This window comes from Marmoricola sp. RAF53 (genome assembly GCF_052114005.1).
Classification (GTDB): domain Bacteria; phylum Actinomycetota; class Actinomycetes; order Propionibacteriales; family Nocardioidaceae; genus Marmoricola.
On sequence record NZ_JBFRDX010000003.1, the window covers coordinates 165,694 to 221,258 of the forward strand.

General features: G+C 71.3%; 56 protein-coding genes (1 of these 56 running past the window's edge). 29 read left to right on the forward strand and 27 right to left on the reverse strand.

What is annotated here, in order from left to right:
* Positions 1–84 precede the first annotated feature (84 nt).
* Positions 85–999: a sulfate adenylyltransferase subunit CysD gene (cysD, locus tag AB4Y76_RS03865; RefSeq protein WP_441922306.1), complete on the forward strand. Its 915-nt coding sequence runs from the start codon at positions 85–87 to the stop codon at positions 997–999.
* Positions 999–2,270: a sulfate adenylyltransferase subunit 1 gene (locus AB4Y76_RS03870; RefSeq protein WP_441922308.1), complete on the forward strand. Its 1,272-nt coding sequence runs from the start codon at positions 999–1,001 to the stop codon at positions 2,268–2,270. Before cysD ends, AB4Y76_RS03870 begins: the two co-directional genes overlap by 1 nt.
* Before the next feature lie 156 nt (positions 2,271–2,426).
* Here the strand turns inward: AB4Y76_RS03870 and manA are convergent, their stop codons facing one another.
* The 4 genes from manA to AB4Y76_RS03890 are packed head-to-tail and all read right to left on the reverse strand — an operon-like array spanning position 2,427 to position 5,598.
* Positions 2,427–3,614 carry a mannose-6-phosphate isomerase, class I gene (gene manA / locus AB4Y76_RS03875; protein ID WP_441922309.1) on the reverse strand — a complete coding sequence of 396 codons (1,188 nt, stop codon included), beginning with the start codon at positions 3,612–3,614 and terminating at the stop codon, positions 2,427–2,429.
* Between the two features lie 58 nt (positions 3,615–3,672).
* On the reverse strand, positions 3,673–4,629 hold the full coding sequence (gene ygfZ, locus AB4Y76_RS03880) for a CAF17-like 4Fe-4S cluster assembly/insertion protein YgfZ (protein ID WP_441922311.1): 957 nt from the start codon (positions 4,627–4,629) through the stop codon (positions 3,673–3,675).
* Between the two features lie 14 nt (positions 4,630–4,643).
* Positions 4,644–5,093, reverse strand: coding sequence for a Fur family transcriptional regulator (locus tag AB4Y76_RS03885; RefSeq protein ID WP_441922313.1), 450 nt, complete (start codon positions 5,091–5,093; stop codon positions 4,644–4,646).
* A 4-nt stretch (positions 5,094–5,097) separates the two neighbouring features.
* Positions 5,098–5,598, reverse strand: a complete 501-nt coding sequence (locus AB4Y76_RS03890; RefSeq protein ID WP_441922315.1) for an FABP family protein — start codon at positions 5,596–5,598, stop codon at positions 5,098–5,100.
* Between the two features lie 302 nt (positions 5,599–5,900).
* Here AB4Y76_RS03890 and AB4Y76_RS03895 point away from each other — a divergent pair, with 302 nt between their 5' ends.
* Positions 5,901–6,260 carry a DsrE family protein gene (locus AB4Y76_RS03895; RefSeq protein ID WP_441922317.1) on the forward strand — a complete coding sequence of 120 codons (360 nt, stop codon included), beginning with the start codon at positions 5,901–5,903 and terminating at the stop codon, positions 6,258–6,260.
* Between the two features lie 12 nt (positions 6,261–6,272).
* Here AB4Y76_RS03895 and AB4Y76_RS03900 read toward each other — a convergent pair whose 3' ends face one another.
* A complete protein-coding gene (locus tag AB4Y76_RS03900) occupies positions 6,273–7,178 on the reverse strand; it encodes a DUF1707 domain-containing protein (protein ID WP_441922319.1) in 906 nt (301 codons plus the stop codon).
* A gap of 25 nt (positions 7,179–7,203) precedes the next feature.
* Positions 7,204–8,028 (reverse strand): 3-keto-5-aminohexanoate cleavage protein, encoded by an 825-nt coding sequence (locus tag AB4Y76_RS03905; RefSeq protein WP_441922321.1) that lies wholly within the window; start codon positions 8,026–8,028, stop codon positions 7,204–7,206.
* A 57-nt stretch (positions 8,029–8,085) separates the two neighbouring features.
* On the opposite strand from AB4Y76_RS03905, the gene dtd reads away from it, so the two are divergent.
* From dtd to AB4Y76_RS03935, 6 genes are all read left to right on the forward strand, one after another.
* On the forward strand, positions 8,086–8,529 hold the full coding sequence (gene dtd, locus AB4Y76_RS03910; protein ID WP_441922323.1) for a D-aminoacyl-tRNA deacylase: 444 nt from the start codon (positions 8,086–8,088) through the stop codon (positions 8,527–8,529).
* Between the two features lie 145 nt (positions 8,530–8,674).
* On the forward strand, positions 8,675–10,045 hold the full coding sequence (locus tag AB4Y76_RS03915) for a polysaccharide biosynthesis tyrosine autokinase (RefSeq protein ID WP_441922325.1): 1,371 nt from the start codon (positions 8,675–8,677) through the stop codon (positions 10,043–10,045).
* 4 nt (positions 10,046–10,049) lie between these two features.
* Positions 10,050–11,333 carry an O-antigen ligase family protein gene (locus AB4Y76_RS03920; protein WP_441922327.1) on the forward strand — a complete coding sequence of 428 codons (1,284 nt, stop codon included), beginning with the start codon at positions 10,050–10,052 and terminating at the stop codon, positions 11,331–11,333.
* Positions 11,333–12,115: an FkbM family methyltransferase gene (locus AB4Y76_RS03925; protein WP_441922329.1), complete on the forward strand. Its 783-nt coding sequence runs from the start codon at positions 11,333–11,335 to the stop codon at positions 12,113–12,115. The genes AB4Y76_RS03920 and AB4Y76_RS03925 overlap by 1 nt, the downstream gene beginning before the upstream one ends.
* 13 nt (positions 12,116–12,128) lie before the next feature.
* Positions 12,129–13,337, forward strand: coding sequence for a glycosyltransferase family 61 protein (locus AB4Y76_RS03930; protein WP_441922331.1), 1,209 nt, complete (start codon positions 12,129–12,131; stop codon positions 13,335–13,337).
* A 61-nt stretch (positions 13,338–13,398) separates the two neighbouring features.
* On the forward strand, positions 13,399–14,331 hold the full coding sequence (locus tag AB4Y76_RS03935) for a phosphatase PAP2 family protein (RefSeq protein ID WP_441922333.1): 933 nt from the start codon (positions 13,399–13,401) through the stop codon (positions 14,329–14,331).
* Positions 14,332–14,338: 7 nt separating this feature from the next.
* Here AB4Y76_RS03935 and AB4Y76_RS03940 read toward each other — a convergent pair whose 3' ends face one another.
* The gene (locus tag AB4Y76_RS03940; protein WP_441922334.1) at positions 14,339–14,680 is read right to left on the reverse strand and encodes a DUF2200 domain-containing protein; all 342 of its coding nucleotides are present in this window, start codon (positions 14,678–14,680) and stop codon (positions 14,339–14,341) included.
* A 19-nt stretch (positions 14,681–14,699) separates the two neighbouring features.
* Positions 14,700–15,266: a dihydrofolate reductase family protein gene (locus AB4Y76_RS03945; RefSeq protein ID WP_441922336.1), complete on the reverse strand. Its 567-nt coding sequence runs from the start codon at positions 15,264–15,266 to the stop codon at positions 14,700–14,702.
* 124 nt (positions 15,267–15,390) lie between these two features.
* Here AB4Y76_RS03945 and serA point away from each other — a divergent pair, with 124 nt between their 5' ends.
* Together serA and AB4Y76_RS03955 are read left to right on the forward strand one after the other, a co-directional pair.
* Positions 15,391–16,584 (forward strand): phosphoglycerate dehydrogenase, encoded by a 1,194-nt coding sequence (gene serA, locus AB4Y76_RS03950; RefSeq protein ID WP_441922338.1) that lies wholly within the window; start codon positions 15,391–15,393, stop codon positions 16,582–16,584.
* 157 nt (positions 16,585–16,741) lie between these two features.
* Positions 16,742–19,156, forward strand: a complete 2,415-nt coding sequence (locus AB4Y76_RS03955) for an endonuclease/exonuclease/phosphatase family protein (RefSeq protein WP_441922340.1) — start codon at positions 16,742–16,744, stop codon at positions 19,154–19,156.
* Between the two features lie 34 nt (positions 19,157–19,190).
* On the opposite strand, the gene AB4Y76_RS03960 is transcribed toward AB4Y76_RS03955, so the two are convergent.
* The 7 genes from AB4Y76_RS03960 to AB4Y76_RS03990 form a co-directional block, all read right to left on the reverse strand.
* Positions 19,191–20,090 carry an NADase-type glycan-binding domain-containing protein gene (locus tag AB4Y76_RS03960; protein WP_441922342.1) on the reverse strand — a complete coding sequence of 300 codons (900 nt, stop codon included), beginning with the start codon at positions 20,088–20,090 and terminating at the stop codon, positions 19,191–19,193.
* A gap of 110 nt (positions 20,091–20,200) precedes the next feature.
* On the reverse strand, positions 20,201–20,497 hold the full coding sequence (locus tag AB4Y76_RS03965; protein WP_441922344.1) for a DUF1416 domain-containing protein: 297 nt from the start codon (positions 20,495–20,497) through the stop codon (positions 20,201–20,203).
* Positions 20,497–21,345, reverse strand: coding sequence for a sulfurtransferase (locus AB4Y76_RS03970; RefSeq protein WP_441922346.1), 849 nt, complete (start codon positions 21,343–21,345; stop codon positions 20,497–20,499). The genes AB4Y76_RS03965 and AB4Y76_RS03970 overlap by 1 nt, the downstream gene beginning before the upstream one ends.
* Positions 21,346–21,404: 59 nt before the next feature.
* Positions 21,405–21,860, reverse strand: a complete 456-nt coding sequence (locus AB4Y76_RS03975) for a DUF4395 domain-containing protein (RefSeq protein WP_441922348.1) — start codon at positions 21,858–21,860, stop codon at positions 21,405–21,407.
* Between the two features lie 309 nt (positions 21,861–22,169).
* The gene (locus AB4Y76_RS03980) at positions 22,170–23,363 is read right to left on the reverse strand and encodes a glycosyltransferase family 4 protein (RefSeq protein ID WP_441922350.1); all 1,194 of its coding nucleotides are present in this window, start codon (positions 23,361–23,363) and stop codon (positions 22,170–22,172) included.
* Positions 23,363–24,340 (reverse strand): NAD-dependent epimerase/dehydratase family protein, encoded by a 978-nt coding sequence (locus AB4Y76_RS03985; protein WP_441922352.1) that lies wholly within the window; start codon positions 24,338–24,340, stop codon positions 23,363–23,365. The genes AB4Y76_RS03980 and AB4Y76_RS03985 overlap by 1 nt, the downstream gene beginning before the upstream one ends.
* A gap of 142 nt (positions 24,341–24,482) precedes the next feature.
* Positions 24,483–25,631 (reverse strand): glycosyltransferase family 4 protein, encoded by a 1,149-nt coding sequence (locus AB4Y76_RS03990; protein ID WP_441922354.1) that lies wholly within the window; start codon positions 25,629–25,631, stop codon positions 24,483–24,485.
* Between the two features lie 75 nt (positions 25,632–25,706).
* Here AB4Y76_RS03990 and gmd point away from each other — a divergent pair, with 75 nt between their 5' ends.
* Positions 25,707–26,681, forward strand: a complete 975-nt coding sequence (gmd, locus tag AB4Y76_RS03995; protein WP_441922356.1) for a GDP-mannose 4,6-dehydratase — start codon at positions 25,707–25,709, stop codon at positions 26,679–26,681.
* Positions 26,682–26,793: 112 nt separating this feature from the next.
* On the opposite strand, the gene AB4Y76_RS04000 is transcribed toward gmd, so the two are convergent.
* Complete coding sequence (locus AB4Y76_RS04000; RefSeq protein WP_441922358.1) at positions 26,794–27,111, reverse strand: GIY-YIG nuclease family protein; 318 nt, start codon at positions 27,109–27,111, stop codon at positions 26,794–26,796.
* 169 nt (positions 27,112–27,280) lie between these two features.
* Positions 27,281–28,285 (reverse strand): class I SAM-dependent methyltransferase, encoded by a 1,005-nt coding sequence (locus AB4Y76_RS04005; protein ID WP_441922360.1) that lies wholly within the window; start codon positions 28,283–28,285, stop codon positions 27,281–27,283.
* Between the two features lie 117 nt (positions 28,286–28,402).
* Here AB4Y76_RS04005 and AB4Y76_RS04010 point away from each other — a divergent pair, with 117 nt between their 5' ends.
* Positions 28,403–29,230, forward strand: a complete 828-nt coding sequence (locus AB4Y76_RS04010; protein ID WP_441922362.1) for an SGNH/GDSL hydrolase family protein — start codon at positions 28,403–28,405, stop codon at positions 29,228–29,230.
* Positions 29,227–30,321 carry a glycosyltransferase family 4 protein gene (locus tag AB4Y76_RS04015; protein WP_441922363.1) on the forward strand — a complete coding sequence of 365 codons (1,095 nt, stop codon included), beginning with the start codon at positions 29,227–29,229 and terminating at the stop codon, positions 30,319–30,321. The genes AB4Y76_RS04010 and AB4Y76_RS04015 overlap by 4 nt, the downstream gene beginning before the upstream one ends.
* Here the strand turns inward: AB4Y76_RS04015 and AB4Y76_RS04020 are convergent.
* From AB4Y76_RS04020 to AB4Y76_RS04030, 3 genes are all read right to left on the reverse strand, one after another.
* Entirely contained in the window at positions 30,311–31,030 is a 720-nt protein-coding gene (locus AB4Y76_RS04020; RefSeq protein WP_441922365.1) for an FkbM family methyltransferase, read from the reverse strand. The genes AB4Y76_RS04015 and AB4Y76_RS04020 overlap by 11 nt on opposite strands.
* Before the next feature lie 83 nt (positions 31,031–31,113).
* Positions 31,114–31,569 carry a thioredoxin family protein gene (locus AB4Y76_RS04025; protein WP_441922367.1) on the reverse strand — a complete coding sequence of 152 codons (456 nt, stop codon included), beginning with the start codon at positions 31,567–31,569 and terminating at the stop codon, positions 31,114–31,116.
* A gap of 40 nt (positions 31,570–31,609) precedes the next feature.
* A complete protein-coding gene (locus AB4Y76_RS04030; RefSeq protein WP_441922369.1) occupies positions 31,610–31,912 on the reverse strand; it encodes a MoaD/ThiS family protein in 303 nt (100 codons plus the stop codon).
* A 60-nt stretch (positions 31,913–31,972) separates the two neighbouring features.
* Between AB4Y76_RS04030 and AB4Y76_RS04035 the strand changes: the two genes are divergently transcribed.
* Positions 31,973–32,692, forward strand: coding sequence for a winged helix-turn-helix domain-containing protein (locus tag AB4Y76_RS04035; RefSeq protein WP_441922371.1), 720 nt, complete (start codon positions 31,973–31,975; stop codon positions 32,690–32,692).
* A gap of 10 nt (positions 32,693–32,702) precedes the next feature.
* Complete coding sequence (gene mshD, locus AB4Y76_RS04040) at positions 32,703–33,629, forward strand: mycothiol synthase (RefSeq protein WP_441922373.1); 927 nt, start codon at positions 32,703–32,705, stop codon at positions 33,627–33,629.
* Here the strand turns inward: mshD and AB4Y76_RS04045 are convergent.
* Positions 33,626–34,684: an alpha/beta hydrolase gene (locus tag AB4Y76_RS04045; RefSeq protein ID WP_441922375.1), complete on the reverse strand. Its 1,059-nt coding sequence runs from the start codon at positions 34,682–34,684 to the stop codon at positions 33,626–33,628. The two genes, mshD and AB4Y76_RS04045, sit on opposite strands and share 4 nt — an antisense overlap.
* Before the next feature lie 52 nt (positions 34,685–34,736).
* Between AB4Y76_RS04045 and AB4Y76_RS04050 the strand changes: the two genes are divergently transcribed.
* Positions 34,737–36,908 (forward strand): RNA degradosome polyphosphate kinase, encoded by a 2,172-nt coding sequence (locus AB4Y76_RS04050; RefSeq protein WP_441922377.1) that lies wholly within the window; start codon positions 34,737–34,739, stop codon positions 36,906–36,908.
* A gap of 9 nt (positions 36,909–36,917) precedes the next feature.
* Here AB4Y76_RS04050 and AB4Y76_RS04055 read toward each other — a convergent pair whose 3' ends face one another.
* Positions 36,918–37,988, reverse strand: a complete 1,071-nt coding sequence (locus tag AB4Y76_RS04055) for a hypothetical protein (RefSeq protein ID WP_441922379.1) — start codon at positions 37,986–37,988, stop codon at positions 36,918–36,920.
* Positions 37,989–38,029: 41 nt separating this feature from the next.
* On the opposite strand from AB4Y76_RS04055, the gene AB4Y76_RS04060 reads away from it, so the two are divergent.
* The 5 genes from AB4Y76_RS04060 to pstB all read left to right on the forward strand — a co-directional run bounded on the left by AB4Y76_RS04060 (position 38,030) and on the right by pstB (position 42,999).
* Complete coding sequence (locus AB4Y76_RS04060) at positions 38,030–38,926, forward strand: NUDIX hydrolase (protein ID WP_441922381.1); 897 nt, start codon at positions 38,030–38,032, stop codon at positions 38,924–38,926.
* A gap of 162 nt (positions 38,927–39,088) precedes the next feature.
* Complete coding sequence (gene pstS / locus AB4Y76_RS04065; protein ID WP_441922383.1) at positions 39,089–40,183, forward strand: phosphate ABC transporter substrate-binding protein PstS; 1,095 nt, start codon at positions 39,089–39,091, stop codon at positions 40,181–40,183.
* Positions 40,184–40,214: 31 nt separating this feature from the next.
* The gene (gene pstC / locus AB4Y76_RS04070; protein WP_441922385.1) at positions 40,215–41,138 is read left to right on the forward strand and encodes a phosphate ABC transporter permease subunit PstC; all 924 of its coding nucleotides are present in this window, start codon (positions 40,215–40,217) and stop codon (positions 41,136–41,138) included.
* The gene (gene pstA, locus AB4Y76_RS04075; RefSeq protein WP_441922387.1) at positions 41,138–42,202 is read left to right on the forward strand and encodes a phosphate ABC transporter permease PstA; all 1,065 of its coding nucleotides are present in this window, start codon (positions 41,138–41,140) and stop codon (positions 42,200–42,202) included. Before pstC ends, pstA begins: the two co-directional genes overlap by 1 nt.
* Positions 42,203–42,219: 17 nt before the next feature.
* Positions 42,220–42,999 (forward strand): phosphate ABC transporter ATP-binding protein PstB, encoded by a 780-nt coding sequence (pstB, locus tag AB4Y76_RS04080; RefSeq protein WP_441922389.1) that lies wholly within the window; start codon positions 42,220–42,222, stop codon positions 42,997–42,999.
* Between the two features lie 100 nt (positions 43,000–43,099).
* Here pstB and AB4Y76_RS04085 read toward each other — a convergent pair whose 3' ends face one another.
* The 5 genes from AB4Y76_RS04085 to AB4Y76_RS04105 all read right to left on the reverse strand — a co-directional run bounded on the left by AB4Y76_RS04085 (position 43,100) and on the right by AB4Y76_RS04105 (position 46,397).
* On the reverse strand, positions 43,100–43,975 hold the full coding sequence (locus tag AB4Y76_RS04085) for a hypothetical protein (protein WP_441922391.1): 876 nt from the start codon (positions 43,973–43,975) through the stop codon (positions 43,100–43,102).
* Between the two features lie 193 nt (positions 43,976–44,168).
* Positions 44,169–45,170: an anion permease gene (locus tag AB4Y76_RS04090; protein ID WP_441922393.1), complete on the reverse strand. Its 1,002-nt coding sequence runs from the start codon at positions 45,168–45,170 to the stop codon at positions 44,169–44,171.
* A gap of 3 nt (positions 45,171–45,173) precedes the next feature.
* Positions 45,174–45,791, reverse strand: coding sequence for a DUF47 domain-containing protein (locus AB4Y76_RS04095; RefSeq protein WP_441922395.1), 618 nt, complete (start codon positions 45,789–45,791; stop codon positions 45,174–45,176).
* A 141-nt stretch (positions 45,792–45,932) separates the two neighbouring features.
* Positions 45,933–46,079 carry a hypothetical protein gene (locus AB4Y76_RS04100; RefSeq protein WP_441922397.1) on the reverse strand — a complete coding sequence of 49 codons (147 nt, stop codon included), beginning with the start codon at positions 46,077–46,079 and terminating at the stop codon, positions 45,933–45,935.
* 114 nt (positions 46,080–46,193) lie between these two features.
* On the reverse strand, positions 46,194–46,397 hold the full coding sequence (locus AB4Y76_RS04105) for a cold-shock protein (protein ID WP_441922399.1): 204 nt from the start codon (positions 46,395–46,397) through the stop codon (positions 46,194–46,196).
* Positions 46,398–46,814: 417 nt separating this feature from the next.
* On the opposite strand from AB4Y76_RS04105, the gene AB4Y76_RS04110 reads away from it, so the two are divergent.
* From AB4Y76_RS04110 to AB4Y76_RS04140, 7 genes are all read left to right on the forward strand, one after another.
* Positions 46,815–51,194, forward strand: coding sequence for a hypothetical protein (locus AB4Y76_RS04110; RefSeq protein ID WP_441922401.1), 4,380 nt, complete (start codon positions 46,815–46,817; stop codon positions 51,192–51,194).
* Positions 51,195–51,234: 40 nt separating this feature from the next.
* The gene (locus AB4Y76_RS04115) at positions 51,235–51,864 is read left to right on the forward strand and encodes a TetR/AcrR family transcriptional regulator (RefSeq protein ID WP_441922403.1); all 630 of its coding nucleotides are present in this window, start codon (positions 51,235–51,237) and stop codon (positions 51,862–51,864) included.
* 47 nt (positions 51,865–51,911) lie between these two features.
* A complete protein-coding gene (locus tag AB4Y76_RS04120) occupies positions 51,912–52,418 on the forward strand; it encodes a pyridoxamine 5'-phosphate oxidase family protein (RefSeq protein ID WP_441922405.1) in 507 nt (168 codons plus the stop codon).
* A 2-nt stretch (positions 52,419–52,420) separates the two neighbouring features.
* On the forward strand, positions 52,421–52,915 hold the full coding sequence (locus AB4Y76_RS04125; protein WP_441922407.1) for a nitroreductase family deazaflavin-dependent oxidoreductase: 495 nt from the start codon (positions 52,421–52,423) through the stop codon (positions 52,913–52,915).
* A gap of 121 nt (positions 52,916–53,036) precedes the next feature.
* Complete coding sequence (locus AB4Y76_RS04130; RefSeq protein WP_441922409.1) at positions 53,037–53,582, forward strand: PAS domain-containing protein; 546 nt, start codon at positions 53,037–53,039, stop codon at positions 53,580–53,582.
* On the forward strand, positions 53,579–54,802 hold the full coding sequence (locus AB4Y76_RS04135; RefSeq protein WP_441922411.1) for a methyl-accepting chemotaxis protein: 1,224 nt from the start codon (positions 53,579–53,581) through the stop codon (positions 54,800–54,802). Before AB4Y76_RS04130 ends, AB4Y76_RS04135 begins: the two co-directional genes overlap by 4 nt.
* A 183-nt stretch (positions 54,803–54,985) precedes the next feature.
* Positions 54,986–55,565 carry the start of an O-antigen ligase family protein gene (locus AB4Y76_RS04140; RefSeq protein WP_441922413.1) on the forward strand. It continues 1,166 nt past the right edge of the window, so 580 of the gene's 1,746 nt are visible here — the first part of the coding sequence; its start codon is at positions 54,986–54,988; the stop codon falls past the right edge of the window.

A 55,565-nucleotide genomic window follows, 5' to 3' on the forward strand; every position in this document is an offset into this window, starting at 1 on the left:
GGTGAGACGGATGCAGTCAGAGCAGCCGGGCCTCGATACGATGTCCGCTGCCCGTGAGGGTGCACAGTCCACGAGAGGCAACCGATGTCCCAGACCCACGCCGACTACCAGCTGAGCCAGCTCGACCAGCTGGAAGCGGAGTCGATCCACATCTTCCGCGAGGTCGCGGCCGAGTTCGAGAAGCCGGTCCTGATGTTCTCCGGCGGCAAGGACTCCATCGTGATGCTCCGCCTGGCGGAGAAGGCCTTCTACCCGGCGAAGATCCCGTTCTCGATCCTCCAGGTCGACACCGGGCTGGACTTCCCGGAGGTCATGGAGACCCGGGACCGCTGGGTAAGCCGCCTCGGCGTCAACCTCGTGGTCGCGAGCATCGACGACGCGATCGCGAAGGGCATCATCCCGGACGCCGCGAAGATCAGCCGCAACCGCCTGCAGATCCCGACGCTGCTCAACGCCATCGAGGAGAACGGCTTCACCGCCGCCTTCGGTGGCGGTCGCCGCGACGAGGAGAAGGCGCGCGCCAAGGAGCGGGTCTACTCCCACCGCGACGAGTTCGGCCAGTGGGACCCGAAGAACCAGCGCCCCGAGCTGTGGAGCCTCTACAACGGCCGCCTGCACGAGGGCGAGCACATGCGGATCTTCCCGATCTCGAACTGGACCGAGCTGGACGTCTGGGACTACATCGGCCGCGAGCAGATCGAGATCCCCGACATCTACTTCAGCCACCAGCGCCGCGTCTTCGAGCGCGACGGCATGCTGATGAGCGAGACCCCGCTGAACCCCTGCCGCGAGGGCGAGGTGGTCACCGAGCGCACCGTCCGGTTCCGCACCTGCGGCGACATCACCCTCACCGGCTGCGTCGAGAGCACCGCCTCGACGATCGAGGAGATCATCGAGGAGGTGGCCGTCGCCCGGAAGACCGAGCGTGGCGCCACCCGCGGTGACGACCGCTTCTCCGAGGCCGCCATGGAAGACCGCAAGAAGGAAGGCTACTTCTGATGGCCACCCCCGCAGACAACAAGCCCATGGACCTGCTCCGGTTCGCCACCGCCGGTTCGGTGGACGACGGCAAGTCGACCCTCATCGGCCGGCTGCTGCTCGACTCGAAGGCGATCTTCGAGGACCAGCTCGAGGCCGTCGAGGCGACCTCGCAGTCCAAGGGCTACGACTACACCGACCTGGCGCTGCTCACCGACGGTCTCCGCTCCGAGCGCGAGCAGGGCATCACCATCGACGTGGCGTACCGGTACTTCGCGACGCCGAGCCGCAAGTTCATCATCGCCGACACCCCAGGGCACGTGCAGTACACCCGGAACATGGTCACCGGCGCCTCCACCGCCGACCTCGGCCTGGTGCTGGTCGACGCCCGCCAGGGCCTCACCGAGCAGTCCCGCCGGCACGCGGTGATCCTCTCGCTGCTCCGGGTCCCGCACCTGGTGCTCGCGGTCAACAAGATGGACCTCGTCGACTTCTCCCAGGAGATCTTCGACAAGATCCACCACGAGTTCACCCAGTTCGCGACCAAGCTGAACATCCCGGACCTCGAGGTCATCCCGATCTCGGCGCTCGCCGGCGACAACGTCGTGAACCGCTCCGAGGCGATGCCGTGGTACCAGGGCCCGACCCTGATGCACCACCTCGAGCACGTCCACGTGGCCTCCGACCGCGACCTGATCGACGCCCGGTTCCCCGTGCAGTACGTCGTCCGGCCGAAGTCCGACGAGTTCCACGACTACCGCGGGTACGGCGGCCAGGTCGCCGGCGGCGTGCTCAAGAAGGGCGACCAGGTCGTCGTCCTCCCCTCGGGCATGACCTCGACCATCGAGGCCATCGACCTGTTCGACAAGGAGATCGACCAGGCGTTCCCGCCGATGTCGGTCACCGTCCGCCTCGCCGACGACGTCGACGTCTCCCGCGGCGACATGATCGCCCGGGTCAACAACGCGCCGACGCCGAGCCAGGACATCGACGCGATGATCTGCTGGATGACCAACGAGCCGCTGCGCCCGCGCCAGAAGCTCGCCATCAAGCACACCACCCGCACCGGTCGGGCCCTGGTCAAGGACGTGCAGTACCGCCTGGACATCAACACCCTCCACCGCGACCAGGAGACCAAGGAGATCGGTCTCAACGAGATCGGCCGCGTCCAGCTGCGCACCACGGTGCCGCTGCTCGTGGACCCGTACTCGAAGAACCGGACGACCGGCTCGTTCATCCTGATCGACGAGACCACGGGTGTGACCGTCGGAGCCGGGATGATCAACGGCTGAACGATTCGCCGTACGTCGTACGGAGGCCCGGGCCGGATCGTCGGTTCGGGCCTTCGCCGTCTTGACCTTCGTCGGCTTCCAGCCCAATCCCTGCGGATCAGCCTGATGCTTCGGGCTGTCGCGCCGGAATACCGAGGGAAGGGGTGATTCCGACGCTTACACGACGTCCACGAGCCGCGAGCGCAGCGCCCGGCTCGGCGGCACGTAGGCCTGGGCGACCTCGCCGAGCCCGAGCACGGTCGCGCCGCGGTCCTCCGGCGAGAGGTAGAGCGACTCGCCGCGGCCCAGCGTGACCTTGTCGCCGGCCTCGGTGGTCACCTGGACCTCGCCGCCGGTGCAGATCAGCACGCTGCCCTCGGAGCGGACCAGCTCGACGCCCTCCGGCGCCGCGTGCGAGATCTGCGTGACCGCCAGCGCGAAACCGCCGCCGGACGGGGAGAACACCTCGGTGTCGTAGTCGATGAAGTCCGGGGTGACGCGGGCGACCCGGGCCATGCCGCTGTTGAGCGCGGCGACCAGGCCGGCGGTGTCGATGTGCTTGCTGGTCAGGCCGGCCCGGAGCACGTTGTCCGAGTTCGCCATCACCTCCAGGCACATCCCGCTCAGGTGCGCGTGGATCACGCCGGTCTCCAGGTACGCCGCCTCCCCCGGCTGCAGCGTCATCCGGTTCAGCATCAGCGAGATCACCACGCCGATGTCGTCCGGGTGGTGCTCGGCGATCTCCACCGCGGTCTGGTAGGCGCGCTTGATGTCCATGCCGAGCGAGCCCAGCGTGCGGGCCGCACCGACGATCTGGTGCACCTCCGCCGGGTCGATGTCGTCGGTGAGCAGTCGTTCGATGAGCCGGACGATGCTCGCGAAGCCCGGGTCGGCGCGGAGCTCGTCGGACAGGCTCTGGCTCAGCGGGGTGTTCAGCGGGCCGAGGACGCGGAGGATCTCGGCGCTCGGCCGGAAGCCGATCAGGCTGTCGAAGGTGGTCAGCGCGTAGACCATCTCCGGCTTGTGGTTGGTGTCCTTGTAGACGCGGTGCGGGGCGTCCAGCGGGATGCCCGCCTCCTCCTCGCGCGCGAAGCCGATCTCCGCGAGCGAGCGGGACGGGTGCACCTGCAGCGAGAGCGGCCGTTCCGCGGCGAGCAGCTTGACCATGAACGGGAGGTCACCGGCGACGTCGGTGAGCGGCTTCTCGTTGCCGTCGCCGTCGAGCGCGTACGACGGGCTCAGCGGGTGCGTCCCGATCCACACCTCGGCCACGGGCGAGCCGTTGCGGCGGTCGCCCAGGAACTGCGGAATGGCGTGGGGGGAGCCCCACTCGTAGTTCTTGACGCCGTTGCGCAGGAGGTGCATGGGTTCAAGCCTAAAGGGCCGGGTGCTGCACCGGGCACCTTTCGGGCACCAGCCCGGGTCAGCCCAGACGCGGGCGGACGTGCAGCCCGACCTCGGGGTCGACGACGACCTCCTGGGCCGCGGCGATCCCGTCGGCGACCAGGGTCGCGTCCAGCGGGACGGCCCGCTTGACCAGGGCCAGCGCGATCGGGCCGAGCTCGTGGTGGCGGGCCGACGAGCCGACGAAGCCGACCTCGCGGCCGCCGTGCACCAGCGGCGTCCCCTGCTCCGGGAGCCGGTTGTCGGACCCGTCGAGGTGGAGCAGCGTCAGCCGGCGCGGCGGCCGGCCCAGGGTGTGCACCCGGGCAACGGTCTCCTGGCCGCGGTAGCAGCCCTTGTCGAGGTGGACCGCGCGCGGGATCCAGCCGACCTCGTTCGGGATCGTGCGGTGGTCGGCGTCCAGGCCGGGGCGGGGCTCGCCGCGGGCGATCCGGAGCGCCTCGAAGGCCCAGGTGCCGGCGGGGTCGCCGACCGCGGCGGCGTACGCGGTGAGCTCGGTGCGCGGGACCAGGTCGTAGCGGCCCTCCGGGGTGCTCCCCGGGGCGCTCCCCGGCCGCCACGCGACCGCGACCTCCGCGGTCACGTCCGCGACCTCGACCCGCATCATGAAACGCATCCGGTCCAGCCACTCGGCCAGCGCCGGTGCGGTCCCGGGCTCGACGTGGGCGGTGAACGCCTCGCCGTCGTCGACGCCGTACAGGGCGTGCTCGACGTGCCCCTGCGGCGACAGCACCAGCGTCATCACCGGAACGCCGGGCGCCAGTCCCTCGAGCTGCTGGCTGGTGAGCGAGTGCAGCCAGGTCAGCCGGTCGGGACCGGTGACGCGGACGACGCCGCGGTGGGACAGGTCCACGAAGCCCTCGCCGGACTCGAGGCTGCGCTGCTCGCCGTGGAACGACCCGTAGTGGGCCGCGACGGGCGCGTCCGGGCCGTTGCCGGCGACGGCGCCGGCGAGATCGAGGAGAGGGCTGCTCATGGTTGTCCCAACGGTCAGGAGTCGGTGGTCATTCCGCGTGGTCGTTCCGCGGCGCACCCGTCGCAGAGGCCGAAGACGCTCAGGTGGCCGTAGTCCGGGGTGAACCCGTGCTCGGCGACGAGCGGCCCGAGGGCGGCCTCGACGGCCGGCAGCCCGACGCTGATCACCCGGCGGCAGCCGCGGCAGACGAGGTGGGCGTGCTCGTGACCGGTGGCCGCGTGGTACGTCGGCGCCCGGTCGGTCAGGTGCGCGTGCCGGATCAGGCCGAGCTCGTCGAGCAGCTCGAGGGTCCGGTACACGGTGGAGAGGTTGATCGCCCCGGAGTGGGTGCGCACCTCGGCGTACACCTCGTCGGGGGTCGCGTGCCCGAGGGCCTCGACCGCGGCCAGCACGAGCTCGCGCTGCGGGGTCAGCCGGTGCCCGCTGGCCCGCAGCCGCTCCTGCCAGTCCGCGGTCGTGCCCACGCGGTCAGACCCGCTTCAGCTGGGCGTGCGTGTGCGGCTGGAGCTCCTTGCCCATCGCCGCCATGTCGAAGGCGTAGAGCAGATCGCCGTTGACGTAGCCGTAGAGACGCTTGCCGCCGGTGTACTCCTTCGCGGTGCCGGTGCGGGCGACCGCGTCGGTGACGATCTCGAAGCGCGGCTGCTCCGGGTGCAGCTCGCCGTGCCAGATCTCCACGAAGCCGAGGTTGTGGGTCATCACGACCTCGATCGAGCCGTCCTCCTGAGGCCTGATGAACCCGGTCTCCTGGGCCGCCTCGCGGACGTGGTTGCCGTCGGCGTCGACGATCCAGGCGCGGCTCATGAAGTGGATGAACGGCCGGCCGTCCTGCTGGAAGAGGATCTCCTGGCCGAACTGGAACGGCTCGATGCCGGGGTACTCGCCGTGCCCGTTCCCGGCCCAGGTGCCGATCAGCCAGGCCAGCCGGGCGCAGTTCGGGTGGATGTTGTCAGGGATCGCGAAGGGCACGCTCAGTCGTCTCCGGGTCGAGGGGCGGCGAAGGTCAGCAGGCGGCGGGTGAGGGCGACGGCCAGCACACCCACGCCGAGAAGCACGGCGGCCAGCACGACCACGAAGAAGGCTTCCACGCTCGGAAGTCTAGGCGCTTCCGCGTGCCCGGGGCCGTCGCGAGCGGTGTTTCGCTGAGTGCGTCGCAAGGCCGAGGAGGGAGGCGATGCGGAGCATCGTCGACCGACGAGAACGCAGCGAGGTGCCAGCGAAACGCCGCGCAGCAGGCCACCGGGCACGGGGACGCGCCTTAGTCTTCGGGCATGCGCAACCTGGTGATCAAGTGCACGGCCGGGTCGGAGGACCCCGAACGCTGCAACCAGGCGTTCACGGTCGCGGCCGCCGCGCTGGCGTCCGGAGCGCGGGTGAGTCTCTGGCTGACCGGCGAGGCGACCTGGTTCGCGGTGCCGGGGCGGGCCGAGGAGTTCAGCCTCGCCGGGGCGGCGCCGCTGTCCGAGGCCCGCGACCTGGTCCTCGAGCACGGCGAGCTCGTGGTCTGCACCCAGTGCGCCGCGCGCCGCGACCTGACCTCCGACGACCTGGTCGCCGGCGCGGTGATCGCCGGAGCGCCGTCGTTCGTCGAGGCCGTGCTCGCCGAGGACGCCCAGGCGCTGGTCTACTGACCGGACCGGCGCCTACCCGCTGAACGGGTAGGACCGCTCGACGCTGCCGTCGGGCCGGGTCGCGAGGTAGCCGGACTCGTGGAAGTCGTTGCTCACGTAGACGTCGACGTTCGGGCCGTCGTCGAACTGCGGCCGGTGGTCGATGTTCACGTACGTCGTCGAGTAGTCCTCCACGTTCAGGGTCCGGCGCGCCTTCGCGATGTTGCGCACCAGCGCCGGGACGTCGATCACCCGGGTGTCGACCGGGCGCGACCCCGGGAAGTCGGCGCCGACTCCACCGAAGTCCTGCCAGCCCTCCCCCGGCCGGAAGAGCCATCCGCTGTGCCGGTTCCTGCCCGGCACCGGCACCTGGACGACCACGTAGTCGTCGTACAGGGTCAGGTCGACGACCCGGGAGGTGTGGAACTTCGCCCGGTACGCCGCCAGGAACGCGCGGATGCCCGGGCCGGTCAACGCGTAGTCCACGACCGGCTCGTCGGAACCAGCGGCGGCCGTCGGCTCGTCCACGGCCGTCTCCTCGCCGGCGCCGGGCGTGATCGGCAGGGGTGACGCCAGGGTGTCGACGCTGCCCGCCGACCGGTCGTCGCCGCCGGCGAAGACCAGGACCGCGGTGAGCCCGATGCCGACCACGGCGAGCAGCGCCACCACGGCGAACACGATCCCGACCACCTTGCCGGTGCTCCCGGAACCGCGGCCGGGCGCCGGGGCAGCGCCCGCGGGCAAGGCCCAGGCGCCGTCGAGCTGGTCGAGGTCCCGGCCGATGAGGTCCAGCTCGGTGACGCTCTGCGCGGACCGGACGTTGCCGAGCCGGATGTCGCGGTCGGCCTCGGTGATCCGGCCCGCCGCCGCCGCCCGGCGGATCCGTTCCTCGAGCCGGTCACGGTCGGCGCTGGTCGGCTGCCGGTACGGGTCGTCCATGCCGGGAGCCTAGGGATCGTCCGGGCTACCCGGCCAGGCCGAGCAGGGCGCGGGCCTCGGCGCCGGACATCGGGGTCCGCTGGGCGATCCGGCCGAGCTCGACCACGCGGGTGACGAGCTGGTCGTTGTGCTCGACCGGCACACCCCGGGCCAGCGTGAGCACGTCCTCCATGCCCACGCGGAGGTGGCCGCCCTTGCTGAGCGAGGCGAGCGCGACGGCCAGCGTGCTGCGGCCGATCCCGGTCGCCGACCAGCTCGTGGTCACCTCCGGCAGCGCGGCGACGGCGGCGACCAGGGCGTCCGCGGTCCCCGGCATGCCGCCGGGCACGCCCATCACCAGGTCGACGTGCACGCGGCCGCCGTACGGGAGGCCGTGGCGGTCGAGCAGGCGGTGCAGCGCCGCCACCTGGCCGAGGTCGAACAGCTCGAACTCGGGCACGACGCCGCGCTCCTGGCTGAGCACGTAGAGGTCCTGCACGAACGGCCACGGGTTGAGGAACACGTCGTCGCCGAAGTTGGTGGTGCCCATCGTCAGGCTGCACGAGTCCGGGCGGGCGTCCAGCACCTTCAGCCGGTCCGCCAGCGGGTCGTGCACCGACCCGCCTGTGGACAGCTGCACCACCAGGCCGGTCGCCTCGTGGAGCGCGTCCACGGTGTCGGTCAGCCGGCCGAGGTCGAGCGTCGGGCGGTGGTCGTCGTCGCGGATGTGCACGTGGATCATCCCGGCGCCGGCCGCCTCGCAGCGCCGGGCGGTCTCCACCAGCTCGGGCAGCGTGGTCGGCAGCTGCGGACAGTCGGCCTTGGTGGTCTCCGCTCCCGTCGGCGCCACCGTGATCAAGAGGTCTCCCATGGAGGCACTCAACCACGACCTCCGGGCCCGACCGAACCCACCGCTATCGTCACCGGCATGCGAGCCGTCCTGCAGCGCGTGACCCGGGCGAGCGTGACCGTCGGCGGCGAGGTCGTCGGCCGGATCGACCGGCCCGGACTGGTCGCGCTCGTCGGCATCACCCACACCGACGGCCCGGCCGAGGTGGCCTGGACGGCGCGCAAGATCCGCGACCTGCGGCTGCTCCGCGACGAGCGGTCCCCGGGGGACGAGGACGCGCCGGTGCTCGTGATCAGCCAGTTCACGCTGTACGGCGACGCCCGGAAGGGCCGCCGGCCCACCTGGGCGGCCGCCGCGCCCGGCGAGGTCTCCGAGCCCCTGTACGACGCCCTCTGCGCGGCCCTGGAGGAGCTCGGCACCCCGGTCGAGCGGGGAGTCTTCGGAGCCGAGATGGCCGTCGAGCTCGTCAACGACGGCCCGTTCACCGTCGTCCTCGATTCTGCGGATTCCCTGTCGAGTTAGCCGGTTTCGCCCCGAGACATCACCTTTCTCCCGCATGATCGTTGGGTTCTTCATCGGGCTCGCGAGACCGTGCCCGGGCCGCTCACCCACCGTCTACACTCCGGGGGGTCGTAGAGCGGAATCGGATCGAGCCAGAAGGTACGGCGTGGAATTCAGAGAACTGCTGCGGATGGTGCAGCGCCGGTGGCTGACCGTCGTCGTCTTCTTCCTGCTGGCGCTGATCGGCACGGGGGTCGTCACCTACGCGATGACCCCGAAGTACGAGAGCACCGCCCGGATCTACGTGACCGCCGAGGTCTCCGGCGACATCAGCGCGGCCAGCGCGGCCAACTACCTCGCCATCCAGCGGGTGCAGTCCTACGCCGAGCTCGCGCACAGCCGCGAGGTCCTGCAGCGGGTCATCTCCCGCCTCAAGCTCGACACCTCCCCGGCCGCTCTCGACGCCAAGATCTCCTCCCGGGTCACCGACCTGACCGTGATCATCGAGATCACCGCCCGCGACCCCTCCGCCGCACAGGCGCAGGAGATCGCGAAGGCCGAGTCCGAGGTGCTCGCCGAGTACCTGACCGAGATCGAGACCCCGTTCGGCAAGACCAGCTCCCCGATCAAGGCCACGATCGTCGACCCGGCGTCGTACAACGGCGAGCAGGTGAGCCCGCAGCCGGTGCTGAACCTGCTGATCGCGGCGATCATCGGCCTCGTCCTCGGCATCGGCATGGCCCTGGTCCGCGACCTCCTCGACCAGACGGTCTCCTCGACCGAGGACGTGGAGAAGACGCTCGACACCCCGGTGCTGGCGACGATCCAGTACGAGAGCGACGTGCCGAAGCACCCGCTGCTCACCGAGGCGGCCAGCCACTCCAGCCGCGTCGAGGCGTTCCGGCTGCTGCGGACCAACCTCCAGTTCCTCGACATCGACACCCGGCCGCGCTCGCTGGTCATCACCAGCGCCATCCCGAGCGAGGGCAAGACCTCGACCGCGACCAACCTCGCGATCGCGCTCGCCCAGACCGGCCTGCGCGTCCTGCTGGTCGACGGCGACCTGCGTCGCCCGAAGGTCGCCAGCCTGCTCGGCCTGGAGCGCTCGGTCGGCCTGACCACGGTGCTCGTCGGTCGCAGCGAGCTGCAGGACAGCATCCAGAAGCACACCGACTCCGGCATCTTCTTCCTGGCCAGCGGCCCGATCCCGCCGAACCCGACCGAGGTGCTGCAGTCGCGCGCCGCGCAGGAGCTGTTCGACCGGGTCTCGCAGATGTTCGACATGGTGATCATCGACGGCCCGCCGCTGCTGCCCGTCTCCGACGCGGCGATCATGGCGCGCGACGTCGACGGCGCCATCCTGGTCGTCCGTCACGGCAAGACCACCAAGGACCAGCTGCGTCAGGCCGCCCTGCGCCTGGCCCAGGTGGACGCGAACCTGCTCGGGGTCACCGTCAACATGACCCCGAAGCGCGGCGGCAAGAGCTACGGCTACGGCTACGGGTACGGCTACGGCCCGGAGAAGCAGAAGTCCTGAGCCGGTGAAGTCGCTCGGGGTCACCCTGCTCGGGGGCTTTGTCCTCCTGGTCCTGGTCGCGATCGCCAGCGTCGGCACGCTGATCCCGATCGCGATCGCGGTCGGCGCCGCCGTCGGCCTGACCCTGATGGTCGCGCTCGGGCCGGAGCGGCTGGGCATCCTGCTGCTCCTGCTCGCCACGCTGCTGGCGCCGCTGAACGGGCTCCGGATCAGCCAGAGCGGCAACGTCGGGTACGCCGACTTCGCCTACGTAGTCGGCATCGTCCTGGTGACGCCGCGCCTGCTCAAGACCCGCACGCTGGTCCCCAAGGTCTGGCTGCTCGGCTGCACCATCCTGGTGCTGGACGTGCTCATCACCAGCCTGCTGCTGCCAGTGCCGATCCTCGGGATCCTCGGGTTCGTGAAGATCGGCTGGTCGATGATCCTGCTGCCGCTGGTCTTCAACCGCCTTCGCCCCGGGTTCACGCTGCTCAACGCCTTCGCCTGGGCCTTCATCAGCGGCCAGATCATCAGCACCCTGTACGGCCTGGCCCACGGCCAGACGATGGTCACCGGCGGGCGCGGGTCCGGCATGACCACGCACCCGAACTTCTACGGCCTGGCCGGCCAGATGTCCCTGGCCCTGCTGATCTTCCTCTGGTACCGGACGCCGGCGAGGCACCGCTGGGTCCTCTGGGGTGCGGCGTTGCTCGTCGGCAACTCGATCGTCTCCAGCGGCAGCCGTGCGAGCCTGATCTGCGCCGTGGTCACCGTGATCGCCTGGGCCCTGCTGGAGCGGACGGCGATCAGCTCGTTCCTGCTGGTCACCGGTGTCGCGCTGTCCGCCGCGTTCCTCAACGTCGTCTTCGCCGTGGCGCCGGCCGACTCCGCCTTCGGTCGCCTGGCCGGCAAGTCCGCGTCGAACAACTCCGACATCGTCCGCGAGCACGCCTTCGCCTACGGGTTCCGGCAATTCAAGGACCGGCCGATCGCCGGGAGCGGCTTCTTCGACGTGCTCGGGTTCCACAACGTGTACCTCGAGGTCGCGGTCGGCGGCGGCATCATCGCGCTCTTCGCGTTCATCCTGATCCTGGCCGGGATGATCCAGCCGCTGTTCAACAACCCGCCGCACTGGCTGTCCCTGATGGCCCTGTCGTACGCAGTTTTCTGCTTCATCGGACCCACGCTCTACGACCGGATACTGTGGGGCGCGCTCGCCATGGTGCTGGTCGTGGTCGTCCCGAAGGACGAACCTCAAGACGAGGCACTCGAGACCCTCCCGACCCGCGACCTGACGAGGAAAGCTTGATGAACCGTTCCCCCGCACTCGCCGCCAAGCGCCTCGTCCAGACCGTGACGGCGTTCGGCAACGGCCCTCGCCTGCTGTGGGACCTGGGCCGTCGCACCGACGAGCTGGAGTTCGAGACGAAGAACGGCCTCAAGGTCGTCTGCCCGAACGTCGCGGGCGCCCGGGTCCCCCTCTACGAGCTGTTCGCCGAGGACGCCTACGAGATCGACGCGCTCGTCGCGGGCCTGCCGGAGAACCCCGTCGTGCTCGACGTCGGCGGCCACATCGGCTGCTTCTCGATGTCGATGGCGCTGGCCTCGCCGACCGCGCAGGTCTTCACCTACGAGGCCTCGCCGTCGACGTACGAGTTCCTGGTCCGCAACCTGGCGTCCAACGGCCTGGCCGACCGCGTGAACGCGACCAACACCGCGCTCGCCGACCACCACGGCACCCTGGAGTTCGCGTCCAGCTCGCTGGGCAGCGGCCTCAACGGCATCACCCAGAGCCTGGCCGACCAGAACGTCGTCGAGGTCCCCTGCATCACCTTCGCCGAGGCCGTCGCCGCGGCCGGTGGCCGGGTCGACCTGGTGAAGATGGACGTCGAGGGCGCGGAGTACCCGATCGTGCTCGGCAGCAAGCCGGCCGACTGGGCGACCGTGCAGAAGGTCGCGATCGAGTTCCACGGCGTGCCGGGCAAGCACTGGCACGAGCTGCGCGACTTCTTCACCGAGGCCGGACTGACGATCAGCAAGCAGGCCCACGGCACCGAGGGCTACGGCATGCTGTGGCTCAGCCGGGCCTGATCCAGCCCACCCGATGAGCCGCCTCCCCCCGGCGCTGCGTCCGCTCTGGCCGCTGGTCAAGCTCGGGCACCGCGGGGCGACACGCACCGTCGGCGCGCTCGCCCGCACCAGCCGGTTCGGCGGCACCCGCAAGCTCCCCCGGCGCGGTACGGCGCGGGCAGCCGACGCCGCCGCCGCCGAGCCGGACAGGGTCCGGATCCACGTCGGTGCGCCGGCCGAGCCGCTGCACCGCCCGGCTCCGCTCGGGTCGCCGTCGCCGATGGCGTTCTGGGACGAGGTCACCCGCGTCGAGCTGCCGCCCCGGTTCGTGCTCGAGGTCGAGGACGGCCGGCTCGTCGGCGACTACGCCGCGACGATCACGCCCGGCGGCCGGCTGGAGTCCGAGACCAGCCGATACTTCGGCACGAAGGGCTGGAGGGAGCACCCGGTCTTCCTCGGCGGGCGGCTCCCGGTCGAGGAGCGGGTCGAGGGCACCGTGCTCTCGCTGGTGAGCCACGGCACCGGCCACAACTACTTCCACCTGATCACCGATCTGGCACCGCGCTGGGGAGTAGCCCAGGAGGCGATGCCGGGGCTGCACCCGGACCACGTCGTCGTGAACACGGCCTGGCCGGCGCACCGCGAGGTGCTCGGCCTGCTCGGCCTGGACAAGTTCCCGTGGATCGAGGCGCGCAAGGACATGAACCTGCGTGCTGACCGGCTGCTGGTGCCGAGCCTCTACGGCTCCGGCATCTCGCCGCCGTGGATCACCCGCTGGCTGCGGGAGAACCTGCCGGCCCAGGACGTGAAGGACCGGCCGAAGCGGCTGTACGTGACCCGCGGCGACCAGCCGAACACCCGGTCGATGACCGAGGAGCACGCCGTCGTGGAGGCGCTCGCCGGGATGGGCTTCACCCGGTTCGACCCGATGGACTGGACGGTCCAGGAGCAGATCGACCACTTCGCCGCGGCCGAGGTCGTCGTCGCCCCGCACGGAGCCGCGCTCACGAACCTGTCCTTCTGCTCGCCCGGCGCACGGGTGCTGGAGATGTTCGCGCCGACGTACCTGAACCCTGCCTACTGGTCGATGACCAGCAACGTCGAGGACTCGGTCTACCGCTACCTGGTCGCCGACCCGGTGGACCCGTCGCTGCCGCGGAAGAAGATGAACGGGCTGATGACCGACATCCGGTTGTCCGCCGCGCAGGTGACCGCCGCGGTCGAGGACCTGCTCGCGAACTGACGCGCGCGGACAGGCCCGGAGTGGTTCACTCAGGGGCAGCCATCCCACCCCGGAGGACTCGATGACGGTACGCGAGCAGGTCCCGCTGCGCGCCGCGCCCTCGCGCAGGCCGACGCACGCGGTCGGCCTGCTGGTCTGGGCGCTCGCGCTGGTCGCCTGGGTCGGCGTCGTCGGGCTGCCGAAGCAGCCTTTCCTGGTCGTCGGCTGGGCCTGGCTGGCAGTCGTCGCGTACGACGTCCGCCGGCCGTGGCGCTACCACCTGGAGTTCCTCCGCGACTGGTCGCCGTTCCTGGTCCTGCTGCTGCTCTACATGTGGAGCCGCGGACTCGCCGACAACCTCGGCATCGGGGTGCACGTCACCGAGCCGGTCGACGTCGACCGCTGGCTCTTCGGCGGCACGCTGCCGACCGAGTACCTCCAGGCGCACCTGTGCGGGGTGCCGTGCGAGCGCTCGATGCCGCCGCGCTGGTACGACGTGGGGCTGACCACCGTCTACTACTCGCACTTCTTCGTCACGCTGTGCGTCGCCGTCTGGTTGTGGCTGCGGGACCGCGCCTCCTGGCTCGGCTACGTCCGCCGCTACCTCTCCCTGTTCGTGGTCGCGCTGGTCGGCTACGTCCTCTACCCGATGGCGCCGCCGTGGATGGCCGCGCGCGACGGCGTCATCTCCCCCGACGTCGCCCGGATCACCGGGCGCGGCTGGTTCGACCTCGGCCACCACGGCGTCACCGGCCAGCAACGGCTCTCGGCCGTCGGCAACCAGGTGGCGGCGATGCCGTCGCTGCACGCCGCGCTGGCCCTGTTCGTGGCCGTGTACGCCGTGACCCGGTTGCGGAGCCCGTGGCGGTGGCTGCTCCTGCTCTACCCCGCGGCGATGGCGTTCCTGCTCGTCTACTACGCCGAGCACTACGTGCTGGACATCCTGGCCGGCTGGGCCGTCGTCGCGGTCGTGATGTGGGGCTGGGCCCGCTGGGACCGGCGCAGCTCGACCTAGGCGTCGTTCAGCCCCGGAGCACCTTCTCCATCGGCCTGCCCTTCGCGAGCTCGTCGACGAGCTTGTCGAGGTAGCGGATCTTCTGCATCAGCGGGTCCTCGACCTCCTCGACCCTGATCCCGCAGACGGCACCGGTGATGAGCCCGGCGTTCGGATTCAGGTGCGCGGCGGCGAAGAAGTCCTCGAACGTGGTGCCGTCCGCGAGGTGCTGCTTCAGCTCGGCCTCGTCGAAGCCGGTGAGCCAGCGGATCACCTCGTCCAGCTCGGCGTTCGTCCGCCCCTTCTTCTCCACCTTGGCCACGTAGTGCGGGTAGACCGAGGCCACGCTGGTGGTGAAGATCCGGTGCATGGTCCCGAGGGTAGACCGGTCAGGCGGCGGGCGGCCCGTCGATGACTCGGGGCACGTACTCGACCAGCTGGATCCGGCCGTCGAAGGTGCGGCTGTCGACCAGGTCGAGCAGGACGTCGGGATAGCCGTCGTAGATCCGCTCGCTCCCGGTGGCGCCGGTGATCACCGGGAAGATGACGACCCGGAACCGGTCGACCAGACCCGCGGCCAGCAGGGTGCGGCACAGCATCAGGCTGCCGATGGTGCGCATCGACCGGTCGCCGTTCTCCTTGAGCTCCCGGACCGCCGCCACCGGGTCGCCGGTGACGAGTCGCGAGTTCTCCCAGGTGAGCGGCTCTACCAGCGTGCTGGAGAAGACGACCTTCGAGAACCGGCCCAGCACGTCGGTCCCCGGCTCGCCCCCGGCGGCGAAGCCGGACATCAGCCGATAGGTCTTCGCGCCCAGGAGCACGACGTGATCCTGCTCCGGACTCTCGGCCAGCCAGCCCAGGTACTCGGGTCCTTCCAGGCCCCACCAGCCCGGCCACCCCTCTGCCGAGGCGTAACCGTCGAGCGAGGTGATGAAGTCGACGACGAGCTCGGGCATCGGGTCCTCCTCGGGGACGGGTTCTCCCCGAGCCTGCCCCGGGCGGCGCTCCGGAAACCAGCTGTGCCCGCTGCTGGTCGAGACGGCCGACGGCGGCTGAGCGGGCGGCACTACCGTTGCACCCATGAAGGCACTGCTGCTGGAAGGCATCCACCCCGCCGCCGTCGAGGTCCTCGAGCGCAACGGGTTCGAGGTGGACCTGCGCGCGGGCGCGCTGTCCGAGGACCAGCTGGTCGAGGAGCTTCCCGGTGTCTCCGTCCTGGGCATCCGCTCCAACACGCACCTGACCGCGCGTGCGCTCGACGCCGCGCCGGACCTGCTGGCCGTCGGCTGCTTCTGCATCGGCACCAACCAGGTCGACCTGCCGGCCGCGACCGCGCGCGGGCTCGGCGTCTTCAACGCGCCGTACTCGAACACGCGCAGCGTCGTGGAGCTGGTCATCGGCGAGATCATCGCGCTCGCCCGGCGGCTGACCGAGAAGACCGAGCGGATGCACGAGGGCGTCTGGGACAAGTCGGCCCGCGGCAGCCACGAGATCCGCGGCCGCACCCTCGGGATCGTCGGCTACGGCAACATCGGCACCCAGCTCTCGAACATGGCCGAGGCGATCGGCATGCGGGTGGTCTTCTACGACACTGCCGACCGGCCGGCGCACGGCAACGCGCGCCGGATGCACTCGCTGCACGACCTGCTCGGCGTCGCCGACGTGGTCAGCCTCCACGTCGACGGCCGCCCCGGGAACGCCGGCTTCTTCGGCGCCGACGAATTCGCGGCGATGCGGCCGCGCTCGATGTTCATCAACGCCTCCCGCGGCATGGTCGTCGACTACGAGGCCCTGCGGGACAACCTCGTCAGCGGCCACATCTCCGGTGCGGCCGTAGACGTCTTCCCGGTGGAGCCGAAGGCGCAGGGCGACGGGTTCGAGTCGGTCCTCCGCGGCCTCGACAACGTCATCCTCACCCCGCACATCGGCGGGTCCACCCAGGAGGCGCAGGAGGAGATCGGCCACTTCGTCGCCGGCAAGCTGTCGGCGTACCTGAAGGAGGGCAACACCTCCCTCTCGGTCAACCTCCCCGCCGTGCTCGCCGCCCCGCTCGCCGAGGGCTTCCGGGTCGGATTCCTGCACCGCAACGTGCCGGGCGTCCTGGCGGAGTTCAACGCGCTGTTCGCCGCCGAGGGCGACAACGTCACCGGGCAGCAGCTCGCCACCGTCGGGGACGTCGGGTACGTCGTCGCGGACGTGGCCAAGCCGCCGTCGGACGAGGCGATCGACCAGCTGCGCGCCTCCGAGCACAGCCTCTGGGTGCGCCGCTGGTAGCGGACAGCACTGTTGGCCCGCTGTTCAACGGGAGGCACGCCGCACCCTCTGGCGTGTCGCGCCGGACTCGCTGCACGATAACCGGAACCGAACGGTCCCAATTCTCGGCAGAGGGAGTGCAGTCGTGGTCAGGAATGCTCGTGTACGACTCGTGGCGGTGCTGACGCCACTCGCGTTGGCAGCAGCGGTCACGGCGGTGCCGGACAGGGCGGTCGCACTGTCCCCGGACGTCGTCATCTCGGCGGTGTACGGCGGCGGCGGCAACTCCGGCGCCACGTTCAAGAACGACTTCGTCGAGCTCGCGAACCCGACCGGCAACCCGGTCAGCGTCGACGGCTGGAGCGTGCAGTACACGAGCGCCGCGGGCGCGGTCTTCCAGATGACCGCCCTGTCCGGCTCGATCCCGGCACACGGGCGCTACCTGGTCCAGGAGGCCGCCGGCGCCGGCGGCACGCTGAGCCTGCCCACCCCGGACGCGGCCGGGTCGGTCCCGATGTCCGCGACCTCCGGCGTGGTCGCGCTCGTCACGGCCCAGGTCCCGCTGGTCGGCTGCGGCACCTCCTGCGCCACCGCGCCGAACGTCAAGGACCTCGTCGGGTACGGCGCCACGGCCAACGCCGAGACGCTCGCCGCGCCCGGCCTCAGCAACACCACCGCGGACGCGCGCGCCGCCACGCTGGTCGACACCGACGACAACAGCGCCGACTTCGCTGCCGGGGTGCCCCGAGCCACGAACACGGCCGGCACCACGGTCACGGCGACCGACACCCCCGGCGGCGGCGACCCGACCCCGGGGGCGCTCCGGATCCACGACATCCAGGGCAGCGGCCGGATCTCCCCGGTCGTCGGCCAGAACATCACCAACGTGCCCGGGATCGTGACCCGGGTCCGGAGCACCGGCAGCGCCCGCGGCTTCTGGATCCAGGACCCGACGGCCGACGCCGACCCGCTGACCAGCGAGGGCGTCTTCGTCTTCCGGGGCTCGACCACGCCGACGGTCGCCGTCGGCGACTCGGTCCTGGTCAGCGGCCGGGTCACCGAGTTCCGGCCGGCCGCCGGGGCGCAGTCCCTCACCGAGCTCGGCGGCACCGTCACGACCACCACGCTGAGCACCGGCAACGCCCTGCCCGCCGCGGAGCCGGTCGCGCTCCCCGCCACCTACACCAAGTCCGGCGCGCTCGAGACCCAGCCGCTGGAGCCGGCCGGCTACGCGCTCGACTGGCTGGAGGTCCACGAGGGCATGCGGGTCACGCTCGACCAGGACACCCGCCTGGTCGCGCCGGTCGACACCGCGTTCGACGAGATCTGGGTGACCACCCGGCCGACGCAGAACCCGACGCCGCGCGGTGGCACGATCTACGGCTCCTACGACGACCCGAACAGCGGCCGCCTGATGATCGTCGCCCCCGGTGACGTCGCCGGCGCCGATGTCGGGTCGGTGCTCGCCGCGGGCACGACCGGCCCGGTCGACTACCAGTCGTTCGGCGGCTACGTCATCGCGGCCGGCAACGTCGGCGCGATCACGCCGAGCGCGCTGAAGCGCCAACAGGTGACGCCGACGATCAAGAAGAAGGACGTCTCCGTCGCGACGTACAACGTGGAGAACCTGGACGCCGCCGACCCCGCCGCCAAGTTCAGCCAGCTCGCCCGGGGCATCGTCACCAACCTCGGGTCGCCGGACATCGTGGCGCTGGAGGAGGTCCAGGACGACAACGGCCCGGTCGACGACGGCACCGTCGCGGCGGACCAGACGATGGCGAAGCTCGTCGCGGCGATCCAGGCGGCCGGCGGGCCGGCGTACTCGTGGCGCTCGGTCGACCCGGTCGACGACGCCGACGGCGGCGAGCCGGGTGGCAACATCCGCCAGGTCTTCCTGTTCAACCCGAACGGCGGCGGGGGCGTCTCCTTCGTCGACCGGGCCGGCGGCACCTCGACGACCGGCGTGAGCGTCGTCCAGGGCAAGAAGAACGCGGTGACGCTGTCGGCGTCGCCGGGCCGGATCGACCCGACGAACTCCGCCTGGAGCTCGAGCCGCAAGCCGCTGGTCGGCGAGTTCACCTACGGCAACGACCGGCTGTTCGTGATCGCGAACCACTTCAACTCCAAGGGCGGGGACTACCCGCTGTCGGCGGCGGTCCAGCCGCCGGTGCGGAGCAGCGAGACGCAGCGCACGCAGCAGGCCACCCTGGTGCACGACTTCGTCCAGGACCTCGCCACCAAGAGCGCCGGGAAGGCGAAGGTGATCGTGCTCGGCGACCTGAACGACTACCAGTTCAGCCCGGTGCTGCAGACACTGACCGGCAACGGCACGCTGCTGCGGAACCTGTGGGACACGCTGCCGGCGGACCAGCGTTACAGCTACGTCTTCGACGGCAACTCCCAAGTCCTGGACCACACGCTGGTCAGCCCGGCGATCCGGTACTTCCAGTACGGGGTCGTGCACATCAACGCGGAGTTCAGCGACCAGGCCTCCGACCACGACCCGCAGGTGATGCGGATCCTCAGCGGGTGCGAGGGCGACGACGTGCCGGTGCGGTGCCTGCCGTCGAACCCGGTGGTCGACGTTCCCTAGCCTGAGCGCGGCCGGGCGCTGGGGGACGCACCCTTCAGCGCTCGGCCGCCCCGAAACGCACCTCGCTGATCGCGGTGGTGTTCCGGGGGCCGGGGGCGACGGCGAGGATCTCCAGGGTCACCTCGTGGGTCGCTGTCGCCGGCACCCGCAGCGTCTGCACCGAGCGCTTCTTCGGGTCCGGGTCGAGGGTCTGCTCGACGACGGACCCGTCGCCGAAGGTCCATCGCACCTGGGTGATCCGGTTGTTCTCGGCGTACCGGTCGGTGCCGCTGGCGGGGTCCGTCTTCGCGTACCCGGGGACCAGGCCGACCTCGGCGACCTCGACGTCGTCGGGCAGCGCGAAGCGGAGCTTCTCCCCCACCGCGTCGCCGTCGCAGCGCCACGCCGTGGACGGATCGCCGTCGAGGGTGTTGGCAGCCCGGTAGCGGACCGGCTTGCCGGCGGAGTCGACCCCGGGCCGCGCGGTGCAGGACGCCGCCGCACCGGTCGCGTCCACCCGGCCGACCTTGCCGTCCCAGGCGCCGCCGGTGGACGTCGGGGACTTCTCGGTCGATCTCTGGGTCGATCTCTGGGCCGTCGGCGACGCGCTCGGGCCCGGCGGGTTCGGCTCGTCGTCACCGACGAGCTTGCCGATGCCGTAGGCGCCGAGGACCAGGAGGAGGGCCAGGGCGGCGAGCAGCGCCGGGACCAGCCAGCCGGGGCGGCCCGGGTCGTCGGCACGCACCGGCTCCGCCGCGAACTCCTCGGCGACCTCGTCGGCGACCGGGACCTCCGCGGACGCCGCGTGGGCGGGGGTGCGGTGCCGGCCGGTGGCCGGATCCGCGTGCACGACGTCCTCGGCCTCGAGGGCGCGACGGTACGCCTCGTTGTACGCGGCCAGGTACTCCTCCGGCAGCTCGGGCGGAGGGTTCTCCGGCGACTCGGGCCCGGACATGGCGGTGAGCCTACCCAAGCGGACGTACGGCGCGACGCGGTGTTCCGCAGGAAAGAACTACGCCCCCGTGCCAGCGGCACGGGGGCGCAGTCCAGCGAACTGGCAGGAGCTTAGATCGAGACCGCGACCTCGGCGACGACGCCCTTGGCGGCGGTCACCTTGCTGTCGACGGGCTCGGCCTGCGGCGCGAGGGTCCGCAGGGTCCACTCCCCGGGGCCGGCGAAGAACCGGAAGTGGCCGGTGGCCGAGGTCGGGACCTCGGCGGTGAACTCACCGGTCCTGTCGAGCAGCCGGACGTACGCCGTCGCCACCGGCTCGCCGGCCTTGGTCACCTGACCCTGGATGATGGCCTCCTTGGCGACGTCGATCCCGTCGAGGGACAGACCGCCCGCGGTCGCGCCGCACATCAGGCTTCACCCGCCTCGTCACCGAGGGCGACCGGGACGCCGACGAGCGAGCCGTACTCGGTCCAGGAACCGTCGTAGTTCTTGACGTTGTCCTGGCCCAGCAGCTCCTTGAGGACGAACCAGGTGTGGCTCGAGCGCTCGCCGATGCGGCAGTAGGCGATGGTGTCCTTGTTCCAGTCGACGCCGGCCTCGGTGTAGATCTCGCGCAGCTCGTCGTCGCTGCGGAAGGTGCCGTCGTCGTTGGCCGCCTTGCTCCACGGGACGCTGGCCGCGGTCGGGATGTGCCCGGCGCGCTGGGCCTGCTCCTGCGGGAGGTGGGCCGGGGCGAGCAGCCGGCCGGCGTACTCGTCGGGGCTGCGGACGTCGACCAGGTTCTGGGTGCCGATGGCGGCCACGACCTCGTCGCGGAACGCCCGGATCGAGCCGTCCTGCTCCTGCGCGGTGTAGCTGGTGGCGTCGAGCTTGACCGGCTCGTCGGTCAGCTCGCGGGCGTCGAGCTCCCACTTCTTGCGGCCGCCGTCGAGCAGCTTGACGTCCTGGTGGCCGTAGAGCTTGAAGTACCAGTAGGCGTAGGCGGCGAACCAGTTGTTGTTGCCGCCGTACAGGACGACGGTGTGGTCGTTGCTGACGCCCTTGTCGGAGAGGAGGGCCTCGAACTGCGCCTTGTTGACGAAGTCGCGACGGACCTGGTCCTGCAGGTCGGTGGTCCAGTCGAGCTTGATGGCTCCCCGGATGTGGCTGCGGTCGTAGGCGCTGGTGTCCTCGTCGACCTCGATCAGGACCACCGTCGGGTCGTCGAGGTGCTCGGCTACCCAGTCGGCGTTGACGAGAGCGGTTTCGCGGCTCATGGAGTGATTCGCTTTCTTCTGGTGGGAACTTCGGTGGGCGGTGCTCGGACGGTGCGCCGTCAGGCGGCGGAACCGGCCTTGGCGGGGGCGAGACGGCGTGCGAGCAGGTAGAGCTCGCACCCCAGGCAGAACCCGAAGACTGCGTTGAGAGTCGCAGCCACGAGTGCGAACCCGGTCGCGATCGCCCCCAGGAGCGTCGCGCCGGACAGGTAGCCGGTGAGGGCCAGGATCGTGAACCCCAGGCCGACGGCCTGGGCGAAGCGGGGCGGCTGCGGGTCCTCGAGGTGATCGGGAGCCGCCAGCCGCGGCCGGACCACGTTCTTGAACACGTACGCCGTCGGGGTGAACTGCACGCCGCGGAACGCGCCGATCGCGAAGAACACGGCCTGGACGCCCAGCAGGACGTTCGCGAGCGTGGACGGGGCGACCAGCAGGACGACGGTGAACAGCACCAGCGTGACGCTCGCGGTGAAGCGAGGGCCGCGCGGGTCGATCTGAGCGGGTGACGGACTCATGGGTGTTCTCCTGGGAACGTGCCTGACGGGAGGGGGAACAGGGACGCACAGCCGGGAACGATCACCGCGGCGGTCACGAGCTCAGGGAGACCCGGTGGGGTCGGTCCGGAAGAGGTCGGGGCGTCCGGTCAGGACATTCGACACAGGGACGAGCGCACGCGGCAGTGGTCCACCGCACGGCGCTTCGTCAACAGGGTCGAGAACATGGAAGGAAGCCTAGGGGGCTCGCCTCCGGGCACGGAAATGGCGGTACCAACATGTGGGACCGCTGTCCGATAGTTGAGACTCCAGGCGGGAAAGTCTCCGAATTCAGTGCCTCGCGGAGGCCGCGAGGATGGCCTCGAAACGGTCCGCGCAGCCCTCCAACGCGAACTCGCGCTCGGCCAGCGCCCGGGCCTGCTTGCCCAGCCGGGCCTGCTCCTCGTCGTCGGCCAGTACGTCGCGCACCCACGCGCCGGCAGCCGCGAGCGAGCCCTCCTGCGGCGGCAGCACGCAGCCGTCCACCCCGGCCACCAGCTGCGAGGCCAGGTTCTCGGCCGGCATCAGCCCCAGGATCGGACGGCCCGCGCACAGGTAGGACAGCGTCTTGGACGGCACCGAGAAGGCGCCCGCGCTCTGCTCCAGCAGCACGACCAGGACGTCCCCGGACCCGAGGACCTCCGAGAGCCGCTCGTAGGGCTGGAACGGCAGCAGCGTGAGCGGGACGCCGAGGCGCTCCGCCTCGGCGCGCAGCACCGGCTCGGCCGGGCCCTCGTTGACCACGACCAGGCGCACCGGGGTGCCCTCGTCCATCACCGCGCGGGCCACGCCGACCAGCAGCGCGGGGTTGTGCTTCAGGCCCAGCGTCCCCGAGTAGAGCAGCGTCTTCTCGTCGTCCAGCCCCTGCTCGCGCGACCAGGCGTTGGTCCGGTCGACCGGGAAGATCTCGTCGAGCGGCGCCCAGTTCGGGATCACCGTGGTCTTGTCCGCGGTTCCCCACTCCCGGTGCACGTCGACGAACGAGTCGGCGATCACCACCACCGCCGCCGCCCGCCGGGAGACCCAGCGCTCGGCGACGGTGAACACCGCGGCGACCAGGCGGAAGCCACGGCCGAGCTTGTCGCCCGCGAACGCCTTCACCGCGACCGCGTAGACGTCCTGGTGCCACAGCACCCACGGCTTGCGCAGCAGCATCATGCCGAGCGCGAAGACCACCAGCGTCGGGATCTGCGCGTTCGACAGCATCGCCACGTCGGCCCGGGTGCGGCGTACCTGACCGAGCAGCTGGATCCCGAGCCAGGCCTCGACCAGGACCCGCTTCACGAAGCGGTCCTTCTCGATCGGCGTGCTCGGACCCACCGGCTCGATCACCAGCGAGTCACCGGGCTCGGTCTCCAGACGGCCCTTCCCGGAGACCCAGGCCGGGCAGTAGGAGTGCGTCACCTGGTGGCCGCGCCGAGCCAGCTCGCGGCTCAGCTCGACCTGGAACGGGTGACCGGAGAAGTCGTGGACCAGCAGTCGCATCAGCCGAGCGAGCGCTTGACCTCGTCGTACACCCAGGCGTAGGTCTTCGCCAGACCGTCGGCCAGCGTGATCGACGGGGCCCAGTCGTAGATCTCCTTGATCAGGGTGTTGTCCGAGTTGCGGCCGCGGACGCCCTGCGGGGCGGAGAGGTCGTAGTCGCGCGTGCACTTGATGCCGGCGATGTCCTCGACGATGTCGACGAGCTGGTTGATCGAGACGAGCTCGTCCGACCCCAGGTTCACCGGGACGTTGCTGTCGCCCTTGAGGATCATCTGCGAGCCCTGGACGCAGTCGTCGATGTACATGAAGGACCGGGTCTGGTTGCCGTCGCCCCAGATGTCGATCGTGTGCTGACCGGTGATCGCGGCGGTGGCGATCTTGCGGCAGACCGCGGCCGGCGCCTTCTCGCGACCGCCGGTCCAGGTGCCGTTGGGGCCGTAGACGTTGTGGTAGCGCGCCACCCGCGTGGTCAGACCGAAGTCCTCCTCGAAGTGGCGGCACATCCGCTCGGTGAACAGCTTCTCCCAGCCGTAGCCGTCCTCCGGCTGCGCCGGGTAGGCGTCGGCCTCGATCAGGGCGGTCACGTTCGGGTCGGTCTGCTTGCCGGCGGCGTAGACGCAGGCGGAGGAGGAGAAGAAGAGCCGCTCGACGCCGTTGTCCCGGGCGCCCTCGAGCAGGTGCGTGCTGGTCAGCACGGTCAGCATGCAGAGCGCCTTGTTGTTCTCGATGAAGCCCATGCCGCCCATGTCGGCCGCGAGGAGGTAGACCTCCTTGGCGCCCTCGGTGGCCGCCATCGCGTTCTCGAGCTTGGAGAGGTCGGCGACGACGTTCTCGACGTCGTCGTGGACCTGGTACCACTCCTCGACGGGCTTCACGTCGACCGAACGAACGCTCAGCCCCTGGCTGCGCAGGTCGGCCACGAGGTGACCACCGATGAAACCGCCGCCACCAGCGACCAGAACGTCGACGTTGCTCACGGAACTTCCTCCTGAAGAATTTGGATGTCTCGACCCGAATCGCTCTATCCGATTCAAAGGGGGGCGCGAGCGTGATGACGCTCGAACACCCCCCGGTGAGGGAAGACGCTACCTGCCCGGATCGACCCTGTCCGACGGATGCTCAACTTGCGGTCGCGACGACCTCGGCGTAGACCGCCTCGACCGCGCGGATCCAGGCATCCTCGGTGTAGCGGTCCTCGAAGACCGCCCGGCAGCGGGCCCGCAGGCCGGCGAATTCGCGCTCGGCCCGGGCGATGTCCGCCGCGACCGAGCCCGAGGTCACGAACCCGGTGCCCTCGGAGGCCACCAACGACCCGACGATCGAGTGCGAGGACGCCACCACCGGCGTGCCCGAGGCGAGCGCCTCGAGGTAGACGGTCGGCAGGCCCTCGGGCCACACGCTCGGGAAGAACAGCCCCCGCGCCCGGCGCAGCAGGTCCCGGACCTCGGTGTTGTCGCGCTGGCCGAGCAGCTCCACGGTCGGCCCGGCGACCGCGCGGATCTCGTCCTCCAGCGGACCGCTGCCGACCACCAGCAGGCTCGCGCCCTCGGGCCAGTCCCGCACCAGAGGCAGGATCCCCTTCTCGTCGCTGAGCCGGCCGACGAAGAGCCAGTGGTCGCCCGTCGGGGCCGGGTCCGCCGGGCCGGAGGGGACGAAGTTCGGCACCGTCACCAGGCGCTCGGACGGGACCCCGAAGGCGGCGTACCGGGCGCGCATGTCGTCGTTCAGGGTGATCACGCGCGCCGCCGAGGCGAGCAGCGGGTCGTCGGCGAACCGGGTGCCCAGCGCGACCGGCACCGTCTGGACCTTGCTGTCCTTGTAGCAGGCGTGGGTGACCGCGGGCCGCGCGCTGCCCCCGTCCGGGCACAACGAGCAGGGCTGACCGTCGCGGTAGAGCGTGGCGCCCGGACAGACCGGCCGGTAGTTGTGCAGCGTGGTGACGATCCGCGGGCCGAAGGCCTTCGTCCAGGATCGCCCGAAGTTGGGGAACAGGTTGTGCACGTGGACCACGTCCGGGGCGAACGCGTCCAGCTCCGCGGCCGGGCTGTACCCGCGCCCGGAGGCGACCCGGAGGCCCGCGGCGAGCGGGTAGAGCCGGGACCGCTCCAGGTCGTCGGTACGCCGCGCGACCACGAGGACCTCGTGCCCGGCGCGGCGCAGCGCGTCGACCTGCAGGTCGACGACCACGTTCTCGCCGCTCGGCACCCGGCTGGAGTAGTAGCTGTGCACCACCGCGACGCGCAGCGGTGATCCGGGTTCGTCGGGCATGGCGCACACCCTAAGGCCAGCATCCTGGACCGTCCCGACTTCGCGCCTGCCGCCGCGGGCTACGCTTCGCAGATCATGAAGCGCGCATTCATCACCGGGATCACCGGCCAGGACGGCTCCTACCTCGCCGAGCTGCTCCTCGGGAAGGGCTACGAGGTCCACGGCCTCGTCCGCCGGTCCTCCAGCATGAACCGGTCCCGGATCGACCACCTGCACAGCAACGAGAACCTGCACCTGCACTACGGCGACCTCACCGACGGCGTCGGCCTGGTCAACCTGATCCACCGGATCCGTCCGGACGAGGTCTACAACCTCGGCGCGCAGAGCCACGTCAAGGTCTCCTTCGACATGCCGGACTACACGGCGTCGACCAACGCGATCGGCACGATGCGCCTGCTCGAGGCGATCCGCGCCGCCGGGCTGGAGTGCCGCTTCTACCAGGCCTCGACCTCGGAGATGTTCGGCGCGACCCCGCCGCCGCAGAACGAGGAGTCCAAGTTCCACCCGCGGTCGCCGTACGGCGCCTCGAAGCTGCAGGCGCACTGGGTGACCGTGAACTACCGCGAGGCCTACGGCCTGTTCGCGGTCAGCGGCATCCTGTTCAACCACGAGTCCCCCCGCCGAGGCGAGAACTTCGTGACCCGCAAGATCACCAAGGCGGTCGCCGCGATCGAGGCCGGCATCCAGGAGGGCGTCGAGCTCGGCAACCTGGACGCGATCCGCGACTGGGGCTACGCCGAGGAGTACGTCGAGGGCATGTGGCGGATGCTGCAGGCCGACGAGCCCGACGACTACGTCCTCGCCACCGGCCAGGGCCACACCGTGCGGGACTTCTGCGAGGCCGCGTTCGCGCACGCCGGCCTGAACTGGCAGGACCACGTGAAGTACAACGAGTCCTTCGAGCGCCCCTCCGAGGTGGACGCCCTCATCGGCGACGCCTCCAAGGCGACCGCGCGCCTCGGCTGGAAGGCCGCGACCAACGCCCTGGACCTGGCCGCGCTCATGGTCGACGCGGACCGCCAGGAGCTGGCGCGCTTCCTGAGGGACTGAGCCACCGCCGGTCGAGGAGAGCCCGCCGCCCCACCGCCGGTCGAGGAGAGCCCGCCGCCCCACCGCCGGTCGAGGAGAGCCCGCCGCCCCACCGCTGGTTGAGGAGGGCCCGCTAGGGCCCGTCTCGAAACCCCGCACGCGCACGCACGGCCGCATGCCCCCGGCTCGACAGACCCGGAAGATCGTCGTACCGGCCCTCCATCAGGGCTTCGCGCTTCCGGCGACTCCATCCCTGGACACGCTTCTCGAAGGAATAGGCCTCGGCCACCGAGTCGAAGTGCGCCGACCAGGCGAGCTCGACAGGGCGTCGCCTGCGCGTGTACTCCGCGCCGACCCCGGCCTGGCGCTGGGCGAGACGGAGATCCAGGTGCGTGGTACTGCCGACGTAGTAGGAGTCGTCGGAGCAACGGAGGATGTAGACGAAGGCCATCTCGGCATCGTCGGGCGCCGACCGCGTTCGAGGCTGATCACGATGGCGGCCCTGTGGACACGCGCGGCTTCAGCGGGCCTGTGGTTTCGAGACGGGCGCTGCGCGCCCTCCTCAACCAGCGGGGGGCGCTGCGCGCCCTCCTCAACCAGCGGGGCGCGGGTGGAGGTAGCTACTTCGTGCGCTTGAGCCAGAGGCTCGACGGCGGGTTCGGGTCCTGCTTCAGCGGGGTGTAGTCCGCGAACCGGTCGGTCAGGAACGCTTCGTCGTAGTGCCGGACCATCGGGGTCGACAGCAGCGTCTCGAAGGAGTCGTTGAAGGCGAGGAACGCCTGCACGACCATGGCCTCGTTCCAGTAGACCGGCCAGCGCTCGCCGAAGAGCCAGGTGTCCGCGGGGAACGGGCCGTTGAAGGGGAAGTGCACGTCGTGGATGTGCACGTAGACGCCCGGCTTGACCCGCGGCAGCGCCTCCATGAACAGGAACGCCACGTCGCTGTCGATCTTGAGCGCGTGCGTGGAGTCGATGAACAGGACGTCGCCGGCCTCCAGCTCCTCGAACTTCGACAGCGGCACGTCCTGGACGAAGCCCTCGACCAGCTCGAAACCCTCGATCGTGCGCAGGGCGTCGTACGGGTAGGGCTCGATGCAGGTGATCTGCAGGGGCGAGCCCTCGGCGGCGTTCTTCGCGGCGGCCAGGCTGGTGTAGTACGTCGAGAGGCCGGACCCGATCTCCAGGTACCGGGCCGGCTTGTGCTCGCGGAGCATGTAGTAGAGCGTCCGGGCGTCGAACTGCGGGTAGCCCGGGCCGAATCCCTTGCGGGTGTTGGCCAGGTAGTCCCCGGTGCCGCTGGAGAACTCCTGCTCCCAGGTGTCGGCCAGCGAGCCGAGGTTCTTCTCCAGGACGGTCAGGTCGATGTCGACGCCGGGCAGCTCGCTCGGAACGTCCCAGCGGGCCCGGGTCTTCTCGATCTCCGAGAGCACCGGCAGCACCGAGTAGTAGTCGGCCTTCTTGACGATGTTGTAGCCGAACAGACCGAAGAACCACTGCGCTCCGCGGATCCGGCCGCGCCGGACGTTGAACACGACCCGGTCGAGGAACGAGACCAGGAACGCCGGGAGGAAGCGGGCAGCCTTCTGCTTCGGGCTGGACGGAGCGGGCTGCGAATCGGTCGACATGGGCGGGATCCTACGGCGTAGCGGTGCCCGCGCTCAGCGGTTCCGGGCACACCGCTCTCCGACGCTGGTTAACCTGACCACCGACGCCGCACCCGCCACCGCAGGAGAACCCCACCCGTGCCCGACAACGCGCCCGCCTCGCTCCGCATCCTGATCAAGGGCAACTCCCTGGTCACCGCGATGTCGGAGTGGAACCAGACCCGGGAGCACTGGACCTTCCCGCGCGTCCTCGAGGAGACCCTCGCCGACCGCGGCCACCGGGTCGAGGTCGTGAACCGGTCGTTCGCCGGCGGCGTCGCCACCGCGCTCTTCCAGGACTGGGAGCGGGACGTGCACGTCTGGCGGCCCGACGTGATCATCACGACCTACGGCGAGTACGAGTGCATGCACGGCATCCTGCCGCGCTGGCTGGAGCGGCACGCCAACAACCTCAACAAGCGACCCGGCCCCGTCCGCGGCTTCTACCGCAAGCACCTGATCGGGCCGTTCTGGCAGTTCCTCGCCAAGGTGCAGCAGAAGGTCGACCGGGGGCTGCGCGACCGCCTGTTCGACAAGCGCGCCGACACGGTCGCCGGTCAGCTCGAGGAGTTCGTGCACCGCAGCCGCAAGGTCGGCAAGCCGCTGGTGCTCCAGTTCGAGCTGCTCCCGCCCGGGCCGCGCGGCAACCTGTGGTTCCCCGGGATGGCCTCGCGCCTGCTCAAGATGAACGCGGCGTTCCGGGCGATGGTGACCCGCCTCGACGACCCCGAGGTCCGGATCTTCCCGGTCTCCACGTACGCCGCCCAGGTCGACGCCCCGGACGGCAACCCGGTGCCGGACGGGTTCCACTACATCCCGGCGCTGCACGAGCTGATCGGGCGCGCGCTGGCCGACGAGATCGCGGCCTGGTCGGCCACCCCGGTCGCCCCGGTGGTCGCCCCGGTCGCCGCGGACGCCGCGTCGTGACCGCCAACGGACTCCGCGTCGCGCTGCTCGCCCAGGGCTGGACCGGCTTCAACGACGCCAGCCTGCGCGAGCTCGCCGGCCGCGGCGCCGAGATCCTGGTCAGCCGGCCGGCCGCGGACAACCCGAACGTCGAATTCAACGTCCGGATCGACGAGTTCGGCACCGACGTGTCCTGGTCGCGTCACCCCAGCGGCGCGGAGATCACCGCGATGCTGGACGACTTCGAGCCCGACGTCGTGCTGATGCACTCCTGGCACTACCGCCCCTACCGCGAGGGCCTCCAGGCGCAGCAGCCGGGGACGCTGCGGGTGCTCTGGATGGACAACATCTGGCGCAACACGCCCAAGCAGTGGCTCGGCCGGGTGGTCGGCCGGTACTGGGTGCGCAGGATCTTCGACGCCGTGATGGTGCCGAGCGACCGCACCGAGTTCTTCGCGCGCCGGCTCGGCTTCGCCCCGCACGACGTCATCCGCGGCTCGCTCTGCGCGGACACCAAGCTGTTCGGCAGCGACCCGCGCACGGCGACCGAGATCGGCGGCAGGCGGGCGTTCCTGTCCGTGCTCCGGCTGGTGCACCACAAGGGCGCCGACGTGCTCGCCGACGCCTACCGCCGCTACCGCGACACCACCGAGGACCCGTGGGACCTGCACGTGGTCGGGCGCGGCGAGATGGCCGGGCACTTCGAGGACCTGCCGGGCGTCGTACGGCACGAGTTCCTGCAGCCGGCCGAGGTGGCCGACCTGATGCGGGAGACGTCCTGCTACCTCAACCCCTCGCGCGAGGACCCGTACGCCGTGGTGCTGCACGAGGCGGCGCTGTGCGGACTTCCGATCATCACCAGCGAGTTCGTGGGCGCCGCGCCGACGATGGTCTCGGACGGCTCGAACGGCTGGGTCACCACCGCCGGGCGCGCCGACCTGCTCGCCGACGCCATGCGCCGGATGAGCGCGCTGCCGGCCGACCGGCTCGCCGAGATGTCCGACGTCAGCCGCAGCCTCGGCCGCCGGCTGGACACGCCGCGCTGGGCGCGGAACATGGAGGAGGAGCTGACCCGCCGGCTGGCGGAGAAGCGCGCCTCGCTCAGCGGCTGACCGCCTCCGGGCGGAAGAAGACGCCGTCCATCTGCAGGATGGCGCCGTCGGGAGCCGCCCAGCCCTGCTCCATCCCGACCAGGCGGAAGCCCTCGCCGTACGCCCAGCTGATCATCTCGTCGATCAGCCCGCCGCCGTCGTAGAGCGGGACCAGCGAGAGCTCGAGCTGCAGGCCGGCGATGCGGGGCAGGCTCTTCGCCGCACCGCGCAGCACCTGGCGCTCGAAGCCCTGGGTGTCGATCTTGAGGTAGACGCCACGGGCACCCGCGGTGATCTCGTCGAAGTGGTCGTCGAGACGCTCGACCCGGATCGTCTCCGAGCCGGTGTAGGTGACCTGCGGCGCGGCGCCGAGGTGCCCCTCGCCCATCGGCAGCAGCGAGCTGCTGTCGCTGTTGGAGGCGATGTTGATCTGCGCCTCGCCGGACTCCTCGCCGAGCGCGACGTTGCGCGCCTCCCAGCGCGGGTCGCCCGCGATGTCGGCGCTCAGCCGCTGGTACGCCGCCGAGAGCGGCTCGAAGGAGACGATCCGGCCGGTGTACCCGAACCCGCGGATCAGCCGGCCGTACCCGCCGTCGGCCGCACCCACGTCGAGGACCAGGTCGACCCCGTGACCCTCGAACATGCGCTGCCGGCGGGTCCCCGAGTGGCGGCGGATCTCGAAGCCCCGGTCGGCGAGGAGCTGCATGGCGCGGTTACGCAGGACGGACACGGATTCTCCTTTGCGCCGGCCATCCGGACCGGCGGGGACCAGTGTGCCTGCTCGCGGAGGCGGCTGCAGCGAACTGCCACGATTCAGGCGTCGGCCCCGAGTACCTGGAGCACGGTCGCCCGGGTGGGGACACCCGAGGCCCGTCCGATCTCGCGGCCGTGCTCGTCGAGGATCAGCGTCGTCGGCGTGCGCAGGATGCCGAGCCGGCGGACCACGTCCAGGTGGTGCTCGGCGTCGATGTCGAGGTGCGTGACGCCGGGGACCGAGCCGGCGACGTCCTCCAGGACCCGCCGGGTGGTGCGGCACGGGGCGCAGAACGCCGAGGAGAACTGGAGCAGCGTGTACTCGCTGCCGGCCTGCGCCTCCCACGGTGTCCCGGCCAGGACCGAGTCCGCGCGCTCGGCGGCCGGCGGCTGCTCGCCGTCCGCGCCCCGGACCCGGTGGGTCCCGCGGAACCGTCCGTCGGTGAGCGCACGGTAGGCGCCGAAGCAGAGCGACGCCGCGAGCGCGATCAGCAGGACCCAGGTTCCGGTGTTCACGACGACCTCAACAACAGCGGGCTCCATACATTCCACCCGGTCAGCCGCCCGCGAACGGGGGCAGGAACTCGACGGATTCACCCGGTTCGACCAGCACAGCGGCCGGGTCGGCGCTCGCGACCGGGCGGTCGGCGACCAGCACCGAGCAGGTCCCGAGCACCGCGGCGAACCGCTCCGAGGAGGCGTGCAGCGCCCGGGCGCGGGTGGTCAGGTCGGCCAGCGTGACCGCGCCGGCGACCTCCAGCCGGTCCTCCGCGACGCCCGCCGCGGCGCGCAGCGAGGCCCAGTAGCGGAGCGTGACGTGTCCGCTCTCTGAGTCAACCTGCCTCGGCCGGGGCTCCATGTTCGATATCCTTCCGCATCGAAGAAGACCGGGCACCGCCCGTGTCGGAGGGAGGGGCCGATGAGCACCCTGCTGCTGCTGACGAGCACGATGCAGCCCTCGGCCGAGGTGCTGCCCGGACTCGCCCTTCTCCCCCACCAGGTGAAGATCCTGCCCGCCGAGGGCAGCGCCCTGCTGGAGGCCCCGGCCTCGGACCTGGTCCTCATCGACGGCCGCCGGGACCTGGCCCAGGCCCGCGACCTGTGCCGGCTGATCCGCACCACCGGCTCCGACCAGCCGGTCCTGCTCATCGTCACCGAGGGCGGCCTGGCCGTCGTCGCCGCCGACTGGGGCATGGACGACGTGCTGCTGGAGTCGGTCGGCCCCGCCGAGATCGACGCCCGGATCCGGATCGCCCTCGGCCGACTCGACGCCGCCAAGGACCCCAACGATCCCGAGGCGCACATCATCCGCGGCGGCGAGGTCGTCGTCGACGAGGCGACGTACACCGCGAAGCTCGGCGGCCGCACGCTCGACCTGACCTTCAAGGAGTTCGAGCTCCTCAAGTACCTGGTCCAGCACCCGGGCCGCGTCTTCACCCGCGAGCAGCTGCTGCAGGAGGTCTGGGGGTACGACTACTTCGGCGGCACCCGTACCGTGGACGTGCACGTACGCCGCCTGCGCGCGAAGCTCGGCCCCGAGAACGAGTCCCTGATCGGCACCGTCCGCAACGTGGGCTATAGATTCGTGCTGCCCCCGAAGGAAAAGAACCGCGACCGCGAGGACGTGCCAGCGAATTGAGGCTGCGACAGTGAGCTTGGTGACCCGGATCGACCCTGCTGACTTCGACTCCGCCAGCGGCACGGGCCCCGCCGCCGAGGTCCGCCGGATCGCCGAGGCCTGCGACGTGGCCGACGGCGTCATCACCCTCAACGAGCAGGCCTGCCTGCAGCTGAAGTACCGCGGCCTGCGCGACGCAGCGCTCTGGATCGGCGACGAGGGCTTCGCTCTGCTGCACGGCCAGATCCTCGACGTCGCGGTGCACCCGATGGCCCGCAACCGCGGCACCGGCACCGCGCTGGCGCGCGCCGCCCTCGCCGAGGCCGCGACGACGGTGGGCAAGATCGAGGCCTGGTCGCACGGCGACCACCCCTCGGCCGGCCGGATCGCCTCCCGTCTCGGCATCCACAAGGAGCGCGAGCTGCGGATCATGGCTCGCCCCACCTCGGAGCCGGTGGTCGCGATCGACCCGCCCCCGGGCGTGCGGATCCGCACCTTCACCCCGGCCGACGAGGCCGCCCTGCTCGAGGTCAACGCGGCCGCGTTCTCGCACCACCCGGAGCAGGGGCACATGACGCACGAGGACTTCGCCGAGCGCGCCGGGGAGGCCTGGTTCGACCCCGAGGGCCTGTTCCTGGCGGTGCCGGAGGACGAGGACCCGTCCGAGCCCGAGCTGCTCGGCTTCCACTGGACCAAGGTCCACCGCGACGAGAACCCGCCCTACGGCGAGGTCTACGTGGTCGCGACCAACCCGAAGGCGGTCGGCCGCGGCCTGGGCAGCGTGCTCACCAACGCCGGCCTGGCGTACCTCGCGACCCAGGGCGTCGGCGAGGTGATCCTCTACGTCGACGGCGACAACGCGCCGGCGATCGCGGTCTACGACCGGCAGGGCTTCACCACGGTCCGCACCGAGGTGCAGTACCGCGGCACGGTGGACCCGAGCCGGCTGGAGGCCTAGGCCCCGACCGCCAGCGCGGCCCGGACCCGGTCCGCGATCTCCTCGGCGTTGGACCGCGCCTCGCGGCCGGCGCCGACGATGTTGAAGAACCCGTGGATCATCGCCGGGTAGCGCTTCGCCTCGACCTGTACGCCGTGCTCGGCCAGCAGGGCGGCGTACCGCTCGCCCTCGTCGCGCAGCGGGTCGAAGCCGGCGGTCACGACCAGTGCCGGCGCCAGGCCTGCGGGCAGCTCGGTGCGCAGCGCCAGCGAGGCGAGCGGATCGGCAGGGTCGGTCCCCTCGGGCAGGTACCAGTCGGTGAGCTGGTCCATGCCGGTGCGGCTCAGGTAGAAGCCGCCGCCGTCGAACAGCTCGCGGCTGCGGCTCCGGGTCACGAAGTCGGCCACCGGGTAGACGAGCAGCTGGAACGCCAACGGCAGACCGGCCTCGGCCGCCTTGATCGCCGTGGTGGCCGCGAGGTTCCCGCCCGCCGAGTCGCCGCCGACCGCGAGCCGGGTCGGGTCGGCGTTGACCGCCTCGGCGTTCTCCACCAGCCACCGGTAGGCCGCGAAGCAGTCCTCCACCGGGCCCGGGAACGGGTTCTCCGGCGCCAGCCCGTAGTCCACCGCCAGGACCTGGATGCCGGCCCGTTCGGCGAGCACCCGGCAGGCGGCGTCGTGGCTCTCCAGGTCGCCGAGCGCGAACCCGCCGCCGTGGACGAACATCAGCGTCGGCACCGCGTCGTCGCGCAGCCGTGCGGCCGGCTGGTAGAGCCGGGCGGCGAGCGGCCCGGTCGCACCGTCGACGATCAGGTCGCGGACCGCGCCGATCGGCTGCCGGCCGGCGACCATCGGTGCCTGCACGTCGACCACGGCCCGTGACTCCGCCAGCGGCAGCTCGCCGAGGCAGGGCTGCCGGGTGAGCCGCTGCAGGGTCAGCAGCATCTGCGTCTCGGCGGCCAGCGTCTGACCGTCGAGGACGACGGGCTTGCGCAGCAGCGTCCGCTGGACCTTCTCGGGCAGGCCCATGGCGGCGCGCAGGACGACGGTCTCGACGGTGGTCTTCAGCGACGGCATGGGCGAAAACTACTTCACCCGACGTTCACCTGATGGTGCGAGACTGATTTTCATGACCACCGACACCTTCGCGTCCGACCCGGATCAGGGTCCGCTCGAGTCGAGCCTGAGGGTGGTGGCCCCCTTCGACGTCGACCCGCCGTACGAGCCGGTCGCCGACGACCTGGAGGAGCAGTTCCCGGACCGCTTCCTGGACCGCGAGCTCTCCTGGCTGCGGTTCAACCAGCGGGTCCTCGAGCTCGCCGAGAACCCGGAGCTCCCGCTGCTGGAGCGGGCCCGGTTCCTGGCCATCTTCACCAGCAACCTCGACGAGTTCTTCATGGTCCGCGTGGCCGGCCTGAAGCGCCGCATCGTCGCCGGCGTCGCGGTCCGGGCGGCCTCCGGGCTGATGCCGAAGGAGGTGCTGGCCCAGATCTGGTCGGAGAGCGCGGTGCTCATGCAGCGGCAGGCCCAGGTCTTCCGCGAGCAGATCATCCCGGCGCTCGCCGACGAGGGCATCGAGCTGGTCCGCTGGGACGACCTGGACCGCGAGGAGCAGCGGGTCTGCAAGCGGATCTTCAAGGAGCGGGTCTTCCCGGTGCTGACGCCGCTCGCCGTCGACCCCGCGCACCCCTTCCCGTACATCTCCGGGCTCTCGCTCAACCTCGCCGTGCTGGTCGCGAACCCGAAGACCGGCAAGGAGCACTTCGCCCGCGTCAAGGTGCCGCAGATCTTCAACCGGTTCATCCCGCTCGGCAACCAGCGGTTCGTCCCCCTCGAGGACGTCATCGCCGAGCACCTCAAGCGCCTCTTCCCGGGCATGGAGGTGCGCGCGGTGCACACCTTCCGGGTCACCCGCAACGAGGACCTGGAGGTCGAGGAGGACGACGCCGAGAACCTGCTCCAGGCGCTCGAGAAGGAGCTGCTGCGCCGCCGGTTCGGCCCGCCGGTCCGGCTGGAGGTCGAGGAGAGCATCGACGAGCACGTGCTCGACCTGCTCGTCTCCGAGCTCGACATCAGCAACGAGGAGGTCGTCCGCCTTCCCGGTCCGCTGGACCTGCGCGGCCTGCACGACATCGCCGACCTCGACCGCCAGGACCTGAAGTACGAGGCGTTCCTGCCGGCGACCCACCGGCTGCTCGCCCCGGTCGAGTCCGCCTCGCCGGTCGACGTGTTCAAGGCGGTCTCGCGCAGCGACGTGCTGCTGCACCACCCCTACGACTCGTTCAGCACCTCCGTGCAGCGGTTCATCGAGCAGGCCGCGGCCGACCCGCACGTGCTGGCGATCAAGCAGACCCTGTACCGGACCTCCGGCGACTCCCCGATCATCGATGCCCTCGTGGACGCGGCCGAGGCGGGCAAGCAGGTGCTGGTGATCGTCGAGATCAAGGCCCGCTTCGACGAGCAGGCGAACATCCGCTGGGCCCGCAAGCTCGAGCAGGCCGGCTGCCACGTGGTCTACGGACTGGTCGGCCTGAAGACCCACTGCAAGCTCGCGATGGCGGTCCGCGAAGAGGCCGACGGGATCAAGCGCTACACCCACATCGGCACCGGCAACTACAACCCGAAGACCGCCCGGATGTACGAGGACTTCGGCCTGCTCACCACCAACGAGGCGATCGGCGAGGACGTCGCCCACCTGTTCAACAACCTCAGCGGCTGGTCGCGCAACGCGTCCTACGAGCAGCTGATGGTGGCGCCGGACTCGGTCCGCGCGGGACTGATCGGCCGGATCCGCGCCGAGGTGGCGAACCACCGGGCCGGCCTCCCGGCCCGGATCCGGATCAAGGCGAACTCGATCGTCGACGAGGCCCTCATCGACGAGCTGTACCACGCCTCGCGGGCCGAAGTCCCGATCGAGCTGCTGGTCCGCGGCATCTGCGCGGTCCGGCCGGGTGTCCCGGGGCTGAGCGAGACGATCCGGGTCCGCTCGATCCTGGGGCGCTTCCTGGAGCACAGCCGGATCTTCTGGTTCGAGAACGGCGGCAGCCCGGAGGCCTACATCGGCTCGGCCGACATGATGCACCGCAACCTCGACCGCCGCGTCGAGGTCCTCGTCAAGCTGCCCGAGCCGGAGCTGGTCGCTCAGGTGGGCGGGGTCCTCGACCGCGCGTTCGACGAGCACACCGCCGCCTGGCACCTCGGGGCCGACGGCTCCTGGACGGCGAACGCCTCCCCGGACGGCGAGCCGCTGGTGAACCTGCAGGACTACCTGGTCAGCCGGCAGCGCCGGCGCAACCGGTAGCCGACTCGATCAGCAGGTCGCGAACAGGACCGGGCCGCTGTCCAGCGCGGACAGCACGAAGCCGGTCTTCTTCCGCGGCTCGAAGACCAGCCTCACCGCAGCGCCGTCGGTCGACGCGTCGGTCAGCTTGAGCTCGTCGCCGAAGGAGCCACCGCGGCCGAGGGCGTCGCCGACGGCGAGCTTCGCTCGTGCCTCGAGGTTCTCCTTCGCCTGGCCGCTGCTCTCGTAGAGCTGCACGACCTCCAGCTGCCGGTCCGGGGTGAGCGCCATCAGCATCCCGGTCATCGGGGTGACCTTGCCGGCCTTGTCGATGAGCGTCTGCGCGGCGTCCTGGCTGTCCTGGTCGGCCTGGGACATCGCCAGGTCGGTGCAGACGAAGTCGCGCGGCCAGACCATCGCCGCGACCGGGTCGTCCGTCTTGCCGACCAGCTCGCGCACGCTGTCGAGGTCGCCGAGCGAGGGCTTGTCGCCGCGCGCCACGGCTGCCGCCACGGCGGCGTACTCGGCGGTGTCGCTGGTGACGACCAGGTGCTCGTCGGCGAGCACGGCGACGTACTGGAGCTCCGGGGTGATCGTCGGGTCGATCGACGCGACCAGGTCGGTGCCGCCCTCCCAGACCCCGTCGTCCTGCTTCGGCTCCTGGAAGCCGAGCTCGGCCAGGTGGTCGGTGACCTTCTCGAAGTCGAACCCGTCCGGCATCCGCGCCACCATCGTCGCGCCCGCGGCGGCCTGCCCGTAGGCCTCCCACTGCATCGTCAGCGGGGAGAAGCCGAAGTTCTCCTGCAGGGCCGCGGTCGACTCGTCCACGCTGGAGACGGCCGACAGGTCCGTGTCGTACCCGCGCGAAGCGAGCTTCTCGACGGCCGCGGCGCCGGTGCCCTTCACCCCGAGCTGCGCCCGGACGCCGGCCCAGTCGGTGTAGGAGAGCCGCTGGGTGCTGCGCGGGACCACGTCGACCGCGTCCCGCAGCTCGCTGCGGTGGCCGCGCTTCCACAGCACCGCCCCGCCACCGACGACGAGGACGCCCAGCACCAGCGCCATGACGATCGTCACGGCCGACGCGCGGCGGCGTTCACCCATCGTTGCTTCCCCCCTGCTCGGTTCCCGGTGAGACTAGCGGCATGGCCCCCACGGACTCGCCGGCCGACCCGGCTCCCGGATCCGACATCGTCGCCGCGGGCGCGGTCGTGCTGAGACGACGGAACGGCGGCGAGGTGCTCCTGGTGCACCGGCCGAAGTACGACGACTGGGCCTGGCCCAAGGGAAAGCGCGACCCCGGGGAGCACGTCGCGGCCGCGGCCGTGCGCGAGGTGCTGGAGGAGACCGGCGTGGAGATCCGCCTCGGCCGGCCGCTCCCGCCGCAGCTCTACACGGTCGCCAGCGGCCGGACCAAGATCGTGCACTACTGGACGGGCCACCCGGTCGGGAGCAAGCGCGTCTCCTGGTACGCCGCCAACGACGAGATCGACCAGGTCGGCTGGTTCGGCCTGGAGAAGGCCCGCCGGTTGCTCACCTACACCGACGACATCGACCTGCTGGACCGGGTGGCGCGGCATCCGCGCAGGACCCGGGCGCTCGTCGTCGTCCGGCACGCCCGCGCCCGGAAGCGGGCGAGCTGGGCCGGACCGGACAGCGAGCGCGGGCTCACCGCGGTCGGGCAGGTCCAGGCGCGCAGCCTGGCCCCGGTGCTGTCGGCGTACGGGGTGTCGCGGGTGATGACCTCGGACTCCACGCGGTGCCTGCGGACGGTGGCGCCGTACGCCGCCGACCACGTGCTGCCGATCGAAGCGGTCCCTGGCCTGAACGAGGAGGAGGCCTCGCCGCTGTCGGTCCGGCAGGCCGTCCAGGAGCTCATCGCGTCGAAGGAGAACGCGGTGCTCTGCACGCACCGGCCGGTGCTGCCCGAGGTGTTCGCCGAGCTCGGCATCGAGGAGGAGCCGCTGGCGCAGGGCGAGCTGGTGGTCTGCCACCACCGGCAGGGCCGGGTCGTCGCGACGGAGCGCCACCTGGTCCGCTGAGGACCGGAACCGGCGGTCCCGACGTGATCCGGGTCTCGCTCCCGCGTGAGCACCGCGCAATGGCGGTTTCCCGTTCACCCGCCGTTCACCTGCGGCGGGCGGTCGTGTCACTTCGGATTCCTACCTTCTCGGTGTCCAGTCGTTTAACAACAGGAGATCGAAGTGAACCGGACCGTCCTGCGCCGCGTTGCAGCTCCCAGCATCGCCGCACTCGCTCTCGGCCTCGCCGTGTCGGCATGCGGTGCCGGCAACGAGACCGGAGGCTCCACCAGCTCCGACCTGTCCGGCACCCTGAAGGGCGCCGGCTCCTCCGCCCAGGAGTCCGCCATGGACGCCTGGCGCGCCGGGTTCCAGACCGACAACCCCGACGTCACCGTGAACTACGACCCGGCCGGCTCCGGCGCGGGTGTCGAGCAGTTCAACGCCGGCGCCATCGACTACGCCGGCTCCGACTCGGCCCTCGACCCGGAGAAGGGTGAGGACGCGGCCGCCAAGGAGCGCTGCGGTGCCGACGCGCTGCAGGTCCCGAACTACATCAGCCCGATCGCGCTCGTCTACAACCTGGACGGCGTCGACAAGCTGCAGCTGTCCGCCAAGACCGTCGCGGGCATCTTCGACGGCACGATCAAGAAGTGGAACGACCCGGCCATCGCCGCCGAGAACGCCGGCGTGACCCTGCCGGCCGACGCGATCGCTCCGGTGCACCGCTCCGACGAGTCGGGCACGACCAAGAACTTCACCGACTACCTGGAGAAGGCGTCCGACGGCGCCTGGAAGTTCCCGGCCGACAAGGTGTGGCCGATCAAGTCCGGTGAGGCCGCCAACGGCACCTCCGGCGTGATCGCCGCCGTCAAGGCAGGCAAGGGCAGCATCGGCTACGCCGACGAGAGCCAGGCCGGCGACCTGTCGCAGGCCTCGATCAAGGTCGGCGACGCGTACGTCGCCCCGTCCGCCGAGGGTGCCGCGAAGGCGCTCGAGGCCTCGCCGATCGACGACAGCCGCCCCGAGGGCAGCCTCGTGATCAAGGTCGACCGGGCCACCACCGAGGCCGGCGCCTACCCGCTGATGCTCACCTCCTACGTGTTCGCGTGCCCGACCTACGACAAGGCCAAGGCCGACCTCGTCAAGGGCTTCCTGAGCTACGTCGTGAGCACCAAGGGCCAGGAGGAGGCGGCCAAGAACGCCGGCTCCGCGCCGCTGCCCGCCTCGCTCCAGGAGAAGGCCGCCGCGATCATCGACACGATCTCGGCCAAGTGACCCGCGAGGACAATCAACTCCCGTGAGCACCATGACGACGGAGACCGGATCGCCCAAGCGACGCTTGGGCGATCTGGTCTTCGCCAACCTCACCCGCATCGCCGGCGCGACCATCCTTGTCGCCCTGGCGGGCGTCGCCATCTTCCTGACCGTCGAGGGGATCCCCGGCCTGACCGCCGGGCCCGCCGACCTCAAGGGGCACGACAACTTCCTGGCCTACGTGTGGCCGCTCGTCTTCGGCACCCTGCTCGCCGCCGTGATCGCGCTGGTGATCGCGGTGCCGCTGGCGCTGGCCGTCGCCCTGGCCGTCTCGCACTTCGCCCCGCGCCGGGTCGCGACGGCGGTCGGCTACCTCGTCGACCTCCTGGCCGCGGTCCCGTCGGTCGTCTACGGCCTCTGGGGCATCGGCTTCCTGGGCCCGCGCCTGGTGCCGACGTACGACTGGCTCGACCAGCACCTCGGCTTCATCCCGTTCTTCGCCGGCCCGGCCTCGCCGACCGGCCGCACCATCCTCACCGCCGGCATCGTGCTGGCGATCATGGTGCTCCCGATCATCACCGCGATCACCCGCGAGATCTTCACCCAGACCCCCCGGCTCAACGAGGAGGCCGCGCTCGCGCTCGGCGCCACCCGCTGGGAGATGGTCCGGCTGGCCGTGCTGCCGTACGGCCGCTCGGGCATCGTCTCGGCCTCGATGCTGGGTCTCGGCCGGGCGCTCGGCGAGACGATGGCCGTCGCCATGGTGCTCTCCGCCAGCGGCGTGGTCACCTTCAACCTGATCTCCTCGACGAACCCGTCGACCATCGCGGCGAACATCGCCCTCACCTTCGCCGATGCCACCGGCCTCCAGCGGAACGCGCTGATCGCCACCGGCCTGGTCCTGTTCGTGATCACGTTCGCGGTGAACTTCGCCGCCCGCGCGATCGTCGCCCGCTACGAGCCGGGGAGGAAGTGATGACGACCCTGCAGACCGCACCCGAGACCGAGCACCGCCTGCGCGGCGCCCAGCTCCCCCGCTACGCCACCCTGGTCGCCGTCGCCGTCGCGGTCGCCGCCGGCGCGCTGGTCGGCCTGACCCTCGGCTGGGGACCGGCCGGCATCGTGATCGTCTCGACGGTGTTCTTCCTCGTCGGCCTGACGGTGTGGTCGCGCCTGGTCGAGAACGCCCGCCGGGCCACCGACCGGCTGGTCACCTCGCTCGTCTGGGTCGCGCTCGGCATCGCCTTCATCCCGCTGGTCTCCCTGCTCTGGCAGGTCATCTCGCACGGTCTCCCGCAGATCAACGTGAAGTTCATGACCTGGACCATGCGCAACGTCATCGGCGAGCCGGGCGGCATCTACCACGCCATCATCGGCACCCTGATCATCACGCTCTGCGCGACCGTCATCTCCGTCCCGGTCGGCCTGCTGTCCGGCATCTACCTGGTCGAGTACGGCGGCACCTCCCGCCTCGCCGGCTGGATCCGGTTCCTCGTCGACGTGATGACCGGGATCCCCTCGATCGTGGCCGGCCTCTTCGCCTACGCGCTGTTCTCGATCCTCATCGGACCGGGTACCCAGCTCGGTATCGGCGGCGGCGTGGCACTCTCGTTGTTGATGATCCCGATCGTGGTCCGCTCCACCGAGGAGATGCTCAAGCTGGTCCCCCACGACCTGCGCGAGGCGTCGTACGCCCTGGGCGTGCCGAAGTGGAAGACCGTCCTCAAGGTGGTCCTGCCGACCGCCATGGCCGGCATCATCACGGGCATCACCCTGGCCATCGCCCGGGTCATCGGCGAGACCGCCCCGCTGCTCATCATCTGCGGCAGCACCGACTCGCTGAACTACAACCCCTTCCACGGGCAGATGGCGAGCCTGCCGGTCTTCATCTACTCCAGCTACACCCAGCCCGGCAGCAACCCCGAGATCCTCCAGAACATGGCCTGGGGTGCTGCACTGGTGCTGATCGTCATCGTGATGGCGCTCAACCTGATCGCCCGGATCGCGGGCCGCGTCTTCGCCCCGAAGTCCGGACACTGAAAGACCAAGGAACACACATGGCCAAGAGCATCGACGTCTCTGACCTCAACATCTACTACGGCGACTTCCTCGCGGTCGAGGGCGTCTCCATGACCATCACCGCGCGGTCGGTGACGGCGCTGATCGGCCCCAGCGGCTGCGGCAAGTCCACGTTCCTGCGCACCCTCAACCGGATGCACGAGGTGATCCCCGGGGCCCACGTGGAGGGCAAGGTCCTCGTGGACGGGCAGTCGCTGTACGACCCGAACGTGGACCCGGTGGAGGTGCGCCGGATGGTCGGCATGGTCTTCCAGCGCCCGAACCCGTTCCCCACGATGTCCATCTACGAGAACGTGCTCGCCGGACTGCGGCTGAACAACAAGCGGCTCTCCAGGTCCGACGCCGACGCCGTGGTGGAGCGCTCGCTGCAGGGCGCGAACCTCTGGAACGAGGTCAAGGACCGGCTCAACAAGCCCGGCATGGGCCTCTCCGGCGGCCAGCAGCAGCGACTCTGCATCGCCCGCGCCATCGCCGTGGAGCCGCAGGTGCTGCTCATGGACGAGCCGTGCTCCGCCCTCGACCCGATCTCGACCTCCGCCATCGAGGACCTGATCCACGAGCTCAAGGAGCAGTACACGATCGTCATCGTGACCCACAACATGCAGCAGGCCGCCCGGGTCTCCGAGGACACCGCCTTCTTCAACCTGGCCGGCGCCGGCAAGCCCGGCCGTCTCATCGAGATGAACCCCACCAAGAAGATCTTCAGCGTCCCGGACGAGGAGGCCACCGAGGCCTACATCTCCGGCCGCTTCGGCTGAGCCGGCCTGCCTCCTCAGGCACCTCGGCAGACAGGGACCGGAGGAAGCCGCCAGGCATGCGAATGTCGCTGCCGGGTGCAGTGCGGCGCACTCCCGCCCCTCACGCAACATTTGCATGTGCACGGGCCAGCCGAACGGCCTCCGACAGCACCGAGACGACGTACGCCGGGTCGAAGATCACCTGCGTCCAGCTGAACCGGATGACCGTCCAGCCCAGGAGCGCGAAGCTGTTGTACCGCGCGCAGTCGCGGGTCAGCGCCGCCTTGTCCCCGTGCCAGGCGAAGCTCTCGGCCTCGATCACGATCATGAGCGCCGGGTCGGCCAGGTCCGGGTGCAGGTCGCGACCGCCGACCCGGATCGGGTGCTGCGCGACCACCGCGAGCCCCGGCACCGTGGAGGCGATCGCCCGGAGCACCGACTCGTACGGGTTCGCAGCGCGCGTCCCCGCCATGGCCGCCACCCCCATGGCGCGCGCCCGACCGCGGCCCCGCATCGAATGCGCGATGGCGCGGAGTCCCGTCAGCGAGACGTCCCCGCACCGGACCGCGCTCTCCACGATGGGCAACGACTCCTCGAGCGGCAGCATCCGCATGCAGTCCACGAGAGTGCGGCGCTTGGTGGTCACGCCGTCGCTCACGTCCTCCGCCGGCAGGTCCGACCAGTGCGGTACGAGGAACCGCCGGGCCGCCCTCTCCACCCTGCGGGTGCGCGGGAAGGTCACGTCCGGCCTGTCGGGGACCAGCCTTTGGCCCCAGCCGTGGGCCTGAGCGGCGCTCCGCATCGAGAGGACACCGTGGTGGCCGACCGCGACCTTCCGCGCTGCGGACAACGAAGGAAGCGTGAACCTGCCGCGCCCGACCCGTTCGATCGTCCCGCTCGCCACCGCGCGCTCCACCGTCGACCGGGAGAACCGCTGCGCCAGATCACGACGTCCGGACGCGCCACCACAGCCGGCGAGGAAGGCGGCGACGTCCATCCGGCGAGGGTGCCCGAGCCGCGGCCGTCGGCGTCGGGGCTTTCCACAGGCCGGTTCGCCGGCCGCCCGGCATGCGAATGTCGCGGGAGGGACGGATGGTCAGCGCATACGACGCAGCAGCGACATTCGCATGCGCGGATGCGCACCAGCCGGACTCACCGACAAGAGAGCCGCCCAAAGCCGCCCAGCCCGACTAAGGCAGGCGGAACACCCACCGGAGGACGACGTACACCAGGGCGGCTGCGGTTCCGGCCGCCGGGAAGGTGAGGACCCAGGCGGTGACGATGGAGCGGGCGACGCCCCACCGGACCGCGGAGAACCTCTTGGTGGCGCCGGCACCCATGATCGCCGAGGTGATCGTGTGGGTGGTCGAGATCGGCGCGTGGTAGACGAAGGCCGTGGTGTAGAGGACGGCCGCACCCACGGACTCGGCGGCGAAGCCGCGGGCCGGGTCCAGGGCGATGATCTTGCGTCCCAAGGTGCGCATGATCCGCCAGCCACCGGCATAGGTGCCCAGGGAGATCGCGGTGGCCGCGGAGACGATCACCCAGAGCGGGAGGTCGTCGTTGGCCGATGCATAGCCTCCGGCCACCAGGGCGAGGAAGATGACGCCCATCGTCTTCTGGGCGTCCTGCAGGCCGTGGCCCAGGGCGAGGGCGGCGGCGGAGACGGTCTGGGAGAGGCGGAAGCCGCGCTGCACCTTGTGCGGGTTCCGGCGCCGGAAGATCCACATGATCGAGAGCATCACGGCGAAGGCGGCGCCGAAGCCGAAGATCGGCGACAGCACCATCGGGATCAGCACCTTGTCGATGATGGTCTGCCAGTGCACCACGGCACCGGCGGCCAGCGCCGCACCGACCAGGCCGCCGATCAGTGCGTGCGAGGACGAGGACGGCAGGCCGAAGTACCAGGTGACCAGGTTCCAGGCGATCGCGCCGAGCAGGCCGGCGAGCACGATGATCAGGCCGTGGTTGCCGTCGGGCACCGAGATGGTGTCGCTCACCGTGTGCGCGACTTCCTGGCCGAGCAGGGCACCGACGAAGTTCATGATCGCGGCGAGGATGAGCGCCAGCCGCGGGGTGAGTGCCCGGGTGGACACCGACGTGGCGATCGCGTTGGCAGCGTCGTGGAACCCGTTCGTGTAGTCGAACGCGAGGGCAACGACGACCACCGCAATCACGATGGCAAGGTCCACCGGTCAGGACTCCTTGACGTGGATCTGCTCCACGATGTTGGCGACCCGCTCGAAGGCGTCGATCGCGTGCTCCAGGGAGTCCACGATGTCCTTCAGCTTCATCACCTCGAGCGCCTCGTACTGGCCGCTGAACAGCTTGGCCAGGATGCGCCGGTAGCTCTTGTCGCCGGTGTTCTCCAGGCGGTTGATCTCGATCCAGTACTCCTCGAGGTCCTTCATGCTCTGCAGGCCCGGCATCGAGGCCGCGGTGAGCTCGGCGCAGCGCTGGATGACCTCGATCTGCTCGGCGACGCCGGCAGGCAGGTGCTCCACCTCGTAGAGGAGGACCAGGTCGACGGCCTCCTCCATGTAGTCCATGACGTCGTCCAGCCCCGAGGTGAGCGCGTAGATGTCCTCGCGGTCGAACGGCGTGACGAAGGTGCTGTTCACCCGCCGGACGATCTCGTGGGTGGTCTCGTCGGCCTCGTGCTCCGCCTCGCGCATCCGATGCGAGAGGGAGGCGCGGTCGGAGCCCTCGGAGAGGAGCTCGGACACCAGCGCGGCACCGGCGACGAGGTGCTCGGCCTGCCGGGTGAACAGGGTGTAGAAGGCAGTGTCGACGGGCTTGAACTTCAACGCCACGGTGAACTCCAGGGGAGCAGGATCAGAACGGGTCACATGCTAGGTGCTGAACACCGCGAACACGCAAGCCGCGCCTCCGCCCGTTATCCGAATCACAGCAGCGGGCACGCCGCCCCCTCGCCGGGGTCACGGCGGCCGGAGTCAGCGCAGGCCGAGCAGCTTGTCGATCTCCTCTGCCGGGAGCGGCCCCTCGGACAGGTTGGCAGCAGCCATCAACGAGGTGGTGAGCTCCACCTCGTCGAACAGTTCGGTGTCCTCGAGCTCGACGTCGAACGGGTCGCCGGACACGACGCCCTCCTCCCCGGGCACCCGCCGGACGCGGAAACCCCCTCAGTAAGGGTTTACACCCAATTGCCAAGGGGCTCCGACCGAATGGTCGAAGCCCCTTGGTGAATTCTGCTGTCAGACCGGGCGGACGTTCTCCGCCTGCGGGCCCTTCGGGCCCTGGGTGACGTCGAACTCGACCTTCTGGTTCTCGTCGAGGGACTTGTAACCCTGCGACTGGATGGCCGAGTAGTGAACGAAGACGTCGTCGCCGCCGTTCTCCTGCGCGATGAAGCCGAAGCCCTTCTCGGCGTTGAACCACTTAACGGTGCCCTGAGCCATGCTCGTATTTCTCCTTGTTCGGGGCGAGAGACGACCACCTCGGTTGCCTCTTGCAGATGCGGTGATACGTCGTCCCGCCTCGCATGGAGAAGAAACGCCGTTGGATCACGAACTCCAACTGCGTTGGTTACCGCTGGAACTCGCACCTGCAGGCAAGACACTACCAACTGACGGCCGGTTGTCACGCTCCCGGAGCCGCGATCTGGGGAGAGTTGGCAGACGGTTCGTCGCGCGTTCGCGCGGGGTTCCTCCGGGCGCGTGCCCAATCCCGGGGTGGATCGTTGGGCTAGGAGGAGCCCGGGAGTGCGACAATTCGTTCCGAAGTGCGGCATTCGGTCCGCACGCGTGAGAGGGTTCTGACTGCAGGGCTCGCACCGCCCGTGGGTTCATGGGCGGCGGACAGGGAAGGGGTGTGTCGTGGCACGGAACCGCCGCGCCGACTCTGCTGACCCTGCACACGAGTCGGACCAGCGTCCGGGCACCGAGGACGACGCCCGGATCGACCCCCTGCGCGTCGCGTCCGCCGGCCTCGAGGACGTCGAGGAGGAGGCCAACGCCACCCGCTCGCCGTCGGCTTTCCAGGACACCGGCGCCGGGATCGACCCGCTGGCCCTGCTGAGCTCCGCCCTCGACGAGAGCGCCGAGGACGTCCGGCCGGAGCCGGCGAAGCCTCGCGCGCGCGGGCGCCGTACGCCGGACAAGGCGGACGCACCCGAGCCCCTGACCACCGCACCCCAGGCCGAGCCGGTCGCCGACGACCCCGTCGCCGAGGACGCCGGCCCGCGCGTGACCACCTGGGCCGCTGACCTGGCCGACGACGCCGGGCCGCTCGGGCCGTGGGTGACCGGGGAGATCCCGGTGATCCGTGCCGAGCTGGCCGCCGCCGTACCGGAGGACACCGCGGTCTCCGCGGAGCCGGACGACGAGGCGACCTCCCGCCGCGGCTCGCGCCGCACCGGCCGCCGCCGTCCGCGCCGCGAGGCGGCCGCCGGAGCCGCCGAGGTCGAGTCCCCGGTCGTGGCGCCGACTCCCTCCTCCCCCGAGCTGGTCGACCCGCTCGCCCTGGCGCGGGCCGCGGTCGACGACTCCGGCGAGAACGCCACCGGCGTGCCGCCGGTCCCCGCCTTCCTCGCGAACTACCTGGACGTGCCGGAGGAGCAGCCTGCCGCGGGACGGGACGACAGCCTCGTCCCCGAGAGCGTCGCGGACGAGCCGTGGAACGTCGACGTCGACGGCGGGTCGTCGCCCGCCTCGATCCTCGGTTCCTACCTGGACCCCGAGGGCGAATCCAGCGCCGAGGACCGCCGGCTGGCCGCGGAGCGCGACGAGCAGCACCGGCTGCACGTGGAGCGCGAGGCCGCCGAGGAGGCCGAGGCCGCCCGGCTCGCAGCCGAGCGAAAGGCAGCCGAGCAGGCCGAGGCCGAGCGGGAGGCGGCCCAGGAAGCGGCCCAGGAAGCGGCCCAGGAAGCGGCCCAGCAGGCGGAGTCCGCCCGGATCGCCGCCCTCGCGGCCGCGGCCGAGGAGGACGAGCGTCAGCGGCTTGCCGCCGAGCAGGCCGAGGCGGAGCGCCTCGCCGCCGAGCGGAAGGCCGCCGAGGAGGCGGAGTCCGCCCGGATCGCGGCGGAGATCGCCGCCATCGAGGAGGCCGAGCGCAGACGCGCCGCCGAGGAGCAGGCCGCCGCCGACGAGGCCGAGCGCCAGCGCCTCGCCGCCGAGCAGGCCGAGGCCGACCGGATCGCCGCCGAGCGGAAGGCCGCCGAGGAGGCGGAGTCCGCCCGGATCGCCGCCGAGATCGCCGCCATCGAGGAGGCCGAACGCCAGCGCGTGGCCGCCGAGGAGGCCGAGGCGGYACGCATCGAGGCCGAGCGCCTCGCCGCCGCGGAGGCCGAGCGCGCGGCCGCCGAGGAGGCCGTCCGCGTGGAGGCCGAGCGGGTCGCCGCCGAGGAGGCCGAGCGCCAGCGCCTCGTCGACGAGGCCACCGCCCAGGAGCGTCGCGAGGTCGAGGCTGCCGAGGCCGCCCGTCTCGCCGCGGAGGCCGCCGAGGCCCGCCGGATCGAGGCCATCCGTGAAGCGGCCCAGCGGCGTGAGACCGCACGTCTCGCCGCACTGCAGGCCGAGGAGCAGCGGCGCGAGGCCGAGGAGGCCGAGCGCCAGCGGCTCGAGCGCGAACGGTTGGAGCGTGCCCGCCAGGAGGCGATCGAGCGCGAGAAGGCGCGTCGCGCCGCAGTGGTCGCCGAGCAGGAGCGCCTCGCCGCCGAGAAGGCCGAGGCCGAGCGCATCGAGCGCGAACGACGTGAGCACGAGCTGGCCGAGCTCCGCGAGCAGGACCGCCAGCGCCGGCTTGCCGAGAAGGCCGAGGCCGTCCGGCTCGAGGCCGAGGCGCACGAGGCCGGCCGGATCGAGTCCGAGCGCGCTGCCGCCCAGCTGGCCGAGGACGAGCGCCTGGAGGCGCTGCGGGTCGCCGAGGTGGAGGCCTACGAGGCGTTCCTCGCCGCGGAGGCCGACGAGGCCCACCGGATCGAGGCCGACCGACTGGCCGCCCAGGAGGCCGAGGCGGGCAGGCTCGAGGGCATCGCCCTCGCGCTGGTCCGGGCCGAGGAGGCTCGGCTCGCCGCAGAGGCCGAGGAGGCCCGCCGGATCGAGTCCGACCGGATCGAGGCGCAGCGCGCCGAGGCCGACCGGCTGGAGGCCGAGCGTCTGGCCGCCATCGAGGCCGAGAAGCAGCGCCTCGCCGCCGAGAAGGCCGAGGCCGAGCGGATCGAGACCGAGCGCGCCGCCGCGCAGCAGGCCGAGGCCGACCGGCTGGAGGCACTGCGGCTGGCCGCCATCGCGGCCGAGAAGCAGCGCCTGGCCGAGGAGAGGGCCGAGGCCGAGCGGATCGAGACCGAGCGCGCCGCGGCCCAGCTGGCGGAGGAGGAGCGGCTCGCCGCGATCAAGGCCGAGGAGGAGCGCCTCGCCGCCGAGCTCGCCGAGGCCGAGCGCCTGGAGTCCGAGCGCGCCGCCGCCCAGCAGGCCGAGACCGACCGCCTCGAGGCCGTGCGCCTGGAGGCGGAGCGCCTCGCCGCGATCAAGGCGGAGGAGGAACGCCTCGCCGCCGAGCAGGCCGAGGCCGAGCGGCTCGCTGCCGAGCGCGCCGCCGCCGAGCTGGCGGAGGCCGAGCGCCTGGAGGCCCTGCGGCTGGCTGCGATCGAGGCCGAGAAGCAGCGCCTCGCCGCCGAGCTCGCCGAGGCCGAGCGGATCGAGACCGACCGGGCAGCCGCCCAGCAGGCCGAGGCCGACCGCCTCGAGGCGCTGCGCCTGGCCGCCGAGGAGGCCGAGCGTCAGCGGATCGCGGCGGAGAAGGCCGAGCGTCGCCGCCTCGCCGCCGAGAAGGCCGAGGCGATCCGCCTGGAGAACGACCGCGTCGAGGCCCAGCGCGCCGAGGAGGAGCGCTTGGAGCGCGTCCGGGTCGAGGCGGAGCGTCTGGCGGCCGAGCAGGCCGAGGCCGAGCGCCTCGCCGCCGAGGCCGCGGAGGCTGCGCGGGTCGAGGCGGAGCGTGCTGCGGCCCAGCGTGCCGAGGACGAGCGCCTCGCCGCGATCAAGGCCGAGGAGGAGCGCCTCGCCGCCGAGCAGGCCGAGGCGGAGCGTCTCGCCGCCGAGCGCGCCGAGGCCGACCGCGCCGAGGCCGAGCGGATCGCCGCCGCGGAGGCCGAGGCAGCACGTATCGCCGCGATCACCGCGCGCCGGGAGGCCGCTCTCGCCGAGCAGCGCCGGATCGCCGAGGAGAAGGCCGAGGCCGAGCGCATCGCCGCCGAGGAGCGCGCCCGCCGTCGTGCCGAGGCGCTGCGCGCCCAGCAGGAGCTGATCGCCGCCCAGCGTGTCGAGAAGGAGCGGATCGCCGCCGAGCGTGCCGCCTGGGAGCGTCAGGCCGCCGAGCGTGCCGCCCGGGCTGCCGCGCCCCGGGCACCGGGCCGCGCCACCGGCGCACCCGCCGAGGACATCGAGGTCGCCCCGACGACCGCTGCCGCGCCACCGGCTCCGGCCGCGCACGCCGCGACGGCCGCCCTGGCCGGCGGTCTGCCGCACGCCGTCACCGCACCGCTCACCGAGGGCGCCGACGCGGACCACCTGCCGGAGGAGCCGGTCGTCGAGCAGTGGACCGAGGCGCCCGCCGAGCCGGTCGGGGACGAGCCGGTGGTCATCGACGCCCGCGCCGCCCGCAAGGCCGCCAAGGCGGAGCGCAAGGCCGCGGAGAAGGCCGCCAAGGAGCAGGCCGCACGCGAGGCGGCCGAGCGGAAGGCCGCCGAGGAGGCTGCCCGGAAGGCCGCCCAGCGCGCGTCCGCCCCGGCGGCGCCGGTCAGGGAGGCCCGGCTGCCGTCCACCGGCGATCCGGTCCCGCGCTTCATCGAGTTCCGTCCCGGCAACGGGCTGCGCTACGTCTTCGGCACCCTGTTCACGATCTTCTCCGTCGGCGCCGTGCTCGCGATCCTCTGGGCGGTTTCGTCCGGCGGTTCCAACGCCGTGATCGGCGCCGTCGGGATGACCGCGCTCGCGATGGCGTCGTGGTGGGCGCTGCTCAACTGGACGCCCGCGATCGTCTCGATCAGCGACGGGACGCTGGAGATCTCGCGCGGTTCGGGCTCGGACAGCTGGGACCTGCGCGACTCCGAGACCGAGATCAGCTTCACGGGCTCGCCGACGGCACGGAACTGGAAGGCCACCATCCGCGGCAACGACGGCAAGCGTCACGTGCTCAGCTCGAACGCGGTCGACCCGGTGCAGTTCGTCGACATCGTCGAGGCCTACCGCGTCTCCTGAATTTCAATCAACTGATTCAATCAGTTGATACAGTCCTGCCATGGCGACCGCGACCCGGCACGACGCGAGCGCCGCGGACACCGAGACGCGGCTGCTCGACGCTGCCGAGCGCCTGTTCGCCGAGCGCGGCGTGGGGGCGGTGTCGCTGCGCGCCGTGATGCAGGAGGCGGGCACCAACGTGGCGGCGATCCACTACCACTTCGGGTCCAAGGAAGCGCTGCTCGAAGCCGTCGTACGCCGCCGTACCGCTGACGTGTCGACCAGCCGCGACCTGCTCCTCGAGGGGCCGGGCGAGGACACCGCGCGGTCCCTGGCCGCGGCCTTCATCCACCCGCTGCTGACCCTGGTCGAGAGCGGCGGCCGGGACTGGGTCCGGATGGTCGCCCACCTGCTCTCCGCCAACGACCCGGCGCTCGGCCCGATCTCGACCACCTTCTTCGACCGCAACGCCGCGTTCGTCGCCCGGGTCGCCCGGCTCGACCCGACGGCCGGCCCACGCACGGTCGCCTTCCGGCTCGCCCAGGCGATGAGCCTGACGCTGCGCGTCCTCGGCGACCTCGAACGCACCCAGGTCCTGATGGCCGGCGACGGCGAACCGTGGACGCCGCAGGAGGTCACCGAGCAGCTGCTCGACCTCGTCGCCTCGGTCCTGGCCGGACCACCCGCCTGACCTGACCGGCACCACCTGATCAGTCCCCCACCGAGCAGAAGGACACCATGGGCACCAACCAGCGCTCCCAGGTCGAGATGACGACCGACGAGATCACCGCGTTCCTCGCCAGCCAGCGCACCGCGACGCTCGTCACCCTCGGCGCCACCGGCCACCCGCACGCGGTCGCGATGTGGTTCGCGCTGATCGACGGCACGATCTGGTTCGAGACCAAGGCCAAGGCGCAGAAGGCCCTGAACCTGAGCCGCGACCCGCGCGTCACCGTGCTCGTCGAGGACGGTCTCACCTACGACACGCTGCGCGGCGTCTCGATGGAGGGGCGCGCCGAGATCGTCGACGACCCGGACGCGCTCTGGGCGGTCGGCGTGAGCGTCTGGGAGCGCTACAACAGCGAGTACACCGAGGAGCTGCGTCCCTTCGTCGAGCTCATGCTGCACAAGCGGGTGGCCGTCCGTTTCGACGTCGACCGGATCCGCTCCTGGGACCACCGCAAGCTCGGCCTCGACCCGATCCCGCTCGGTGGCAGCACCGCGCCGACCACCGAAGGAGCCTGACCGTGGGCCGTTTCTCCCTGCCCGAGGAGGCACCGGCCGGGCTCGACTCACCGGTGACCGCGAAGGCCATCAAGTACATGGCGAAGATCCAGGTCTGGCTCTTCCGTCGTACGAACGGCCGGATCGGCAACAAGTGGCGGATCGGCGCCGGCTTCCGCAAGCCCGTGCCGACGCTGCTCCTGGAGCACGTGGGCCGCAAGTCCGGCACCACCTTCACCACCCCGCTGCTCTACCTGGTCGACGGACCGCGCCTCGTCGTGGTCGCCTCGCAGGGTGGCCTGCCGAAGAACCCGCAGTGGTACCCGAACCTGGTCGCCCAGCCGGACACCGTGGTGCACCTGCGCGGGCAGCGCGGCGTACCGGTGCGGGCGCGGACCGCGGTCGGCGAGGAGCGGGAGGCCCTGTGGCCGCGGCTCGTGGACCTGTACGCCGACTTCGCGAAGTACGCCGCCTGGACCGACCGCGAGATCCCCGTGGTGGTGCTCGAGCCGCGTTGATCGGCAGGAACGGCGCGGACCTGAGCGGCCGACAGGCCTGAATTCCGGGGTCCATGTCCCCTGGGACGGATCCTTGCGCACCGGGATCGTGGTGCTCACGACCACGACCCGGAGAGAACCCATGCGCACTGCCCCCGTGACGCCGAACGGCGTCGAGCGGACCTTCCGTCCCGACCAGATCATCGTCTCCAAGACCGACCTGCAGGGCCGGCTGACCTACGTGAACCAGCTGTTCGTCGACATCAGCGGGTACCCCGAGGACGAGCTGATCGGCCAACCCCACAACGTGATCCGGCACCCGAGGATGCCGCGGTGCGTCTTCGGCCTGCTCTGGGAGCGAATCCAGGCAGGCGAGGAGATCTTCGCCTACGTGGTGAACCTGAGCGCCGACGGCGGTCACTACTGGGTGCTGGCGCACGTCACCCCGACCCTGGACGTGCGCGGCGGGATCACCGGCTACCACTCCAACCGGCGCACCGCCTCGGCCACCGCCCTCGCCGAGATCCAGGGGCTCTACGGCCGCCTGGTCGCCGAGGAGTCCCGGCACCCGCGTACGCCGGACGCGCTCGCCGCCGGCCGCGCCCTCCTGGACGCGATCCTGGCCGAGGCCGGCTGCAGCTACGACGAGTACGTGTGGGGCCTGTCCGCCGAGGAGGACGCGGCATGAGCACCCTGACCGTGGTCGAGCCCGACGCGACCGCCGACGCCGAGCTGGCGCGCTACCGGAACGCACTCACCGCCCTCACCGCGGTGTGCCGCGCCGCCGCCTCCGGCGACCTCGAGCCGCGGGTACCGGTGCTCGGCGACGAGCCCGAGCTGCTGGAGGCACGCCGGGCGATCAACGACCTCCTCGACGTCACCGACGCCTACGTCCGGGAGTCCTCCGCGTCGCTGGAGTACGCCAGCAGCGCCCGGTTCTACCGCCGGTTCCTGGTCCGCGGGCTCGGCGGCTCGTTCCAGGGCGGTGCCCGCACCATCAACGCCGCGATCGAGGCGATGGCCGCCACGCACGCGTCCCTCGCCGAGGAGGAAGCGCGGAAGGCCACGCTCGCCGAGGCCTTCGAGCAGGCGGTCCTCGGCCTCTCCGACCAGGTGGCCGCCGCCGCCGCCGAGATGGAGTCGACCTCGCGCAGCCTGGGCGCGACCGCGGACCGGACCGCCCGTCGCGCCGTCCAGGTCGGGGAGAGCTCGCAGTCCGCGTCCGAGGCGGTCACGGTCGCGGCGGCCGCCGTCGAGGAGCTCGCCAGCACGGTGCGGTCGATCGAGGAGCAGACCAACGCCTCCAACACCGCCGGCGTCCAGGCGGTCCGCGAGTCCGAGGGCACCCACGACACCGTCGCCGGGCTGGCGACCGCGTCCGAGGAGATCGGCGCGGTCGTGAACATCATCAACCAGGTCGCCAGCCAGACCCGGTTGCTGGCCCTGAACGCGACCATCGAGGCCGCTCGCGCCGGCGAGCTCGGCAAGGGCTTCGCCGTGGTGGCCTCGGAGGTGAAGAACCTCGCCGCGCAGACCTCGGAGGCGACCGACCGGATCGCCGGCCAGGTCTCCGGGATGCAGTCGGCGACCGCGGCGGTGGTGCACGCCATCGAGACCATCACCGGCTCGGTGCGCGGCATGGGCGACAGCATCGGCACGATCGCCCACGCCGTCGGCGAGCAGCGTCAGACCACCGGCGAGCTCAGCGCCACCACCACCCGGGCGGCCACCGCGGTGACCACGGTGACCGAGGAGATCGCGGCGATCGGCGCCGAGACCGAGGCGACCAGTGCGGGGGTGGCGCAGATGACGTCGGCCTCGCTGGAGCTCAGCCAGCTCGCGGCGTCGCTGCGGACGCACGTCGCGGACTTCCTGCGCCAGATCACGCCCGGCGGCGTACCGGAGTAGCCGCCGGGATCACGGACCCGGCTTCGTGAACGCCTCCGGGTAGGGGAAGTCGTGCCCGTTGCAGAGCATCCCCGGGTAGTCACCGGTCGCCCTCCACCGGGTCGAGCTGGGTGTCGACGGGGCCTTGCCCGGCTTCGCGATGGTTTGTCACCGAGGACCGGGTGTTACTGACACACTCCTCCGGTGAATTCGTACGCGCGCGCCTCGCTCTGGCTCGTCGGCCTGTCCCCGCTGGTCTGGATGCCCGGCGCGTTCAACCGCTTCGTGTTCGCCAAGCTCCTGGTCGTCGCGCTCGCGATCGCGTTCGGCGCGCTCGCCGAGCGGAGCGGGAAGCTTCCGCAGGTCGTGCAGTACCTCGCCCTGGGCGGGCTCGCCTGGTTCGCGGTCGCCGGAGTCCTCTCGCCGACGCCGCTGGCGTCGCTGGTCGGCCGCTGGCCGCGGTACGAGGGGCTGCCCGTCCTCGCGCTGTACGTCGGCGCCGCCTGGCTCGGCGCGCGCCTGCTCGGGTCGAGGTCGCGCCAGAGCGTGAACGAGCTGTTCCACGTCCTCAGCGTGTCCTCGCTCCTGCTCGCCTTCTTCTCGGTCACCTCGAGCCTGGGCTGGAGCATCGAGGGCGCCAGCCTCGAGCACCGGACCGGGTCGGTCCTGGGCAACGCCACCGACCAGGGGATGGTCGGGATGATGCTCTGCGCCGTCCTGGTCGGAGCTGCGCTCGACCGTCGCGCATGGCTGCTCGGGGCGGGGGCCGCCGCGGGCGCTCTCA

Coding starts and splice junctions, on each gene's coding strand:
- cysD (WP_441922306.1), top strand. CDS start 85: ATGTCCCAGACCCACGCCGACTACCAGCTGAGCCAGCTCGACCAGCTG.
- AB4Y76_RS03870 (WP_441922308.1), top strand. CDS start 999: ATGGCCACCCCCGCAGACAACAAGCCCATGGACCTGCTCCGGTTCGCC.
- manA (WP_441922309.1), bottom strand. CDS start 3,614: ATGCACCTCCTGCGCAACGGCGTCAAGAACTACGAGTGGGGCTCCCCC.
- ygfZ (WP_441922311.1), bottom strand. CDS start 4,629: ATGAGCAGCCCTCTCCTCGATCTCGCCGGCGCCGTCGCCGGCAACGGC.
- AB4Y76_RS03895 (WP_441922317.1), top strand. CDS start 5,901: ATGCGCAACCTGGTGATCAAGTGCACGGCCGGGTCGGAGGACCCCGAA.
- AB4Y76_RS03900 (WP_441922319.1), bottom strand. CDS start 7,178: ATGGACGACCCGTACCGGCAGCCGACCAGCGCCGACCGTGACCGGCTC.
- AB4Y76_RS03905 (WP_441922321.1), bottom strand. CDS start 8,028: ATGGGAGACCTCTTGATCACGGTGGCGCCGACGGGAGCGGAGACCACC.
- dtd (WP_441922323.1), top strand. CDS start 8,086: ATGCGAGCCGTCCTGCAGCGCGTGACCCGGGCGAGCGTGACCGTCGGC.
- AB4Y76_RS03925 (WP_441922329.1), top strand. CDS start 11,333: ATGAACCGTTCCCCCGCACTCGCCGCCAAGCGCCTCGTCCAGACCGTG.
- AB4Y76_RS03930 (WP_441922331.1), top strand. CDS start 12,129: ATGAGCCGCCTCCCCCCGGCGCTGCGTCCGCTCTGGCCGCTGGTCAAG.
- AB4Y76_RS03935 (WP_441922333.1), top strand. CDS start 13,399: ATGACGGTACGCGAGCAGGTCCCGCTGCGCGCCGCGCCCTCGCGCAGG.
- AB4Y76_RS03940 (WP_441922334.1), bottom strand. CDS start 14,680: ATGCACCGGATCTTCACCACCAGCGTGGCCTCGGTCTACCCGCACTAC.
- AB4Y76_RS03945 (WP_441922336.1), bottom strand. CDS start 15,266: ATGCCCGAGCTCGTCGTCGACTTCATCACCTCGCTCGACGGTTACGCC.
- serA (WP_441922338.1), top strand. CDS start 15,391: ATGAAGGCACTGCTGCTGGAAGGCATCCACCCCGCCGCCGTCGAGGTC.
- AB4Y76_RS03960 (WP_441922342.1), bottom strand. CDS start 20,090: ATGTCCGGGCCCGAGTCGCCGGAGAACCCTCCGCCCGAGCTGCCGGAG.
- AB4Y76_RS03965 (WP_441922344.1), bottom strand. CDS start 20,497: ATGTGCGGCGCGACCGCGGGCGGTCTGTCCCTCGACGGGATCGACGTC.
- AB4Y76_RS03970 (WP_441922346.1), bottom strand. CDS start 21,345: ATGAGCCGCGAAACCGCTCTCGTCAACGCCGACTGGGTAGCCGAGCAC.
- AB4Y76_RS03975 (WP_441922348.1), bottom strand. CDS start 21,860: ATGAGTCCGTCACCCGCTCAGATCGACCCGCGCGGCCCTCGCTTCACC.
- AB4Y76_RS03980 (WP_441922350.1), bottom strand. CDS start 23,363: ATGCGACTGCTGGTCCACGACTTCTCCGGTCACCCGTTCCAGGTCGAG.
- AB4Y76_RS03990 (WP_441922354.1), bottom strand. CDS start 25,631: ATGCCCGACGAACCCGGATCACCGCTGCGCGTCGCGGTGGTGCACAGC.
- gmd (WP_441922356.1), top strand. CDS start 25,707: ATGAAGCGCGCATTCATCACCGGGATCACCGGCCAGGACGGCTCCTAC.
- AB4Y76_RS04000 (WP_441922358.1), bottom strand. CDS start 27,111: ATGGCCTTCGTCTACATCCTCCGTTGCTCCGACGACTCCTACTACGTC.
- AB4Y76_RS04005 (WP_441922360.1), bottom strand. CDS start 28,285: ATGTCGACCGATTCGCAGCCCGCTCCGTCCAGCCCGAAGCAGAAGGCT.
- AB4Y76_RS04030 (WP_441922369.1), bottom strand. CDS start 31,912: ATGGAGCCCCGGCCGAGGCAGGTTGACTCAGAGAGCGGACACGTCACG.
- AB4Y76_RS04035 (WP_441922371.1), top strand. CDS start 31,973: ATGAGCACCCTGCTGCTGCTGACGAGCACGATGCAGCCCTCGGCCGAG.
- AB4Y76_RS04045 (WP_441922375.1), bottom strand. CDS start 34,684: ATGCCGTCGCTGAAGACCACCGTCGAGACCGTCGTCCTGCGCGCCGCC.
- AB4Y76_RS04050 (WP_441922377.1), top strand. CDS start 34,737: ATGACCACCGACACCTTCGCGTCCGACCCGGATCAGGGTCCGCTCGAG.
- AB4Y76_RS04055 (WP_441922379.1), bottom strand. CDS start 37,988: ATGGGTGAACGCCGCCGCGCGTCGGCCGTGACGATCGTCATGGCGCTG.
- AB4Y76_RS04060 (WP_441922381.1), top strand. CDS start 38,030: ATGGCCCCCACGGACTCGCCGGCCGACCCGGCTCCCGGATCCGACATC.
- pstC (WP_441922385.1), top strand. CDS start 40,215: ATGACGACGGAGACCGGATCGCCCAAGCGACGCTTGGGCGATCTGGTC.
- pstA (WP_441922387.1), top strand. CDS start 41,138: ATGACGACCCTGCAGACCGCACCCGAGACCGAGCACCGCCTGCGCGGC.
- pstB (WP_441922389.1), top strand. CDS start 42,220: ATGGCCAAGAGCATCGACGTCTCTGACCTCAACATCTACTACGGCGAC.
- AB4Y76_RS04085 (WP_441922391.1), bottom strand. CDS start 43,975: ATGGACGTCGCCGCCTTCCTCGCCGGCTGTGGTGGCGCGTCCGGACGT.
- AB4Y76_RS04105 (WP_441922399.1), bottom strand. CDS start 46,397: ATGGCTCAGGGCACCGTTAAGTGGTTCAACGCCGAGAAGGGCTTCGGC.
- AB4Y76_RS04115 (WP_441922403.1), top strand. CDS start 51,235: ATGGCGACCGCGACCCGGCACGACGCGAGCGCCGCGGACACCGAGACG.
- AB4Y76_RS04120 (WP_441922405.1), top strand. CDS start 51,912: ATGGGCACCAACCAGCGCTCCCAGGTCGAGATGACGACCGACGAGATC.
- AB4Y76_RS04130 (WP_441922409.1), top strand. CDS start 53,037: ATGCGCACTGCCCCCGTGACGCCGAACGGCGTCGAGCGGACCTTCCGT.
- AB4Y76_RS04135 (WP_441922411.1), top strand. CDS start 53,579: ATGAGCACCCTGACCGTGGTCGAGCCCGACGCGACCGCCGACGCCGAG.